The organism is Pseudomonas morbosilactucae (assembly GCF_023241715.1).
Taxonomy (GTDB): Bacteria; Pseudomonadota; Gammaproteobacteria; order Pseudomonadales; family Pseudomonadaceae; genus Aquipseudomonas; species Aquipseudomonas morbosilactucae.
Genome location: NZ_JALQCW010000008.1, coordinates 169,247 through 226,242, shown reverse-complemented (window position 1 = coordinate 226,242; position 56,996 = coordinate 169,247). Strand labels below are relative to the sequence as shown.

General features: G+C 63.4%; 49 protein-coding genes and 3 pseudogenes (2 of these 52 running past the window's edge). 32 read left to right on the top strand and 20 right to left on the bottom strand.

Going from position 1 to position 56,996, the window contains the following annotated elements; translation table 11 throughout:
- Window positions 1-747: the 5' portion of a phosphate ABC transporter substrate-binding protein PstS gene (locus M1B34_RS05565; protein ID WP_123327890.1), read on the bottom strand. It extends 237 nt beyond the left edge of the window; 747 of the gene's 984 nt are visible here — the first part of the coding sequence; it begins with the start codon at window positions 745-747; its stop codon lies beyond the left edge, outside the window.
- A gap of 165 nt (window positions 748-912) precedes the next feature.
- Window positions 913-2,211, bottom strand: a complete 1,299-nt coding sequence (locus M1B34_RS05560; protein ID WP_123327891.1) for an MFS transporter — start codon at window positions 2,209-2,211, stop codon at window positions 913-915.
- A 394-nt stretch (window positions 2,212-2,605) separates the two neighbouring features.
- Between M1B34_RS05560 and M1B34_RS05555 the strand changes: the two genes are divergently transcribed.
- Together M1B34_RS05555 and M1B34_RS05550 are read left to right on the top strand one after the other, a co-directional pair.
- A complete protein-coding gene (locus M1B34_RS05555) occupies window positions 2,606-3,010 on the top strand; it encodes an acyl-CoA thioesterase (protein ID WP_003229628.1) in 405 nt (134 codons plus the stop codon).
- A 71-nt stretch (window positions 3,011-3,081) separates the two neighbouring features.
- Window positions 3,082-3,981, top strand: coding sequence for a D-hexose-6-phosphate mutarotase (locus tag M1B34_RS05550; RefSeq protein WP_123327892.1), 900 nt, complete (start codon window positions 3,082-3,084; stop codon window positions 3,979-3,981).
- A gap of 60 nt (window positions 3,982-4,041) precedes the next feature.
- Here the strand turns inward: M1B34_RS05550 and M1B34_RS05545 are convergent, their stop codons facing one another.
- The 5 genes from M1B34_RS05545 to M1B34_RS05525 form a co-directional block, all read right to left on the bottom strand.
- Window positions 4,042-4,578: a DUF3299 domain-containing protein gene (locus M1B34_RS05545; RefSeq protein WP_123327893.1), complete on the bottom strand. Its 537-nt coding sequence runs from the start codon at window positions 4,576-4,578 to the stop codon at window positions 4,042-4,044.
- A gap of 87 nt (window positions 4,579-4,665) precedes the next feature.
- Window positions 4,666-4,911, bottom strand: a complete 246-nt coding sequence (locus M1B34_RS05540; RefSeq protein WP_011064289.1) for a GlsB/YeaQ/YmgE family stress response membrane protein — start codon at window positions 4,909-4,911, stop codon at window positions 4,666-4,668.
- Between the two features lie 103 nt (window positions 4,912-5,014).
- Window positions 5,015-6,100, bottom strand: coding sequence for a 5-(carboxyamino)imidazole ribonucleotide synthase (locus tag M1B34_RS05535; RefSeq protein ID WP_123327894.1), 1,086 nt, complete (start codon window positions 6,098-6,100; stop codon window positions 5,015-5,017).
- 11 nt (window positions 6,101-6,111) lie between these two features.
- Complete coding sequence (purE, locus tag M1B34_RS05530; protein WP_020298262.1) at window positions 6,112-6,603, bottom strand: 5-(carboxyamino)imidazole ribonucleotide mutase; 492 nt, start codon at window positions 6,601-6,603, stop codon at window positions 6,112-6,114.
- Between the two features lie 310 nt (window positions 6,604-6,913).
- A complete protein-coding gene (locus M1B34_RS05525; RefSeq protein ID WP_185039016.1) occupies window positions 6,914-7,828 on the bottom strand; it encodes a LysR substrate-binding domain-containing protein in 915 nt (304 codons plus the stop codon).
- A 181-nt stretch (window positions 7,829-8,009) separates the two neighbouring features.
- Here M1B34_RS05525 and aspA point away from each other — a divergent pair, with 181 nt between their 5' ends.
- The 12 genes from aspA to M1B34_RS05465 all read left to right on the top strand — a co-directional run bounded on the left by aspA (window position 8,010) and on the right by M1B34_RS05465 (window position 21,626).
- Entirely contained in the window at window positions 8,010-9,434 is a 1,425-nt protein-coding gene (gene aspA, locus M1B34_RS05520; protein ID WP_028618519.1) for an aspartate ammonia-lyase, read from the top strand.
- A 310-nt stretch (window positions 9,435-9,744) separates the two neighbouring features.
- Window positions 9,745-10,386 carry a UBA domain-containing protein gene (locus M1B34_RS05515; RefSeq protein ID WP_123327896.1) on the top strand — a complete coding sequence of 214 codons (642 nt, stop codon included), beginning with the start codon at window positions 9,745-9,747 and terminating at the stop codon, window positions 10,384-10,386.
- Window positions 10,387-10,443: 57 nt separating this feature from the next.
- Window positions 10,444-11,103, top strand: coding sequence for a hypothetical protein (locus tag M1B34_RS05510; protein WP_268264619.1), 660 nt, complete (start codon window positions 10,444-10,446; stop codon window positions 11,101-11,103).
- 60 nt (window positions 11,104-11,163) lie between these two features.
- Entirely contained in the window at window positions 11,164-12,177 is a 1,014-nt protein-coding gene (locus M1B34_RS05505; protein WP_268264618.1) for a beta-ketoacyl-ACP synthase 3, read from the top strand.
- Window positions 12,177-13,184 carry an NAD-dependent epimerase/dehydratase family protein gene (locus tag M1B34_RS05500; RefSeq protein WP_268264617.1) on the top strand — a complete coding sequence of 336 codons (1,008 nt, stop codon included), beginning with the start codon at window positions 12,177-12,179 and terminating at the stop codon, window positions 13,182-13,184. Before M1B34_RS05505 ends, M1B34_RS05500 begins: the two co-directional genes overlap by 1 nt.
- A complete protein-coding gene (locus M1B34_RS05495) occupies window positions 13,181-14,035 on the top strand; it encodes an MBL fold metallo-hydrolase (protein WP_268264616.1) in 855 nt (284 codons plus the stop codon). The genes M1B34_RS05500 and M1B34_RS05495 overlap by 4 nt, the downstream gene beginning before the upstream one ends.
- The gene (locus M1B34_RS05490; RefSeq protein ID WP_268264615.1) at window positions 14,025-15,383 is read left to right on the top strand and encodes a F390 synthetase-related protein; all 1,359 of its coding nucleotides are present in this window, start codon (window positions 14,025-14,027) and stop codon (window positions 15,381-15,383) included. The genes M1B34_RS05495 and M1B34_RS05490 overlap by 11 nt, the downstream gene beginning before the upstream one ends.
- Complete coding sequence (locus M1B34_RS05485) at window positions 15,371-16,525, top strand: ATP-grasp domain-containing protein (protein WP_268264614.1); 1,155 nt, start codon at window positions 15,371-15,373, stop codon at window positions 16,523-16,525. The genes M1B34_RS05490 and M1B34_RS05485 overlap by 13 nt, the downstream gene beginning before the upstream one ends.
- Window positions 16,501-17,652 carry a hypothetical protein gene (locus M1B34_RS05480; protein ID WP_268264613.1) on the top strand — a complete coding sequence of 384 codons (1,152 nt, stop codon included), beginning with the start codon at window positions 16,501-16,503 and terminating at the stop codon, window positions 17,650-17,652. Before M1B34_RS05485 ends, M1B34_RS05480 begins: the two co-directional genes overlap by 25 nt.
- On the top strand, window positions 17,649-18,665 hold the full coding sequence (locus M1B34_RS05475; protein WP_268264612.1) for an aromatic ring-hydroxylating oxygenase subunit alpha: 1,017 nt from the start codon (window positions 17,649-17,651) through the stop codon (window positions 18,663-18,665). The genes M1B34_RS05480 and M1B34_RS05475 overlap by 4 nt, the downstream gene beginning before the upstream one ends.
- A gap of 408 nt (window positions 18,666-19,073) precedes the next feature.
- Window positions 19,074-20,525 carry an alanine/glycine:cation symporter family protein gene (locus M1B34_RS05470; protein ID WP_268264611.1) on the top strand — a complete coding sequence of 484 codons (1,452 nt, stop codon included), beginning with the start codon at window positions 19,074-19,076 and terminating at the stop codon, window positions 20,523-20,525.
- 96 nt (window positions 20,526-20,621) lie between these two features.
- Entirely contained in the window at window positions 20,622-21,626 is a 1,005-nt protein-coding gene (locus tag M1B34_RS05465; RefSeq protein WP_268264610.1) for an asparaginase, read from the top strand.
- Between the two features lie 72 nt (window positions 21,627-21,698).
- Here the strand turns inward: M1B34_RS05465 and M1B34_RS05460 are convergent, their stop codons facing one another.
- On the bottom strand, window positions 21,699-22,244 hold the full coding sequence (locus tag M1B34_RS05460; RefSeq protein ID WP_268264609.1) for a hypothetical protein: 546 nt from the start codon (window positions 22,242-22,244) through the stop codon (window positions 21,699-21,701).
- 198 nt (window positions 22,245-22,442) lie between these two features.
- On the opposite strand from M1B34_RS05460, the gene M1B34_RS05455 reads away from it, so the two are divergent.
- The 4 genes from M1B34_RS05455 (at window position 22,443) to M1B34_RS05440 (ending at window position 27,726) form a co-directional block, all read left to right on the top strand.
- Window positions 22,443-23,435, top strand: coding sequence for an AraC family transcriptional regulator (locus M1B34_RS05455; RefSeq protein ID WP_268264608.1), 993 nt, complete (start codon window positions 22,443-22,445; stop codon window positions 23,433-23,435).
- Between the two features lie 70 nt (window positions 23,436-23,505).
- The gene (locus M1B34_RS05450; RefSeq protein WP_425273493.1) at window positions 23,506-25,419 is read left to right on the top strand and encodes an ankyrin repeat domain-containing protein; all 1,914 of its coding nucleotides are present in this window, start codon (window positions 23,506-23,508) and stop codon (window positions 25,417-25,419) included.
- 162 nt (window positions 25,420-25,581) lie between these two features.
- Window positions 25,582-26,613 (top strand): histone deacetylase family protein, encoded by a 1,032-nt coding sequence (locus M1B34_RS05445; protein ID WP_123327909.1) that lies wholly within the window; start codon window positions 25,582-25,584, stop codon window positions 26,611-26,613.
- A gap of 12 nt (window positions 26,614-26,625) precedes the next feature.
- Window positions 26,626-27,726, top strand: coding sequence for a polyamine ABC transporter substrate-binding protein (locus tag M1B34_RS05440; protein ID WP_268264607.1), 1,101 nt, complete (start codon window positions 26,626-26,628; stop codon window positions 27,724-27,726).
- Between the two features lie 84 nt (window positions 27,727-27,810).
- Here M1B34_RS05440 and pdxR read toward each other — a convergent pair whose 3' ends face one another.
- Entirely contained in the window at window positions 27,811-29,361 is a 1,551-nt protein-coding gene (pdxR, locus tag M1B34_RS05435; RefSeq protein WP_268264606.1) for a MocR-like pyridoxine biosynthesis transcription factor PdxR, read from the bottom strand.
- 103 nt (window positions 29,362-29,464) lie between these two features.
- Between pdxR and M1B34_RS05430 the strand changes: the two genes are divergently transcribed.
- The 3 genes from M1B34_RS05430 to M1B34_RS05420 are packed head-to-tail and all read left to right on the top strand — an operon-like array spanning window position 29,465 to window position 31,230.
- Window positions 29,465-30,088, top strand: a complete 624-nt coding sequence (locus M1B34_RS05430; RefSeq protein ID WP_268264605.1) for an FMN-binding negative transcriptional regulator — start codon at window positions 29,465-29,467, stop codon at window positions 30,086-30,088.
- A gap of 9 nt (window positions 30,089-30,097) precedes the next feature.
- On the top strand, window positions 30,098-30,544 hold the full coding sequence (locus tag M1B34_RS05425) for a GNAT family N-acetyltransferase (protein ID WP_268261183.1): 447 nt from the start codon (window positions 30,098-30,100) through the stop codon (window positions 30,542-30,544).
- 17 nt (window positions 30,545-30,561) lie between these two features.
- Complete coding sequence (locus tag M1B34_RS05420; protein WP_268264604.1) at window positions 30,562-31,230, top strand: GNAT family N-acetyltransferase; 669 nt, start codon at window positions 30,562-30,564, stop codon at window positions 31,228-31,230.
- A gap of 63 nt (window positions 31,231-31,293) precedes the next feature.
- Here the strand turns inward: M1B34_RS05420 and M1B34_RS05415 are convergent, their stop codons facing one another.
- Window positions 31,294-32,193, bottom strand: a complete 900-nt coding sequence (locus M1B34_RS05415; protein WP_123327915.1) for a homocysteine S-methyltransferase family protein — start codon at window positions 32,191-32,193, stop codon at window positions 31,294-31,296.
- Between the two features lie 110 nt (window positions 32,194-32,303).
- Between M1B34_RS05415 and M1B34_RS05410 the strand changes: the two genes are divergently transcribed.
- A complete protein-coding gene (locus M1B34_RS05410) occupies window positions 32,304-33,125 on the top strand; it encodes an ABC transporter substrate-binding protein (RefSeq protein ID WP_123327916.1) in 822 nt (273 codons plus the stop codon).
- A pseudogene (locus M1B34_RS05405) lies at window positions 33,122-33,957 on the top strand (amino acid ABC transporter permease). Before M1B34_RS05410 ends, M1B34_RS05405 begins: the two are co-directional and overlap by 4 nt.
- Window positions 33,958-34,338: 381 nt before the next feature.
- On the opposite strand, the gene oadA reads toward M1B34_RS05405, so the two are convergent.
- Complete coding sequence (gene oadA / locus M1B34_RS05400) at window positions 34,339-36,147, bottom strand: sodium-extruding oxaloacetate decarboxylase subunit alpha (protein ID WP_268264603.1); 1,809 nt, start codon at window positions 36,145-36,147, stop codon at window positions 34,339-34,341.
- Between the two features lie 11 nt (window positions 36,148-36,158).
- On the bottom strand, window positions 36,159-37,574 hold the full coding sequence (locus M1B34_RS05395; protein ID WP_123327919.1) for an acetyl-CoA carboxylase biotin carboxylase subunit: 1,416 nt from the start codon (window positions 37,572-37,574) through the stop codon (window positions 36,159-36,161).
- A gap of 190 nt (window positions 37,575-37,764) precedes the next feature.
- Here M1B34_RS05395 and M1B34_RS05390 point away from each other — a divergent pair, with 190 nt between their 5' ends.
- A complete protein-coding gene (locus M1B34_RS05390) occupies window positions 37,765-38,727 on the top strand; it encodes a LysR family transcriptional regulator (RefSeq protein ID WP_268264602.1) in 963 nt (320 codons plus the stop codon).
- Here M1B34_RS05390 and M1B34_RS05385 read toward each other — a convergent pair.
- Window positions 38,669-38,881 carry a PA3496 family putative envelope integrity protein gene (locus M1B34_RS05385; RefSeq protein WP_123327921.1) on the bottom strand — a complete coding sequence of 71 codons (213 nt, stop codon included), beginning with the start codon at window positions 38,879-38,881 and terminating at the stop codon, window positions 38,669-38,671. The two genes, M1B34_RS05390 and M1B34_RS05385, sit on opposite strands and share 59 nt — an antisense overlap.
- 122 nt (window positions 38,882-39,003) lie before the next feature.
- Window positions 39,004-40,740, bottom strand: coding sequence for a hypothetical protein (locus M1B34_RS05380; protein WP_268264601.1), 1,737 nt, complete (start codon window positions 40,738-40,740; stop codon window positions 39,004-39,006).
- A gap of 121 nt (window positions 40,741-40,861) precedes the next feature.
- Here M1B34_RS05380 and M1B34_RS05375 point away from each other — a divergent pair, with 121 nt between their 5' ends.
- A complete protein-coding gene (locus M1B34_RS05375) occupies window positions 40,862-41,323 on the top strand; it encodes a hypothetical protein (protein ID WP_268264600.1) in 462 nt (153 codons plus the stop codon).
- A gap of 16 nt (window positions 41,324-41,339) precedes the next feature.
- On the opposite strand, the gene hexR is transcribed toward M1B34_RS05375, so the two are convergent.
- Together hexR and M1B34_RS05365 are read right to left on the bottom strand one after the other, a co-directional pair.
- Complete coding sequence (gene hexR, locus M1B34_RS05370) at window positions 41,340-42,206, bottom strand: transcriptional regulator HexR (RefSeq protein ID WP_011064325.1); 867 nt, start codon at window positions 42,204-42,206, stop codon at window positions 41,340-41,342.
- Window positions 42,207-42,356: 150 nt separating this feature from the next.
- On the bottom strand, window positions 42,357-45,227 hold the full coding sequence (locus M1B34_RS05365; protein ID WP_268264599.1) for a putative bifunctional diguanylate cyclase/phosphodiesterase: 2,871 nt from the start codon (window positions 45,225-45,227) through the stop codon (window positions 42,357-42,359).
- Window positions 45,228-45,473: 246 nt separating this feature from the next.
- Between M1B34_RS05365 and uvrD the strand changes: the two genes are divergently transcribed.
- The 4 genes from uvrD (at window position 45,474) to M1B34_RS05345 (ending at window position 49,803) form a co-directional block, all read left to right on the top strand.
- Window positions 45,474-47,657 (top strand): DNA helicase II, encoded by a 2,184-nt coding sequence (gene uvrD / locus M1B34_RS05360; RefSeq protein WP_268264598.1) that lies wholly within the window; start codon window positions 45,474-45,476, stop codon window positions 47,655-47,657.
- A gap of 112 nt (window positions 47,658-47,769) precedes the next feature.
- Entirely contained in the window at window positions 47,770-48,210 is a 441-nt protein-coding gene (locus M1B34_RS05355) for an EamA family transporter (protein ID WP_123327924.1), read from the top strand.
- A 174-nt stretch (window positions 48,211-48,384) separates the two neighbouring features.
- Window positions 48,385-49,257: a Tim44 domain-containing protein gene (locus M1B34_RS05350; protein WP_123327925.1), complete on the top strand. Its 873-nt coding sequence runs from the start codon at window positions 48,385-48,387 to the stop codon at window positions 49,255-49,257.
- Between the two features lie 138 nt (window positions 49,258-49,395).
- Entirely contained in the window at window positions 49,396-49,803 is a 408-nt protein-coding gene (locus M1B34_RS05345) for an SMI1/KNR4 family protein (protein ID WP_123328123.1), read from the top strand.
- A 67-nt stretch (window positions 49,804-49,870) separates the two neighbouring features.
- On the opposite strand, the gene M1B34_RS05340 is transcribed toward M1B34_RS05345, so the two are convergent.
- A complete protein-coding gene (locus tag M1B34_RS05340; RefSeq protein WP_123327926.1) occupies window positions 49,871-51,634 on the bottom strand; it encodes a cation:proton antiporter in 1,764 nt (587 codons plus the stop codon).
- Between the two features lie 290 nt (window positions 51,635-51,924).
- Between M1B34_RS05340 and M1B34_RS05335 the strand changes: the two genes are divergently transcribed.
- Both M1B34_RS05335 and M1B34_RS05330 read left to right on the top strand, forming a co-directional pair.
- The gene (locus M1B34_RS05335) at window positions 51,925-52,407 is read left to right on the top strand and encodes an acyl-CoA thioesterase (protein WP_123327927.1); all 483 of its coding nucleotides are present in this window, start codon (window positions 51,925-51,927) and stop codon (window positions 52,405-52,407) included.
- Between the two features lie 248 nt (window positions 52,408-52,655).
- A complete protein-coding gene (locus tag M1B34_RS05330) occupies window positions 52,656-54,047 on the top strand; it encodes an APC family permease (RefSeq protein WP_268264597.1) in 1,392 nt (463 codons plus the stop codon).
- 19 nt (window positions 54,048-54,066) lie between these two features.
- Here M1B34_RS05330 and pdxY read toward each other — a convergent pair.
- Window positions 54,067-54,939 (bottom strand): annotated as a pseudogene (gene pdxY, locus M1B34_RS05325) (pyridoxal kinase PdxY).
- 117 nt (window positions 54,940-55,056) lie between these two features.
- Between pdxY and M1B34_RS05320 the strand changes: the two are divergent.
- Window positions 55,057-55,449: a DUF3301 domain-containing protein gene (locus M1B34_RS05320; RefSeq protein ID WP_123327930.1), complete on the top strand. Its 393-nt coding sequence runs from the start codon at window positions 55,057-55,059 to the stop codon at window positions 55,447-55,449.
- A 49-nt stretch (window positions 55,450-55,498) separates the two neighbouring features.
- Here M1B34_RS05320 and M1B34_RS05315 read toward each other — a convergent pair.
- Window positions 55,499-56,460, bottom strand: a pseudogene (locus M1B34_RS05315) (CobW family GTP-binding protein).
- An 85-nt stretch (window positions 56,461-56,545) separates the two neighbouring features.
- Window positions 56,546-56,996, bottom strand: partial view of a DUF1826 domain-containing protein gene (locus M1B34_RS05310; RefSeq protein WP_268264596.1) — the 3' portion only. It continues 254 nt past the right edge of the window; 451 of the gene's 705 nt are visible here — the last part of the coding sequence; its start codon lies beyond the right edge, outside the window; it ends in the stop codon at window positions 56,546-56,548.

Sequence of the window (56,996 nt, the reverse complement as noted above, 5' to 3'; positions counted from 1 at the left end):
CTCAGTGCTGCCTTTCTTGGCCAGGGCCACGGTCTTCACGCTGGCGGTCTTGTAACCGATGCCCGAGTAACCGATGCCGTTCAGCGAGGAGCTGATGGACTGCACCACCGAGGCCGAGCCCGGTTGTTCGTTGACGTTAGGCTTGAAGTCGCCTTTGCACAGGGCTTCTTCCTTGAAGTAGCCGTAGGTGCCGGATACCGAGTTACGACCGAACAGTTGCACAGGCTTGTTGGCCAGGTCGCCGGTCACACCCAGGTCGCCCCAGGTCTTGGCTTCAGCCTTGGCGCCACACAGGCGAGTGGAGGAGAAGATCGCATCGACCTGTTCCATGGTCAGGTGCTGGATCGGGTTGTCCTTGTGCACGAACACCGCCAGGGCGTCCACGGCCACCGGGATAGCGGTTGGCTTGTAACCGTACTTCTGCTCGAAGGCCGCCAGTTCGGTGTCCTTCATCTTGCGGCTCATCGGGCCCAGGTTCGAGGTGCCTTCAGTCAACGCAGGTGGCGCAGTGGCGGAGCCGGCAGCCTGGATCTGGATGTTGACGTTCGGGTATTCCTTTTTGTAGTTCTCGGCCCACAGGGTCATCAGGTTGGCCAAGGTATCGGAACCGACGCTGGACAGGTTGCCCGAAACACCCGTGGTCTTGGTGTAGCTCGGGATAGCAGGGTCGACAGCGGCAACCGCGTTGGCAGTCGCAACGCCAGCGGCGACAAAGGTCATTGCCGCCATCAAACGCTTCAGTTTCATGCCTTACTCCTAGCAGATAGGGTGTGTTAAGTCGGGGCCAAGTATCTGTAGGCCATGTGAACACTCTATGTCTGAAATATGACAATTAGATGAAAGGCCAGCATTCGATGAAGAGGCTGGCCTTTCGCTGAAGCACGGCTCAAGCGCCGCTCTGTAGGGACCGGATCAGCGGCCCTTCTTCCACAAATACAGGCCCACCAGCATCCCCAGGCTGCAAATGATCGCCACATAGTAGGCCGGGCCCATGGCGCTTTCCTTGAGCAGCCAGGTCACGGCCATCGGCGTCAGGCCGCCGAAGATCGCGTACGCCAGGTTGTAGGAGAACGACAGGCCGCTGAAGCGCACCACCGCCGGGAACGCCTTGACCATCACGTAGGGCACGGCGCCGATGGTGCCGACAAACAGCCCGGTCAGGGCATAGAGCGGGAACAGCCACTCGGGGTGCTGCAGCAGGCTGTGATAGAAGGTCCAGGACGTGGCCAGCAGCAGGCCGCTGCCGAACACAAACACCCGGCCAGCACCGAAACGGTCGGCCAGGGCGCCGGAGGCGATGCAGCCCAGGCTAAGAAAGACAATCGCCAGGCTATTGGCTTCCAGGGCGGTGGCCGCCGGGAACTTGTAGACGGTCTGCAGCACGGTGGGGGTCATCAGGATCACCACGATGATCCCGGCGGACAGCAGCCAGGTCAGCAGCATGGAGATGGCAATCGCCCCACGATGGTCACGCAAGACCGCACGCAGCGGCACTTCTTCGGCCAGGGCCTTGCGCTGCTGCAACTCGGCGAACACCGGGGTTTCGTGAAGCCAACGGCGCAGGTAGACCGAGAACAAGCCGAACACACCGCCCAGCAGGAATGGAATCCGCCAGGCGTAGTCGGACACTTCCACCGGGGTATAGATGCTGTTGATGGCCGTGGCCACCAGGGAGCCCAGGAGGATGCCGGCGGTCAGGCCCGACGTCAGGGTGCCGCAGGCGTAGCCGATGTGGCGTTGCGGTACGTGCTCGGAAACGAAGACCCAGGCGCCCGGCACTTCACCGCCAATGGCCGCCCCCTGGATCACCCGCATCAACAGCAGCAGGATCGGTGCCCACATGCCGATCTGTGCGTAGGTCGGCAGCAGGCCCATGATCAGGGTCGGCACCGCCATCATGAAAATGCTCAGGGTGAACATCTTCTTGCGCCCCAGCAGGTCGCCGAAGTGGGCCATGACGATCCCGCCCAGGGGCCGCGCCAGGTAACCGGCGGCAAAGATCCCGAAGGTCTGCATCATGCGCAGCCATTCGGGCATGTCCGCCGGGAAGAACAGCTTGCCGACCACGGTGGCGAAGAACACGAAAATGATGAAATCGTAGAACTCCAGCGCACCGCCCAGGGCGGACAGCGAAAGGGTTTTGTAGTCGTTGCGAGTCAACGGACGAGCGGGTTGCGCAGGCTGCGCGGCACTCGAGGGCACAGAGGTCATGGCAAGGGGCTTCTCTTATAGGTCAATCTGGAAACCGCAACAGCGCTGGTTGGGGCCTGGCAGGTTCGGCACGATAGCAAATTGTTCGAAAAAGCACATGGATGTGCTCAATTGACGAGCAAAATGAGAACCGGACGGTCGTCGCGGAGTCTATCGACCGATATACTCGCAAACCTCGGAGCGCAAACCCGCTCCTGGCAAGGGTTGCTGTGCGAAAACGCTGTTGTGCCTCCTCCTCGACTGAATGAGCCAGCCGGTTTCGCAGAGTTTCCCTTTAGCGCGCCTTAGAAAGAACGTGACGAACGTAGTATGTTCGGGGCTGAATCGTTTTTCCTAAAGACGGCTATTCACCTGAAGTACCCATGAAGCGTCACGGGTCAGAGGCACCCTCGGCATGATAGAGCTCGAACAAGAAGATCCGATCCCGCAAGGCGACCTGGCCCTGCAAATCACCGCACTCCCCCGTGAAACCAACGGTTTTGGCGATATTTTCGGCGGTTGGCTGGTGGCCCAGATGGACCTCGCCGGCACCGCCATGGCCAGCCGCGTGGCCGGTGGCCGAGTAGCGACCGTGGCCATCGACCGCATGGCCTTCCTGGTGCCGGTCGCCGTAGGCGCACAATTGTCCTTCTATACCCAGACCCTGGAAATCGGCCGCAGCTCGATCCAGATGATGGTTGAGGTCTGGAGCGACGACCCGCTGTCCAGCGAGTGGCGCAAAGTCACCGAGGCGGTGTTCGTGTTCGTCGCCATCGATGGCAGCGGCCGCACCCGTTCGGTTCCGCCACGGGCGCGCTGACCGGCCAAGGTTAAACCTGACAGCCGTTGCGCGGTCCATAGCAGCCCCTGCTCCTGAACGAGAATTGCACGATGCCGACGCCTCACGTTGAAACAGTGAAACTGGATGAACTGAACTGCTGGCGCATCCGCCACGGCCAGGCCGAATTGCTGGTGGCCCAGCAAGGAGCACACATCCTCAGCTATCAAGTGGCCGGGCAACCGCCGCTGATCTGGCTCAACGACGAGGCACTGTTCAAGCAGGGCAAAAGCATTCGCGCCGGTGTGCCGGTGTGCTGGCCGTGGTTCGGCAACCTGGCGCGCAACCCGCAAAGCGTGCAGGCCATGCGCCAGAGCAACGAGCCGGCGCCGGCCCACGGCCTGGTTCGCGCCAGCGAGTGGACCCTGGCGGGCATCGAAGGCGACGACGATGGCCTGCTGGTGGAGCTGGTACTGCCCATGCCCGAAGGCGGCTTGCCGGGCTGGCCGCACCAGGTTGGCCTGACCCTGTCGATCCGCCTGGATCAACAACTGCACATCAACCTCACCAGCCATAACCAAGGCACGGACAGCGTCAGCATCAGCCAGGCGCTGCACAGCTATTTCGCGGTCAGTGACGTGCGCAATGTGCGGGTAGAAGGGCTGGATGGCCTGAACTACATCGAGACCCTGGACGACTGGAAGACCGTGGCCCAAGTGGGCGACCTGCAGTTTGCCGGCGAGACCGACCGCATCTACCTCGATACCCCGGTGCAGTTGAACATTGTCGACCCGACCTGGGAACGGCGGATCCAACTGACCAGCCGCGGCTCGCGCTCAGCGGTGATCTGGAACCCCTGGATCGCTCGCGCCGCGCAGTTCAGCGACATGGCCGACGACGGCTGGCAACGCATGCTGTGCATCGAAACCGCCAACGTCCTGGATGACATCGTCACCCTGGCCCCCGGCGCCAGCCATACCCTGGGCGTCAGCATCACCAGCACCCCGCTCTGACCTGTAGGAGCCGGCTTGCCGGCGATACGACTGTCGCCCCAAGCCGCCTCCCCTAGCCCTTCAGAGGTCAGATTCCTTGACCACCCGCACCTTGCCCGCCTCCAGCGCATAGGCCGCATCGGCCAGGTCGTTGCTGACCTTTTCGATCTTCAAAGTGCCAGTCACCCACAGCGGCGTGTAGATGTCGTCCAGCTTCAGGCCCTTGGGGTAGCGCACCAGCACCAGTTGGTTGGGCGGCGGTGGCGGCACGTGGATGCAGGCGCCTGGGTAAGGTACGAGGAAGAACAGCGTGCTGCGGCCCTTGGCGTCGGATTCCAACGGCACCGGATACCCGCCAATGCGAATTTCCTTGCCGTTCATGCCCGGCACGGTCTTGGTGGAATACATCACGGCCGGCAACCCCTTGCTCTGCTTCAAGCCACCCTTGTCGGTAAAGGTGCCCTGGGCTTCGGGGGAGTTGTGGTCGATTTCCGGCATCTGCTCGAGGGCTTTCTGGTCCGACTTGGGCATCAGTTCCAGCCAGTCGGTTTCCGGGAGTTCAGCGGCGTGGGCCAGGCCACTGCCCAGCAACACAAGGGTCAACAAAAGACGGCGCATGGAGGAGCTCGGTCAAGGAAGGGACGATAAGTCGCCGAGCATTCTAGCCCTCCCGGCCTGCGCAGCAGAGAGGGCTTTGTCGCTAAATCAGCTCTTTTTCACAAAGCCGTAGATCACCAGCAGGACGATCGCGCCGACCAGCGCGCCAATGAAGCCCGCGCCTTGACCGGCCTGGTAAATACCCAAGGCCTGGCCGCCGTAAGTCGCCGCCAGCGAACCGCCGATACCCAGCAGGATGGTCATGATCCAGCCCATGCTGTCATCCCCTGGCTTGAGGAAGCGCGCCAGCAGACCCACGATCAAACCGATAAAAATGGTGCCGATAATTCCCATGGCTTTTCCTCTGTATTAGGGGTTACGCCAAAGCCTAGTCAGCACTTTGGCATCCTGCCATCAGAGAACGGCGGCCCTTGAAGGTTCCGCCGTCGCCCGGGTTTTATTGCTCGGCGATCAGCGCTTCGACCTTGAGGATCTGCGCTTCGAGGGTTGCCTTGTCGGCACAGCGCAGGTTGGCGTGGCCGACCTTGCGCCCGACCTTGAAGGCCTTGCCGTAGTGGTGCAGGTGGCAGTCATCGATGGCGATGACCTTGTCCACCGGTGGCACGCTGCCGATGAAGTTGAGCATGGCGCTCTCGCCCACTTTGGCGGTGGAACCCAGTGGCAGGCCGGCAACCGCCCGCAGGTGGTTTTCGAACTGGCTGCACTCGGCGCCTTCGGTGGTCCAGTGCCCGGAGTTGTGCACCCGCGGAGCGATTTCGTTGGCCTTGAGGCCGCCGTCCACTTCAAAGAACTCGAACGCCATGACGCCGACGTAATCCAGCTGCTTGAGCACGCGGCTGGAGTAGTCCTCGGCCAGGGCTTGCAGCGGGTGCTCGGAGCTGGCCACGGACAGCTTGAGAATGCCGCTGTCGTGGGTGTTGTGCACCAACGGGTAGAAACGGGTTTCACCGTCACGGGCACGCACGGCAATCAGCGAGACTTCACCGGTGAACGGCACAAAGCCTTCCAGCAGGCACGGCACGCTGCCCAGTTCGGCAAAGGTGCCGGTCACGTCGGCGGCGCTGCGCAGGACCTTCTGGCCCTTGCCGTCATAACCCAGGGTGCGGGTTTTCAGCACAGCCGGCAGGCCGATGGCGGCCACGGCGGCGTCCAGGTCAGCCTGGGACTGGATGTCGGCGAACGCCGGGGTAGGAATCCCCAGGTCCTTGAACATGCTCTTTTCGAACCAGCGGTCGCGGGCGATGCGCAGGGCTTCGGCACTCGGGTAGACCGGTACGAACTGCGAAAGGAAGGCCACGGTTTCCGCCGGCACGCTTTCGAATTCGAAGGTCACCAGGTCCACTTCATCGGCCAACTGGCGCAGGTGATCCTGATCGCCGTAATCGGCCCGCAGGTGCTCGCCCAACGCCGCGGCACAGGCATCCGGCGCCGGGTCCAGGAAAGCGAAATTCATGCCCAGCGGGGTGCCCGCCAGGGCTAGCATGCGACCCAGCTGGCCGCCACCGATTACACCGATTTTCATGGTCAAAAGCCTCAGGCGACGCGTGGGTCTGGATTGTCCAGCACGCTGTCTGTCTGCTCAGCGCGGAATTTCTTCAGCACGGTGTGGAATTGCGGGTGCTTGGCGCCCAGGATGCTCGCCGACAGCAGCGCGGCGTTGATCGCGCCGGCCTTGCCGATGGCCAGAGTGGCAACCGGGATGCCCGCAGGCATCTGCACGATGGACAACAGGGAATCCACACCCGAGAGCATCGACGACTGCACCGGAACGCCCAGCACCGGCAGGTGGGTCTTGGCCGCACACATGCCTGGCAGGTGAGCCGCGCCACCGGCACCGGCGATGATCACCTCAATGCCACGGGCCTCGGCTTCTTCGGCGTACTGGAACAGCAGATCCGGGGTGCGGTGGGCAGAGACCACTTTCACCTCATAAGGGATGCCGAGCTTTTCCAGCATATCGGCGGTGTGGCTAAGGGTGGACCAATCGGACTTGGAGCCCATGATCACGCCAACCAGTGCACTCATCGTCGTGCCTCTTCTCTCTGGGCGCCCGCAGGCGCGTCAAAAAACAACAAGCCACGCAGGAGGACCGGCGTGGCTTGTTATACGAAATATGGCCGGGCGAACCGGCCGAAGGCCGCGCAGTATACCGAAAAAGGTGGGTTAAACGCACTTTCGCCGACCATCTGTCGAACAAAGTATTTCCGGCGCAAAACCCCGATTTTATTGACCCCCAGGTCAATCCCCCGTCCCTCGTAGGAGCTGGCTTGCCAGCGAAGAGACCAGCCCGGCAATCACCCTCCTCCCGGCCGACGCTTTCGCCAACAGCCGGCTCCTACACGGCCGCGGCTTGTGCGGCGCCGCCCTCCAGCTTGCGCCACAACAGCCGCACATTGGCCTTGCGCACCAGGGCGCAGCGGTACAGGCGAATCTCCAGGGGCACATGCCACTGCGGGCCGCCACACACCACCAACTCGCCCCGAGCCAGCTCGGCGCGCACGCTCAGTTGCGGCACCCAGGCGATGCCCAGTCCTTCCAGGGCCATGCTCTTCAGACTGTCGGCCATGGCGGTTTCATACACCGTGGTGAACCGCAGGTTGCGCTGGCGCAGCAGCAGGTTCACCGAACGCCCGAGGAAAGCCCCGGCGCTGTAGGCCAGCAACGGTACGCTGGCCTCGCCTTCAAGGTCGAACAACGGTTGGCCGTCGGCATCCGCCGCGCACACCGGGAGCATTTCAGTGTGGCCCAAATGCAGGGACGGGAAGATTTCCGAGTCCATCTGCAGCGCCGCGTCCGGGTCGTAGAAGGCCAGCATCAGGTCACAACCGCCCTCGCGCAAGGCATGCACCGCGTCGCCGACGTTGGTCGCCACCAGCCGCGTGGCGATGTTCAGGCCTTCGTTGCGCAACTGGGCGATCCAGCGTGGGAAGAACCCCAACGCCAGGGAATGCGCAGCAGCGACCTGCATCACTTCGCCCTGCCCGCCTTCCAGGTGATGCAGGTGGCGCAGCACCTCACCGAGCTGCTCGACCACGGTGCGCGCGGTCACCAGAAACAACTGCCCCGCCGCCGTCAGCTCGACCGGCGTGCGCGAGCGATTGACCAAGGTCAGGCCCAAGGCGGCCTCCAGGCTGCGGATCCGCCGACTGAACGCCGGCTGGGTCACGAAGCGCCGTTCGGCGGCCTGCGAGAAGCTGCGGGTGGCGGCCAGGGCACTGAAGTCCTCGAGCCATTTGCTTTCCAGATTCATCACGTCCTCCCAGACACGCACCATTTTAGGTCACACGCTCGCCGACAAAGCGGCGTCACACGGACATTATGCCGTTTATGCATAGGCCAGTGCTGAACAGCATTGGCCCAAATTTTCCCGTAAGCCTAGGATTCACAGCGTTCCGGCACAGACCGGGTCCTTAATCGAGATGATTTCTATCATGTCCTCCGCTGCATCTTTCCGCACAGAAAAAGACCTGCTTGGCGTACTCGAAGTACCCGCTCAAGCGTATTACGGCATCCAGACCCTGCGAGCGGTGAATAACTTCCGTCTCTCCGGCGTTCCGATTTCGCATTACCCGAAGTTGGTGGTCGGCCTGGCGATGGTCAAGCAGGCGGCAGCTGACGCCAACCGCGAGCTGGGCCAGCTCAGCGAAGCCAAGCACGCTGCTATCAGCGAAGCCTGTGCCCGTCTGATCCGCGGCGATTTCCACGAAGAGTTCGTGGTGGACATGATTCAAGGCGGCGCTGGCACTTCGACCAACATGAATGCCAACGAAGTCATCGCCAACATCGCGTTGGAGGCCATGGGCCACAACAAGGGCGAATACCAGTACCTGCACCCGAACAACGACGTGAACATGGCGCAGTCGACCAACGACGCCTACCCAACCGCGATCCGTCTGGGTCTGCTGCTGGGCCATGACGCGCTGCTGGCCAGCCTCGACAGCCTGATCCAAGCCTTCGCTGCCAAGGGCGTCGAATTCGGCCACGTGCTGAAAATGGGCCGTACCCAATTGCAAGACGCCGTGCCGATGACCCTCGGCCAAGAATTCCGCGCCTTCGCCACCACCCTCAGCGAAGACCTGGCCCGCCTGAAAACCCTGGCGCCCGAGCTGCTGACCGAAGTCAACCTGGGCGGCACCGCCATCGGCACCGGCATCAACGCCGACCCGCGCTACCAGGCCTTGGCCGTACAACGCCTGGCCACCATCAGCGGCCAGCCGCTGGTACCGGCTGCCGACCTGATCGAAGCCACCTCCGACATGGGCGCCTTCGTGCTGTTCTCCGGCATGCTCAAGCGCACCGCGGTCAAGCTGTCGAAGATCTGCAACGACCTGCGCCTGCTGTCCAGCGGCCCACGCACCGGCATCAACGAAATCAACCTGCCAGCGCGTCAGCCCGGCAGCTCGATCATGCCCGGCAAGGTCAACCCGGTGATCCCGGAAGCGGTCAACCAAGTGGCGTTCCAAGTCATCGGCAACGACCTGGCCCTGACCATGGCAGCCGAAGGCGGCCAACTGCAGTTGAACGTGATGGAGCCGTTGATCGCCTTCAAGATCTTCGACTCGATCCGCCTGCTGCAACGCGCCATGGACATGCTGCGCGAGCACTGCATCGTCGGCATCACCGCCAACGAAGCCCGCTGCCGCGAGCTGGTGGAGCACTCCATCGGCCTGGTGACCGCGCTGAACCCTTACATCGGCTATGAAAACGCCACCCGTATCGCCCGTATCGCCCTCGAAAGCGGCCGTGGCGTACTGGAACTGGTGCGCGAAGAAGGCTTGCTCGACGACGCCATGCTCGACGACATCCTGCGCCCGGAAAACATGATTGCCCCGCGTCTGGTGCCTTTGAAGGCTTGAACCAACGCCGCCCTGCCAACCCAGGGCCACGCTCACCAGGCTGAGGGACTAGACACCTCTCACCTTTTGAGGGCCTGGAGATCACTCTCCAGGCCCTTTTTTTTGCCCAAAAAACGCCCCCCCAACACCGCGTGCCTTTGTAGGAGCTGGCTTGCCAGCGATAAAGCCCGGCCTGCCCTCCTCATCACCCCAACCGACGCCATCGCCGGCAAGCCGGCTCCTACAAAAAGCCATTGGCCGTTTTAGCAGCGCAGACTCGTGCGTCACGGTGGATAATCGTGCCTCCCCCAACACCGAGGCATTTCAGTCGATGGATCCGACGCACATCCAGGCCCTGCAACAGTTACGCAGTTGGGTCCCCGTGGGCCTGCGCCATGCGCAAGTGCTGCTTGAACAGTGCGCGGGCGATCCGCAGCAGGCTGCCGAACGTTTCAAGGCCGAGTTGCTGCAGCACCTGGTGACTCAGTCCGGGCTGCCGCTTGAACAGGCCCGGGACTGTTTGCAGCACGCCGACTACGACCTACCCCGCGCCTTGGCTGCTATAGAGGAAGCGCGCTTTACCCTGACCCAACGGATTTTGCGCAAACACCACCGCGACCCGGGCCATGCCGTCAGCCTGATCGCCCAGGCCGTGGAAACCGTGCATCAGCTTCACCGCGCCTACTGGCTGGCGCTCGAGCAACTGGACGCCCTGGCCCCGGCGCTGCGCTGCTTCATGACGCTGTACGAGTGGGCCAGTTATGAAGACTGGGAGGGTTTTGACAGCGCCGTGCATTTCCAACTGGCCCCAACCATTGCCCAGTTCAGGTACTTGCAATGGCTGGAGTTGGCGGACGCCCTTGAACAGCCCGACCTGCGCCTGGGCCGCGAGGCTTACCAACGGCACAAGCCGCAGCTGGACGAGGCACTGCTGAACCTGGCGCAAGAGAATATCCCGCTGTTCCCGCAGTAACCGGATGAGCGAGTAAACTGCCGCCCTTGCTCGGATACGGACGTCAGCCTCATCACCATGGAACTTCAGTTCAGCATCACCCCGGAATACACCGCCCTCAAACTCGCGGAGCAGCTAGAACTCGAGTTGCGCAAGGATGAAGAAAAAACGGCGCGGCGGATGCGCTGGCTGGAACACTGGCATAAAAAACTGCTCGGTCCGCTGCTGTTCAGCCTGCTGCTGGTGGCAGGGGCGCTGGCGATGTATTTCCCCGCGCAGCAGATCACCCCAGGGAAAATCATTGCCGCGCTCGTCTACACCCTGATCCTGACCCTGCTCTGGCGGCGTTTTTCCGGCCAATGGCTGACGCGCTTGAGGGCCGGCGTCAGTGCCAGTTACGCCAAGCCCCGTAAAAACTTTCGCGGCACGCAGGAGCGCTTGATCAAGGCCCGACTGCACATCGTGCTGAAATCCATCGAGGGCACCTATCGCCTGCTGCTCGGAGACCAGGGTTTTGTCATGATCAACGGCAAAGGAGCCCAAAGCGGATTGGACTGGGACCAGATTGTGAGTTTCAAGGAAAACGCCGACTTCTATTTCCTGGCCTGCGCCAAACTGGAGGCCAAAAAACAGCTGTACATGGTTGCCAAACACAGTGACCTCATGGAGCCCGAGGCTTACCAGCAAGGGCTGGCGCTGCTGCTGGAGAAATGCCCGATAGCGCCTCAGCCCGCCTGACGGATCACCCCGCCGCTATCCCGCCTCGCCTTATTGCCCAGAAACGGAATTTGCATGCACATGTCTCAACCAGCCCCTGCCAAGCCCCGCGCACTGGCCATCCTCGGCACCGGCCATGCCCTGCCTCAGCGGGTGGTCACCAGTGCCGAGCTGGACCGCCAGCTCGGCCTGGAAACCGGCAGCGTGGAACGCATCAGCGGTGTGCAGCAGCGGCATGTCGCCAGTCCAACGGAAAACGCCGCCAGCCTGGGCGCCCTCGCGGCCCGCAAGGCGCTGCTGGCGGCACAGTTGGAGCTGGGGCAACTGGACCTGATCGTCTGCGCCAGCGGCACCCAGGACCAAGGCATGCCGTGCAATGCCGCCTTGCTGCAACGGGAGCTGGGGCTGGGCCAATCCGGCATCCCGGCCATGGACATCAACGCCAGTTGCCTGGGCTTTATCGCCGCCCTGGATACCCTGTCCTGGCCGATCCAGGCCGGGCATTACCGGCGCGTGCTGCTGGTGTGCGCCGATATCGCCTCCTGCGGCCTGGACTGGCAGCAGGTGGAAGTCAGCGGGATCTTTGGCGACGGCGCCGCAGCCGTGGTCCTGGGGGCCGGCGACGGTGGCGCAACCATCCTCGCCTCTCGCCTGAAAACCTATTCCGAAGGCGCCGAGCTGTGCCAGATCCCCGCTGGCGGATCGCGCTATCACCCACGGCGCATCGACGTGCCCTTCGAACCCCTGACCAGCTTTGCCATGCACGGCAAAGGCGTGTTTCGCCTGGCCGCCAAGCACCTGCCCACGCTGATGGACGAGTTGCTGGACCAGGCCGGGCTGAACCGCGAACAGATCGACTGGGTGATCCCCCACCAAGCCAGCCAGCAAGCCATGCAGCACGCGACCCGACGCCTGGCCCTGGGCCCGGAGAAGGTCATTGATATCTTTGCCCGGCACGGCAATCAGGTGGCCGCGTCCCTGCCCACCGCCCTGGACATCGCCGTGCGTGACGGGCGCATCCAGCGCGGGCAACGGCTGATGCTGATCGGCACGGGCGCGGGCCTGTCCCTCGGCGGCATGGTCCTGGAGTACTGATGAAGATTCTGGTCACCGGCGGCACCGGCTTTATCGGTCGGCACCTGGTCTGGCGCCTGGCTGGCGAAGGCTGCGAGGTGCAGTTCAGCGGGCGCAACCCCAAGGCCGCCGCCGAGGTCATGGCCCACAGCCCGGCGCCGGTGCGCTGGTTGCCCCTGGAGCACGGCAGCCCGCTAGGGCAACGCCTGCTGGCCGACGCCAGCCAAGGCTGCGATGCCATCGTGCACTGCGCGGCCTTGTCATCCCCTTGGGGCTCGCCCCAGGCATTTGCCCACGCCAACCTCGACTCCACCGCCGAAGTGATCCACGCCTGCCGGGAACACCACATCCCACGGCTGGTGCACCTGTCCACCCCCAGCCTGTACTTCAACTTCCGCGACCGCCTGGGCATCCGCGAAGACCAGCCCCTGCCGCCGCCAGTCAACGACTACGCCCGCAGCAAAGCCCAGGCCGAGGCCCTGCTGCGCGAAGCCGACCTGGCCCAATGCGTGATCCTCCGGCCCAGGGCGGTGTTCGGCCCCTGGGACGCGACCCTGATGCCACGCCTGCTGCGGGTGATGCAGCGCGGGGCTATTCCGCTGATGCGCGGCGGCAACGCGCAGCTGGACCTGACCTGCGTGGACAACCTGGTGGAGGCCGTGTGGCTGGCCCTGACCCGGCCACTGCCGCGCCGGCTGTGCATCTATAACCTGAGCAATGGCACGCCGCTGAGCTTCAAGGCGCTGCTGGATCAGGTGGCGAAGCACTTCGAACTGCCCCTGCGCACCCGGCGATTGCCCTGGCGCCTGGTGGACCGGATGGCGCAATTGCTGGAACTGCGGGCGCGCCTGGGCAACGGCGGCGAGCCGCTGATCACCCGTTACGGCGCCGGAGTCCTGGCGTTCAGCCAGACCCTGGACATCAGCGCCATCTGCGCCGAACTGGGCTATCGCCCGGTCATCAGCCAAGACCAGGGCATTGCCCAGCACGCCCGCTGGTGGCTGGAACAGCAGAGGCCACCGGCATGAGCCGTCGCGTGCAGGTGCACATCCTGCGGGCCGGCTGGTGCCAGCACCTGGAATGCATGGCCGACCGCGGCGGACGCCTGGCGCCCCGCCAGTTCCCGGCGCTGTGCGGCCTGATCCAACACCCGGACCACGGCTGGATCCTCTACGACACGGGCTACGCCGAGCACTTTTTCCAGGCCACCCGTGCCCTGCCGGAGCGCCTGTATCGCAGCGCCGTGCCCGTCCAGTTGCCAGTGGCGGAACAGTTGCTCGCCCAACTGAATGCCCTGGGCATTGGCCCGGAAGACATCCGTTGCGTGATCATTTCCCACTTCCACGCCGACCATATCGCCGGCCTGCGGGACTTCCCCCGCGCCACCTTTATTGCCCTGGAAGCGGACCATCAACACATTGAAAGCCTGCGCGGCCATCGCTGGCGCGCCACCCTGGGCGGGCATTTGCCCGGATTGCTGCCGGAGGACTTCAGCGCCCGCCTGCGCCTGGCCAATGCCAGCCCGGCCTGCGCCCTGCCCGCATGGATGACGCCGTTCGAACGCGGCCTCGACCTGTTCGGCGACGCCAGCCTGATCGGCGTGCCGCTGCCGGGGCACAGTGAGGGCCAACTGGGCCTGTTTATCCCCGACGCCGAGGGCCGGCCGGTGTTTCTGGTGGCCGACGCGTGCTGGTCAGTCCCGGCCTGTCGCGCCGAACGCCTGCCCGCCGCACCGGCGCTGTGGTTTGCCAGCGCCGATCAACGGCAGTACCGGCGCACCTACAGCGACCTCGGGCAATTAATCCGCCGCGAACCGGCGGTGGCGGTACTGCCCTCCCATTGCACCCACGCCTGGCAGGCCTTCCTCGATGAACAGTGAACGCCTGATCGGCACCTTGCGCAGCGCCGCCTCTTTCCTCCTCAGCCGCTATGCCCTGCGCTTTCAGCGGCGCGACCGGCTGCAAGCCTGGCAAGCCCGGCGCCTGAAGCACTTCATGGCCAAGGTCATGCCCCGTGGGCAACGCTTCCGGCACCTGCGGGCGAGTGACCTGCAGAGCTTGCCGATCATGGACAAGGCCACGCTGATGAACGACTTCGCCGCCTTCAACACCCGCGGCCTGAGCCTGGAGCAGGTGCTGCCGGTGGCCATCGCAGCCGAACAGTCCCGGGACTTCAGCCCGACCCTGGGCGACATTACCGTCGGCCTGTCCAGCGGCACGTCGGGGGCCCAGGGGGTGTTCCTGGTCAGCAGCGTGGAGCGCCAGCGCTGGGCCGGCATCCTGCTGGCGCGCACTTTACCCAGGGCGTTGCTGCCGCGCCTGTTGTGCCCGTGGCTGGCGCCGCTGCGAATTGCCTTCTTCCTGCGGGCCAACAGCCGCCTGTACACCACCCTGGCCAGCCGCCGGATCGACTTCGCCTTTCACGACCTGACCCTCGGTTTGCCGGCGTCCCTGGAGCGCCTCAACCAACAGGACCCGGATGTATTGGTGGCCCCGGCCACGGTGCTGCGCGGGCTGGCCCAGGCCTCGCTGGCCGGCCACTTGAGCATTCGTCCACGGCACATCCTGTCGGTCGCCGAAGTGCTGGAGAGTACCGATGCCGAGGCGGTGTACAGCGCCTTCGGGCTCCACGCCCAGCAGATCTACCAGGCCAGCGAGGGCTTTCTCGGCTACACCTGCGAAGCCGGAACCTTGCACCTCAACGAGAGCCACCTGCACATCGAGCCCCAATGGCTGGACGCCGGGAAGACCCGTTTTCAGCCGATCATCACCGACTTTTCCCGGCGCACGCAGCTGATCGTGCGTTATCGCCTCAACGACATTCTGCGGGTCGCCAGCGCACCCTGCCCCTGCGGCCGGGCCGAACGGGCGATTGCTGCCGTGGAAGGTCGCGCCGATGAAGTCCTCTGGCTGCCCAGCCTCAACGGCGGGCACCTGGCCGCGCTTTATCCCGACGTGCTGCGCCGCTGCCTGTTGATGCTGGGGCCGACGCTGGAGGAATACGAAATCCGCCAACAGGGCCGCCACTGGCAGGTCAACCTGCTGACACCCGGCGACCACCCCGACCTCTGCCAACGCCTAAGCGCGGCCCTTGGCGAGCTCTGTGCCCAGCAAGGCTTGCAGGCCCCGACCTTGAGCTTCGGCCACTGGCAGCCATCGCCGCCCCAGGCCAAACGCCGTCGCCTACAGATGCTTCAAGCCCCCGAGGGACTGCCATGCGTGTACTGATTCTTGGCGCCCGCGCGCCGGCCTGCCTGGAGTGGGCGCGAGCCTTCGAGCACGCCGGCTGGAGCGTCACCGTGGCCGATTCCCTGGCCCACCCCTTGAGCCGCTTCAGCCGCTCGGCCGAGCAGTTCGTGCGCTTGCCCGAGCCCAGGCAAGACCCCGACGCCTGGATCGAAGCCCTGGCCACGGTGATCCGCCAACAGGCCATCGACTTGCTGCTGCCCACCTGCGAAGAAGTGTTCTACCTGGCTCACGGCCTGGAACGCCTGAGCCCGCTGTGCCGGGTGTTCACCAGCCCCTTCGATTTGCTGCATCGCCTGCATCACAAGGGCCAGTTCGCCGCCATGACTCAAGGCTGGGACGTGGCCGCGCCGCCCACCCAACTGCTGCACGACGCCACAGACGTGCAGGCCCTTGTCGCCGAGCGTGAGCAACTGGTGTTCAAGCCGGCGTATTCACGCTTCGCCTCCCAGACCCTGATCCGCCCCAGTGCTGCGCAACTGGCCAAGGTCCGGCCCACGGCCAGCGCGCCCTGGGTCGCCCAGCGCTTTGTCGCCGGGCAGGAATACTGCAGTTTCAGCGTGCTGGTGGACGGCCAGTTGCGGGCCCATAGCTGCTACCAGCCGCGCTACCGGGTCGGGCGCGGCTCCGGGATTTACTTCAACAGCTGCGCGCCCGCGCCCATCCGCGCCTTTATTGAGCAGTTCGGTCGCGCCACCGGCTACACCGGGCAGGTGGGCTTCGACTTTATCGAGGATGGGCAGGGCCGCTTCCAGGTCCTGGAATGCAACCCCAGGGCCACCAGCGGCGTGCACTTGTTCGACGACCAGCGCTCACCGTTGGTGGCGGCGCTCGGCACTGTCGCGACCGAGCCGCTGGAGGCGACCCATGAACCGCGGATGATCGCCCTGGCCATGCTGCTTCTGGCCGCCCCACAACGGGCCTTGAGCGGCGCGTTCTGGCACGACTACCGGCGCGCCCGGGACGTGATCGTCCAGGGCGCCGATCGCGGCCCCCTGACCGCCCAGGTGTTGAGCCTGGCGGAAATCATCGGCCGCGCCCTGACCCGTCGCTGCGGCTTGCTCGCCGCCTCCACCGCCGACATCGAGTGGAACGGCCAATGCCTGGACAGCCCCCGACCATGAAGCTGCTGCGCCCCGAACAACTGGCCGCACTGCCTGACGACAGCCCGGCGCGGCGTTACGTGCAGACCTGCGCCGGCGCGACGCTGATCGGCAACCTCAGCACCGGCCTGGCGCTACTCGACACCGGCAGCCAGCAGTTTCCGGTCAGCATCACCGATGGCAACGAGCCGGCGGACAACTGCTACGTGGTCTCGCCCCTGACGGCCTACAGCGGCTACGCCCGGGAAGAGCTCAAACGCCTGCAGCGGCCCTGGCTGACCTGGCCGCTGAAGCTGCTGACCCAAGGCGTCGACCGCCTGCTGCGAGCGGCCAAGGTCGACCGGTTGGTGCAGGTCAATAACTGGCTGCTGTCGACCAACCTCTACCCGCCCGACTGGACGGGTGATGACCTGCCGGCGATCACCGAGCTGCTCAAGCGAGACTTCCCCGATCACGGTTTCGGCTTTCGCTCGCTCAACGACTTCAGCAACCCGGGGCTGCGCCAGCGCCTGCAAGCCCTGGGCTACCTGGCCATCCCCAGCCGCCAGGTCTACCTGTTCGACGGTCGCGAGGGTGAGCGGGCGGCCTTCCTGCGCCACCACAACACCCGCCTCGACGCCACCCTGCTGCGCCGCAGCCCCTATAGCCTGGTGCACGGCGAACAGCTGCAGGCGGCCGACTTCCAGCGCATCGAGCAGCTCTACAACCTGCTGTACCTGGATAAATACAGCACCCTGAACCCCCACTACAGCGCCCAATGGATGCAGCGCGGCCAGGCCGAAGGCTGGCTGGAAATGCGCGCCCTGCGCAGCCCCGAAGGGCGCATCGACGGCGCCCTTGGCTGGTTCGCCAACAGCGCCCTGATCAGCACGCCGATCGTAGGCTACGACACCGCCCTGCCCCAGCGTGCCGGCCTGTATCGACAACTGACCCGGCTGTGCCTGCAGGAGGCGGTGGAGCGGCGCCAAGTCCTCAACTTCAGTTCCGGCGCCGCAGGCTTCAAACGCCTGCGCGGCGGCCAGCCGGAGATCGAATACAGCCTGGTCCACGTGGCGCATCTGTCCCGCGGCCGACGCCTGGTGTGGCAGTTGCTGAGCTTGCTGCTGACGCGGATCGGAGTGCCCCTGATGAGGAGGCTCAAACTGTGAAACCCAACCTTGCCTGGTGGCCCGTGGCCCTGAGCCGCGAACTGCAACGCCAGCCGCTGGGCTGCACCCTGCAGGGCGTGCCACTGGTGATCTTTCGCGACGCCGAGGGCGTGCCGGCAGCGCTGCCGGACCGTTGCCCCCATCGCTTCGCGCCGCTGAGTGCCGGGCGGGTGCGCGATGGGCAGATCGAATGCCCGTACCACGGCTGGCGCCTGGACGCCCAGGGCCGTTGCGCCCACCTGCCGGGCCAGCAACAGCAGCGCTGCAGCCAGGCCTTGCTGCAACCCTTGCACAGTTGCGAAGCCCAAGGGCTGGTGTGGGTCAGCCTGGCGCCCGAGCGCCCGACGATCGCTCCGGTGGCCCCTGCCGAACAACGCCAGGCCCTGGATACCTTCTGGATTCAGAGCCAGGTGCGCTGCTCGCTGCAGGATGCCGCGGAGAATTTTCTCGATGGTTTCCATACCCATTTCGTCCATGCCGGGTGGATTCGCCACGACCGCAAACGCCAGCACATTCGGACCTGGGTGCATCGGTTGGAGGATGGCGTCGAAGCGCAATACAGCGAAGAAGGCACCCAGTCCGGACTGATTTCCCGCCTGTTCGAAGGAGAACGCGGCGTCAGCATGGGGCGCTTCCGCCTGCCGGGGTTGGCAGAAATCGAATACCGCGACCGCCAGGGCCGCCTGAATTTGTTGGTCAGCGCCTGGCTCACCCCGGCCGCTGATGGCCACTTGCGCCTGTTCGCGCGCATCGCCACCGCCCGCCACCGCGCCCCGGCCTGGCTCAAACGCAGCCTGCTGCAGCCGCTGTTCCAGGTGATCCTGCGGCAGGACCGGCAGATTCTGGAAAAACTCAGCGCCAATCAGCAGCGTTTTGCCGACGTCCCAGCCCCTTGGCGTCGAGACACACCCCAGGACAGCCCGCAGGATTTGCTCGGGCCCTGGATCCGCCAGTTGCTGGAACACGGAGAGTTGCGCGATTTCCAGGAACGGCACGACGCCTTCTGGCTGTAGGGGCCAGCCCCCACAGAGGATGTTGGTCTTGCAGGCCTCATCGCGGAATGTGTAGGCGCCTGGGCGTATGCAAGGGGTGCGCGCGGGGGCGTTTTGGGTGGTTTTTTTGCGGGGGGTTGGGGCGCTGACAAGAACCGATTCAGCCCTCGCGGCCCCTGCCGTTCCTCGGCCAAATGCGCAACATGCAGACGGCGGGCGCGCGCACCGGTATAGTGCGCCCCCTCTTCGCATGCACAGCCTTCGGTCACGAGGCCCAGCCACATGCGAAAGCCGAACTAATAACAACCCGCGATATGGAACCGGGACGAAAGCTCGCCCCATGGATTTTGCTGCCCGCAAAAGACCATGTAACGAGATATTTCAAACGGGCCAGCATTTGCCTTTACAAAAAACAGCGAGGAATACTCCATGCTCGAAGTCATCAACGACTTCCTCTCAGGGAAAGTACTGATCGTGCTCATTGTCGGGCTCGGTAGCTACTTCACGATCCGCTCGCGTTTCGTTCAATTGCGCCACTTCTTCCATATGTTCGCGGTGTTCCGCGACAGCCTGAAAAGCAGCGCCGGCCAACTCAGTTCGTTCCAGGCCCTGATGCTCAGCCTCGCCGGCCGCGTCGGTGCGGGCAACATCGCAGGCGTCGGCATCGCCGTTACCCTGGGCGGCCCTGGCGCCGTGTTCTGGATGTGGGTCACCGCGCTGGTGGGCATGTCCAGCAGCTTCTTCGAATGCTCCCTGGGCCAGCTCTACAAGCGCTGCGACTCTGAAGGGCAATACCGTGGCGGCCCGTCGTACTACATTCAGCACGGCCTGCAGAAACGCTGGTTGGGCATGATCATGGCCTTCCTGTTGCTGGTGACCTTCGGTTTCGCCTTCAACGGCCTGCAATCCCACGCTGTGACCCACTCGCTGAAAAACGCCTTCGACCTCAACACGACCTACACCGGCCTGGCCCTGGCCGTGCTGCTGGGCCTGGTATTTGTCGGTGGCATCAAGCGCATCGCCAAGGTCGCTGACCTGCTGGTACCGGTGAAGACCCTGGTCTACATCGGCGTGACCCTCTACGTCATCGTCCTGCAGTTCGACCATGTGCCGGCCATGCTGGCAACCATCGTCAAGAGCGCCTTCGGCCTGGACCAAGCCTTCGGTGGCCTGGTGGGCAGCGCCATCATCATGGGCGTGAAACGAGGCGTATTCGCCAACGAAGCCGGCCTGGGCAGTGCGCCGAACGTGGCCGCGGTGGCCTCGGTCGAGCACCCGGTGGCACAGGGCGTGGTACAGGCGTTCAGCGTGTTCCTCGACACCTTCGTGATCTGCACCTGCACCGCGCTGCTGATCCTGCTGTCGGGCTTCTACACCCCGGGCTTCGAAGGTGACGGCATCGCCCTGACCCAGAACTCCCTGGCAGCCGTGGTCGGCGAATGGGGCCGGATGTTCATCTCGGTGGCCCTGGCGTTGTTCGTGTTCACCTCGATCCTCTACAACTACTACCTGGGCGAGAACAACCTGCGCTTCCTGCTTGGCGAGAACCGCAACGCGTTGCTCCTGTACCGCACCCTGGTGCTGGTGCTGATCTTCTGGGGCGCGATCGAGGACTTGGGCACGGTGTTCGCCTTTGCCGACATCACCATGACCCTGCTGGCGTTCGTCAACCTGATCGCCCTGTTCCTGCTGTTCAAGGTCGCCATGCGCATCCTGCGTGACTACGACGACCAGCGCGCTGCCGGGATCAAGACCCCAGTGTTCGATTCCAGCAAGTTCGCCGACCTGGACCTGGACACCAAAGCCTGGCCTGCCAACCCGCAGACCCCAGCTACCGCGGCCCAAGCGGCCCCGGCCAACGCCAGCCCAGCGCAACGCTGAGTGCAGAACCGGGCGGCCCCGCGCCGCCCGACGTGACACGGCGTACGCCCGCAGGCATGCTGCGGCGCACGCTGTCATCGCCCAGGAGAATGGCCAATGAACCCCACAACTTTCCCCGCCGCGCAGAACGTCATGGTGCTCTACACCGGTGGCACCATCGGCATGCAAGCCAGCGCCAACGGCCTGGCCCCGGCGTCCGGCTTCGAAGCCCGGATGCGCGAGTACCTGCACAGCCAGCCTGAGCTGGTGGTGCCCAACTGGCGCTTTCGCGAGATGGCGCCGCTGATCGACAGCGCCAACATGACCCCCGACTACTGGCAGCGCCTGCGCGAAGCCGTGGTCGATGCGGTGGATGTGCAGGGCTGCGACAGCGTGCTGATCCTCCACGGCACCGACACCCTGGCCTACAGCGCGGCGGCCATGAGCTTCCAGTTGCTGGGCCTCAAGGCGCGGGTGCTGTTCACCGGCTCCATGCTGCCGGCCGGCGTGCCGGACAGCGACGCCTGGGAAAACCTCAGCGGCGCCCTGGTGGCCCTGGGTCAAGGCTTGGCGCCCGGCGTGCAGCTGTACTTCCACGGCGAGCTGCTGGCACCGACCCGCTGCGCGAAAATCCGCAGCTTTGGCCGGCACCCGTTTGCCGCCTTGCAACGCCAGGGCGGCGGCACCAAGGCCGAAGCTATTCCGGCGGCCCTGGATTATCGCCAGGCCAAGCAATTGGCCAAGGTCGGCGTGCTGCCGTTGTTCCCCGGTATCGGCGCCGAGCTGCTCGATGGCGTGCTCGACAGCGGCATCCAGGCCCTGGTGCTGGAATGCTTCGGCAGCGGCACGGGCCCCAGCGACAACCCGGCATTCCTGGCCAGCCTACAACGCGCCCGCGACCTGGGCGTGGTAGTGGTTGCGGTCACTCAGTGCCATGAAGGCGGCGTGGAGCTGGACATCTACGAAGCCGGCAGCCGCCTGCGCGGCGTGGGTGTGTTGTCCGGTGGCGGCATGACCCGCGAAGCAGCCTTCGGCAAGCTCAATGCCTTGCTCGGTGCCGGCCTGGAAACCGCCGAAGTGCGGCGCCTGGTCGAACTCGATCTGTGTGGCGAATTGAGCTGAAGCTCGCGCTCGGGAGCCGGTAGCTGCTGCGGTAGCCGCCGGCTCGACGACGAGCAGAGGGTGGCTGTCCGGTTACTTTTTGACCGAGTAATCCTGGCCCCAGACCCGCACCGAACTCGAGCTCTCGATCGGCCCTTCAAACACGAACTTCTGCCGCACTGCCGCCTTGGCCGGGATGGTGACTTCGTCCGGGTTGTCGAGGCTGACCGTCAGGTTGTTGGCGTAACCGTCCTGGTCGATCGCCAGCAGGGCGCCGGCCTGCTTGAGGTTGATCAGCCGCAACTGGCTGTCGCTGCTGTTCTTGAAACCCAGGGTAACGTTGAAGCTGTCGCCGGCGGCTTCGGTCTTCAATACCTGGACGTCGACGCGGCCTTTCATTTGCTCACGGGAGGAAATGATCGAGGCACCGTCGACGCCTTGCGCCGATTGGCGACCATCGAGCACGCCTTCGCTGACGCCGCCCAAGAGGTTCTTGCCTGCCGAAATGGCTGACGAGACGGCTGACTTGGCAGAATCCTTGATGGTGCTTTCGCTGCTTGGCTCAGCCTCGGCCAGGCACAGCGAACTCAGGAGCAAGCCGGACACCAGAAGCAGGGAACGCGCAGGAGTGAGGGTCATACATAGTCCTTTATCGGGGTTGCTACACCACCACCTCAGGCGGTGAATGGCAGGCAGGTTGCACCAATCAAAGCGCCAAGTCACTAGCCACACAGCGCCCGGAATGCGGCATGCCGCTGGCCGGCGAACCGCAGGTCTGATCGCGGGCGGCATGCAACTTGCTCCGCTTACCGGCCTTACCCAGGCTGGAATCTGCGCATGCTGCACTCGCACCTCACCACCCTCAATGCCGTTTCCCTGGTGCTCAACACCTTCAAGGACCAGGGCCTACCCAGTGAAGCGTTGCTGGCCGGCAGCGGTATCAACGCCGCAGACCTGAGCCGCGCCGACACCCGCATCACCACCAGCCAGGAAATGCTGGTGTGTGCCAACGCGGTTGCCCTGCAACGGGACATCGGCCTGGAACTGGGCCGGCGCATGCACGTTTCGTCCTACGGCATGCTCGGCTACGCCCTGCTGACCAGTGCCACCTTAGGTGACGCTTTGCGCCTGGCGCTGCGTTATCCGGCGCTGATGGGAACACTTTTCGAGCTCAGCCTGGAAAGCGACGGGCCGCGTATCTGGCTCACCGCCGCCGATTATCGCGAGTGCCCGGCCCTGGCCGCCTTCAATACCGAGTTCTGCCTGGCCTCATTGAAGGTCATCTGCGATGACCTGCTGGGCCATCCGCTGCCGCTGCTGGGCGCCCGCTTCGAGTACCCCGCCCCGGACTACCAACAACGCTACGGCGAACGCTTCGACTGCCCGTTGCAGTTTAACGCCAGCAGCAACGCCTTTGCCTTCGACCCGCGCTGGCTCGACCAGCCCCTGCCCCTGGCCGACGCCATTACCCACCAGGCCATGGCCGAGCGCTGCCGCAAGCAGAACACCGAGTTCACCGGGCGCCAGGCCTGGCTCGGGCGCATCCGCCAACTGCTGGCCGCGCAGCTGGACGCCGCACCAGGGCTTGAGGGGCTGGCGGAACAGATGAACTGTTCGGCCCGCACCCTGCGCCGGCATCTCAAGGACCTGGGCTGCAGCTATCAGGAACTGCTCGACGAGCTGCGTTTCGAGCAGGCCAAACAGATGCTCTGCGAAGACCAGATGCCGATCTACCGGATCGCCGAGGCCCTGGGTTTCAGCGAAACCGCGAGCTTCCGCCACGCCTTTATCCGCTGGAGCGGCGTGGCGCCCAGCCAGTTCCGGCCCTGACACAAACCCCGGCATAAAGCGCCCGATTGCATTACATTGCCGACCTTTCTACCGGCAAGGGACTGCAATCTTGAACCTCTCCACAGGCGCCATCGCCAGCCCCACGCGCTTGCGCCGAATCGGCCTGGCACTGCTGATGCTCGCCGTCGTACCCGCCGCCCAGGCCTTCGACTTGGCCAAGATGAAGTGGTGGGACATGTCCAGCGACTTCGTCATGGACGAGCCGGAAACCGCCACCCTGCAGATCAAGCCGTTCCCCCTGCCCGGCCTGGCACAGCCGGCGGCGCGGATCGTGCTCAGCCAGTACCGCGGGCTGTTCTACCTCAACGCCTACCAGGACCGTGGGTACCAGCAGCGGATCTACAAATCAGCGCCGATACCGCTGTTCAGCCCCGAGGAGTTGCGCGCCTGCGTGTCACCGGGCGAGTCGATCCAGGTCTCGGATAACTGGCCGCCCACTAATGAACTGGTGGATGGGATCAGCCTGACGCCCCTGAGCTTCGACTGCCGAAGCCCTTCGGAATGGCAACTCAACCAGCGTTATCTGCTGATTGACCAGCGCGACCCGCAACACCCGCTGCTGGCCATCAGTCATCGCCGGGACATGACGGACTTGAGCTTCACCCCGCTGCAGCCCGTCAACGCCGAGATCGAGCAACAGTGGCTGCTGGCCTTGCAGCACTTTCCTCAATGGTTCCGGCCCTTCACCAGTGGCAAAGGCCCGATCACCTTCAATGCATACTCGGCACCGGCCGCGGAAGAGGCCACCTGGAAACAGTTCCGTGCACTGCACGAGCAATTGCGCAAGGCCAAGGACAAAGGGCCGGGCATCCTCCAGGTCGAGGACTTCTTCGCCGTGCATGACTACCGCACCCTCGCCCCGGACCGCAGCGAGTACCCCGGGCTGCTCAACGACATTGCCTACTGGACCACCGAAGCCGGCCAACTGAAAACCGCCCGTCCCTGGCTGGCGGAAGTGCTGCGCCGCGACCCCGGGCGCATGCCGACGTACCTCAACCTGGCGGACCTGGACTGGGCCCAGTTCGAGCAACGACCACAGGATAAACTCCACCAGGGCCGGGCCATCGAGGGTTACCGGGTGTACTGCGGCCTGCGCCTGAAACGCCAGATGAGCATTCCGCCCAGGGTGCTCCAGCGCCTGGGCCTGAGCGCCGCCAACCCGCAGGCGTGCCAGGGCTTCTGGCCGCTGGTGGCAGCGGTGGATGCCGGTGACGAAAGCGAAGTGCGGCGCTTGCTGGCCAGTGGCGTGAGTGGCGAGGTCATGGCCTTCGATGGGCGCAGCGCCCTGTTGCACGCGCTGGAGGCCCCGCACCTGGCGATCGCCCAACTGCTGCTGGACAACGGCGCCCAGACCCGCGGCCATTACAACTACAGCACCCTGGCCATATTGGCCATGCGCCGCGACCTGCGAGACAGCCCTGACCTTCGCCAAGGCGTGCGCCTGAAGTTCCTGCTGGACGCTGGCGTGGCCATCGACGAGCAAGACAGCCAAGGCATGACGCCGCTGATGATTCTGGCCGAACAACAGCGCAATCTCGAAGGCTTCACCTGGCTGCTGCAGCACCCGCAGAAGCTCGACCTGCGCACCCTGAATGACGGTGAAACCGCGCTGTACCGGGCGTTCTGGGGCAACAACTACGCTGCCATGAGGCTCCTGATCGAGGCTGGGGCCGACCTCAACCTGAGCTATGGCCGTGGCACCTGCTATAACGAGCCCTTGGGTCAGAGCCTGCTGATGTTCGTCGCCGACAAGATTTCCCCGGATCAGGGCGCCCCCATCGTCAGCCGGCAGGAAACCCTGGACATGTTCACCCTGCTCCTGGAAAAGGGCGCCGATCCGAATGTTGGCCAGCACTGCGAGAAGAAGGGCCGGGCCCTGCTGCTGGAGATCATCGCCCGGAAAAAACGCGACGACATGCTCCAGGTCCTGCAACGCCTGGCTCCCCAGCCCGCCGCGAGCTGACACCGCTGGCGCCCCGCAATGGGGCGCCACGCCTCTTTAGGGGGCGAATTTCGGTCAAACACTTTGGCCATATCGATCCCCTTTTGGCCTTTCCTGCCGTTCTCCGAAACCCCGCGCCCCGCAAGACTGTGACCCACCGAATCAGCCTGCGGAGAACAAGAAATGCTGACGATCTACTCGGACGATCACCACCTGCACCATGGCCGCTGCGAATTGATCGACGGCCAGCTCATGCCCTGCTTTGAAATGCCCTCCCGCGCCGACCATGTGTTGAGCCGCGTGCAAGCCCGCCAACTGGGCCCGGTGGAGGCGCCCAAGGACTTCGGCCTGGGTCCCATCGAGCGTATCCACAGCCGCGCTTACCTGGACTTCTTCAAGGGCGCCTGGGACCGCTGGGCCGCCCAAGGCATCGACGGCGACCTGCTGCCCTTCACCTGGCCGGCCCGCACGTTGCGCCGGGTACTCCCCAGCAACCTGCACGGGCAACTGGGCTATTACAGTTTCGACGGCGGCGCACCGATCACCGCCGGCACCTGGCAAGCGGCCTACAGCGCGGCGCAAGTAGCGCTCACCGCCCAGGCCGCGATCCAGGCCGGCGCCCACAGCGCGTTTGCCCTGTGCCGACCACCGGGACACCACGCCGCCAGCGACTTGATGGGCGGCTACTGTTACCTGAACAACGCCGCCATCGCCGCCCAGGCCTTTCTCGACCAAGGCCACGGTAAGGTCGCGATCCTTGACGTCGACTACCACCACGGCAATGGCACCCAGTCGATTTTCTATGAGCGCAGCGACGTGCTGTTCACCTCGATACACGGCCACCCGGAAGCGGAGTTCCCGTTCTTCCTCGGCTACGCGGACGAGCTCGGCGAAGGCCCGGGCGAAGGTTTCAACTTCAACTACCCTCTGGCCGCCGGCAGCGGCTGGGATGTATGGAGCGCAGCCCTGGAAGAGGCTTGCGCAGAGATCGCCCGCTACGGCGCCGACATCATTGTCGTGTCCCTGGGTGTGGACACCTTCAAGGACGATCCGATCTCCCAGTTCAAGCTCGACAGCCCGGACTACCTGGCCATGGGCGAACGCATCGCGGCCCTCGGCAAGCCGACGCTGTTCGTTATGGAAGGCGGTTACGCGGTAGAAGAAATCGGCATCAACGCCGTGAACGTTCTCGAAGGTTTTCAACGCGCCCAATGAGGGAATAGCAGCATGAAACGATTCCAACGCCTGATCGTCCCAGCCCTCTGCGCCACCTTTGTCGGTGGCGCCGCGCACGCTGAAGAACGCACCCTGCGGGTCTACAACTGGTTCGACTACATCACCCCCAAGGCCCTGGACGACTTCAAGGCCCAGAACACCCAGACCAAGCTGGTGTACGACATCTTCGACACCAACGAAGCCCTGGAAGCCAAGCTGCTGACCGGTAACTCCGGCTACGACGTGGTGGTGCCGTCCAACGTATTCCTGGCCAAGCAGATCGAGGCCGGGGTGTTCCAGCCCCTGGACCGCAGCAAGCTGCCCAACTGGAACCACCTCGATCCCAAGCTGATGAAGCTGATCGAGGCCAACGACCCGGGCAACAAGTTCGCCGTGCCCTACATGTACGGGACCATCCTGATCGGCTTCAACCCGGACAAGGTCAAGGCCGCCCTCGGCGACAAGGCACCGGTGGACAGCTGGGACCTGATTTTCAAGGAAGAGAACATCAGCAAGCTCAAGCAGTGCGGCGTGGCCCTGCTCGACTCGCCGTCAGAAATCCTGCCCCTGGCCTTGCAGCACCTGGGCCTGGACCCCAACAGCAAAAAGCCGGCGGACTACGCCAAGGCTGAAGCGCTGTTGATGAAAGTCCGGCCGTACATCACCTACTTCCACTCCTCCAAGTACATGGCAGACATCGCCAATGGCGACATCTGCGTGGCGGTGGGTTACTCGGGGAGCTTCTCCCAGGCCGCCAACCGCGCCAAGGAAGCCAAGAACGGCGTGACCGTGGACATGCGCCTGCCCAAGGAAGGCGCGCCGATCTGGTTCGACATGCTGGCGATCCCCAAAGGCGCGAAGAACCCGGAAGATGCCTACACCTTCATCAATTACCTGCTGCAACCCCAGGTGATTGCCCCGGTCAGCGACTTTGTCGGCTACCCGAACCCGAACAAGGACGCCACCGAGCTGGTCGACCCGGCGATCCGCAATAACCCCAACCTGTACCCCACCGAAGCGGCGATGGGCACCCTCTACACCCTGCAACCCCTGCCCCGCGACGCCGAACGCGCGCGGACCCGAGCCTGGACCAAAATCAAATCCGGAACCTGATCGCCCCATTGGTTGGTGGGCCGCTGCAAGAGCGGCCCTGAGCCCGCCGCAAACCCACGGGCCTTATCGCCGGCAAGCCAGCGTCTACCGGGTCCAGGCGTTGCGCAGGCGGGCCAGGGCGGACTGGATGTCGGCTTCGGGCACGGCGGCAAAACCCAGCACCAGCCCCGCTCGCTGATCCACGGGCAACTCCGAATCCGGCAACCAGTAGCGGCTGAGGCCACTGATTTCCACGTCGACCTCGGCCGCCTGGGCCACCAAGGCTTGCTCACGGGCCAGGCTGGCCACCGGGATGGTCAGGTGCAACCCCGCCGCCACCGTCGGCAATGCGCCCACGCCAGGGATATCCACAGGCCAACCGGCCAGCAAGGTATTGCGTCGGCTCAGCGCCGCCCGCCGCATGCGGCGGATGTGCCGCTGAAAATGCCCGGCGGCCATGAATTCGGCCATCACCACTTGGGTGCTGACTTCCGAATGCCGTACATCCACTGCCCGACGCTGGGCAAAGGCCTGCACCAGTCCCGGCGGCAGCACCAGGTAACCCAGGCGCAGGGCCGGGAACGCCACCTTGCCGAAGGTGCCGACGTAAATCACCCGCCCCTGGCGATCCAGCGCGGCCAACGGCGCCAGGGGCGCACCGCTGTAACGGTACTCGCCGTCGTAGTCGTCCTCGACGATCCAGCCCTGGGTGCGCTCGGCCCAGGCCAGCAGCTCCAGGCGCCGGGCCAGGCTCATGATGACCCCGGTGGGGTACTGGTGGGACGGCGTGACGTAGGCCAGGCGACAGTGCTCCAGGCGGTTCAGCGCCTGACAGTCGATACCCTCCTGGTCCACCGCCACGCCACGCAATTGCGCCCCGGCAATCGCGAACGCATGACCGGCCGCGCGGTAGCCGGGGTTTTCCACAGCCACGGCGTCGCCGGGCTCCACCAGCAGCTGTGCACAAAGGCTAATGCCCTGCTGCGCGCCACTGGTGATCACAATTTGTTCAGCGCTGCATTGCAGCCCCCGCGAGCTGCGCAAATACGCCGCGATCATGCCGCGCAAGCGGCTGTCCCCGGCAGAGTCGCCGTAGCACAACTGGCGCAGGTCGGGTTTGCGCCAGAAAGCCGCGTTCAGCTTGGCCCAGACCTCGAACGGGAACAGGTCGAAGGCTGGAATACCCACGCGAAAAGCCCGTGGCGGACCACTGGGCGGCAGGCTCAATTGGTGCTGTTCCACACGCTGCAAAGCGCCGCTGTGGATAACTTTACTGGATGTAACCCCAGGTAAATTCGTCGATTTTGTGGATAAACCTGTGGGTAAGCCTGTTGAAAACCCTGTGGATACTTTTGTGGATAGTTTTTTGATCGGCAGGCGGGTTTCCGGCAATTGGGCCACATAGGTGCCGTCACCGACGCGGCCTTCGATAAAGCCTTCGGCGTACAACTGGTCGTAGGCCCGCACCACGCTATTGCGGGAAATCCCCAGGGCGGCGGCCAGGTCGCGGCTGGCCGGCAGCCGCGTACCGCTGGCCAGGCGCCCGTCCAGCACCCGCAAACGCAGGGCCTGGTACAGCTGGCGACTAAGCCCCTGACGCCGGTCGAGTTCGATACCGGCCGGGTTGAAAGACAACGGAAGCGATGGGCTGTGCATGGCGGGAACCTGGATGATTGGACCTATGAAATAGACCCTAGATGGCTCTTACAACAGACCATTAGCCTGCCTAGGATGCAGCCATTCGCCAAGGATATTTTCCATGTACCTACCCCGCGCCTTTGCCGAGGACGATCTGTCCACGTTGCAACAACTGATCAGCGAAACCCGCCTCGCAACCCTGGTGACCCATGGCGCGCTGGGCCTGCAAGCCAGCCACTTGCCCCTGCTGCTGCGCCCTGAACAGGGCCCGAATGGCACCCTCTACGGGCACCTGGCCCGGGCCAACCCGCAGTGCCAGGAATTGGCCAGCGGCGCCGAGGCGTTGGTGATTTTTGCCGGTGCGGAGGCCTACGTCAGCCCGGGCTTTTACCCGAGCAAGGCGGAGCACGGCAAAGTGGTGCCCACCTGGAATTACGTGGCGGTGCATGCCTACGGCAACCCCGAGGTGTTCAGCGATGCTCCGCGGCTGCTGGCGTTGGTCAGCGGCCTGACCGACCGCCACGAAGCCGGGCGTGCCCAGCCCTGGCAGGTCAGCGATGCCCCCGCCGACTACATCGACGGCATGCTCAAGGCCATCGTCGGTTTCGCATTGCCGATCCAGCGCCTGGAAGGCAAACGCAAACTCAGCCAGAACCGCAACCCGGCTGACATGGCCGGGGTGCGCGAGGGCCTGGCCGCCAGCACCGATCCCCGTGACCAACAACTTTCCCACCTGATGCGCTAAGGAACTTGCATGAGCCAGATTCAGATCCGCCCCGTCACCCCTGCTGATCACGCCGCCTGGCTGCCGCTGTGGCAGGCCTACTTGCGCTTCTACAATACCGAGCTGCCCGAGGCCGTCACCCAAAGCACCTGGCAGCGCTTGCTCGATGCCAGCGAGCCGACCCACGCCGCCCTGGCCTGGGATGGCGAACAAGCGGTGGGCCTGGTGCATTTCATCTACCATCGCTCGAACTGGAGCATCGAGAACTCCTGCTACCTGCAGGACCTGCTGGTGGCCCCTGAGCAACGGGGCACCGGTGTGGGCCGGCAACTGATCGAATTCGTCTACGCCCAGGCCAAGGCCGATGGCTGCTGCAAGGTCCATTGGCTGACCCACGAAACCAATGCCACGGCCATCCAGCTCTACGAGCGCATTGCCGAGCGCCCGGGCTTCATCCAGTTTCGCAAAGGCCTTTAAGGCTCAAGGAGAGCAATATGTCGACGTCACTCGCCGATTGGAAAGGTGCCCCGCTGCCTTCGGCCACCCTGCTGCAAGGGCGCTTTATCCGCCTGGAAAAACTGGACCCGGCGCGCCACGGCGACGGCCTGTGGCAAGCCCTCGAAGGCCCCGGCGCCGACCCCAAGTTGTGGGACTACCTGCCCTATGGCCCGTTCGAGCGCGCCCCGTTCGATGCCTGGCTGGCCAACCACGCGGCCAACAGCGACCCGTACTTTTTCTGCGTGGTCGACCAGACCAGCGGTGAGGTCCAGGGCATGCTCAGCCTGATGTCCATCGTCGCCGCCCAAGGGCGTATCGAGATTGGCCATGTGACCTTCGGCGCGCCCATGCAGCGCTCGCCGAAAAGCACCGAGGCGGTCTATCTGCTGGCCAAGGAATCCTTCGCCATGGGTTACCGGCGCCTGGAGTGGAAGTGCAACAACGACAACGCCCGCTCGCGCTATGCCGCGGAACGCCTGGGGTTCAGTTTTGAAGGGGTGTTTCGCCAACACATGGTGGTCAAGGGCCAGAACCGTGACACGGCCTGGTACTCGATCCTGGACTCGGAATGGCCGGCGATTGCCAAGGGTTTCGAACAGTGGCTGAGCGATGAGAACCAGAGCGGTTCGGGGCAGATCCAAACCCTGGCGCAATGCCGGGGCTAGACCGAACAGCGGTATGACCGACCAAGGCAACGCAAGGCGGCGTTGCCTTGGCCAGCGAAGGGCTTAGCCGAGCTTCTGCGCCAACACCGCAATATGCTCCGGGCCAATGCCGCAGCAGCCACCAATGTGGCTGGCGCCGCGCTGGTTCCAGTCCGCCGCCCATTGCAGGTAGCCAGGTGGGTCCAGGTCTTCGCGCAACGGGCACAGGCCGTCGTTGGCGGTAGCATCCTCGGGTTGCGGCGGGAAGGCGTTGGCGTACACGCCAATGTTGATCTGCACGCCCAGGCGTTCGAAGGTCTCACGGGCCGCGTCCACGGCGGCGCCGATCACTTCTGGCTGGCTGCAGTTGAACAGCAGGGTTTCCACACCCAACTCGGCCGCCACGGCAGCCGCTTCGGCCACCGGCTCGCCGGAACGCAGACGCGGCACTTCGTCGGTGTCTTCATCCTTGAGGGTGAAGGACAGCCAGAACGGCTTGCCGTCCTGGGGCAGACCGGCACGAATCGCCCGCGCCTCGACGATGGAGCTCTGGGTTTCCGCCAGCCACAGGTCGACATGGGGCGCCAGGCCCTTGACCAGTGGTGTCAGCAGTTCGCTGACCCGCTCGGCCTGGAACAGGTCGGGACGGTAGGAACCGAACAGCGGCGGCAACGAGCCCGCCACCCGCACCGGTTTGCCGGAAGCGTCCACGGCGCGACGGGCCAACTCGCCAGCCAAGGCCGCCAGGGCCTGGCCTTCGGCGGCAAAGCGTTCTTCACCAATGTGGAAAGGCACCACCGCGTAGCTGTTGCTGGTGATGACGTTGGCGCCGCTTTCGATATAGGCCGCGTGCACCGCCTCAACCGCCTGCGGTGCCTCGCTCAACGCCAGGGCAGACCACTCGGGTTGCCGGAACGGCGCGCCGCGACGCTGCAGTTCACGGCCCATGCCGCCATCCAGGATTACTGTGCTGCCTGCGCCCATATGCTTTTTACTCATATGCTTATAAAAATAACTCACTACCGGAGTCGGTCTTATAACTATTAAATACGCTCCATTCGGTTAATCACAACCTTTTTTCAGTCAGGATCCCCATGAATCTCAAACCGCTACTGGCCCTGGGCCTGACATTGATCGCCGCCTCCGGCCAAGCCTTTGCCGGTGCCACCCTGGACCGCATCGAGCAGAAAAAAGAACTGGTCGGCGTGCTGATGGAAAGCTACCCACCCTTCTCTTTCCTCAATGACCAGAACCAACTGGACGGCTTCGACGTCGACGTGGCCAAGGCCGTGGCGGAAAAACTCGGGGTCAAGCTGCGCCTGGAAACACCGTCCTGGGACGTGATTGCCGCCGGTCGCTGGAGCGGTCGTTATGACATCTGCATCTGCTCCATGACCCCGAGCAAAGCCCGCGCCGAAGTCTTCGACTTCCCGGTTGAGTACTACGCCTCGCCTGCGGTGATCGTGGTCAACGCCAAGGACGATCGCATCCACAGCGCCAAGGACCTGAGCAACAAGAAGGTCGGCCTGACCAGCGCCTCCAGCTACGAGAGCTATCTGAACAAGAACCTGGTGATCGAAGGCGCCGAAGACACTCAACTGCAATACCCGTTCGAGAACGTGCAGATCGCCCCGTACGACACCGACAACGTGGCTTTCCAAGACCTGGGCCTGGGCGCCGGCGTGCGCCTGGACGCCATCCTGACCAACCTGGTGACCGCACAACCGCGCCTGAATCAGGACAAACGCTTCAAGCTCGCGGGCGAACCGCTGTACGCCGAACCCAACTCGGTGGCCATCGAGAAAGGCGACGCCCAGTGGAACAGCAAAGTGCGTGAAGTCTTTGCCCAGTTGAAACAAGACGGCACCCTGAGCAAACTGTCGGACAAATGGATCGGCGCCGACATCAGCAAATGACCTCTCTCTCGCAACCCCCTCAGCCACCGCAACCGGTGCTGAGTCGTTTATCAAACGCTTGCTGGGTTTCCGCACCCGGCTGTTCCTGACCTGGGCGGTGATGTTCGGCCTGTTTGCCAGTTTTTTCCTGAGCTTCGACCTGAAGTTCTCGATCATTCTCGACAAGCTGCCCAACCTGATCGGCTTGCACCTGGCGCCCAACGGCTTCCTCCAGGGGGCGGCGCTAACGCTGTTCCTCTGCCTGTGCTCGATCGTTGCCTCATGCGCCCTGGGCTTTATCACAGCCTTGGGACGCCTGTCGAAAAGCGCCGTGGCCTTCGGCGTGGCGAGCTTCTACGCGTCGTTCTTCCGCGGCACGCCGCTGCTGATCCAGATCCTCCTGATCTACCTCGGCCTGCCGCAATTGGGCGTGGTGCCGGGTGCCGTCACCGCAGGGATCATTGCCCTGTCGTTGAACTACGGCGCCTACCTGAGCGAGATCTTCCGCGCCGGCATCCTCGGCGTGGCCCACGGGCAACGTGAAGCCGCCCTGGCCCTGGGCATGCGCGACAGCGTGATTTTCTGGCAAGTGACCCTGCCCCAAGCCATGCGCACCATCATCCCACCGACCACCAACCAGTTCATCTCCATGCTCAAGGACTCGTCGCTGATTTCGGTGATGGGGGTTTGGGAAGTGATGTTCCTGGCCCAATCCTACGGTCGCTCCAGCTACCGCTACATCGAGATGCTGACCACCGCAGCGATCATCTACTGGCTGTTGTCGATCGGTCTGGAACTGATCCAGGCCCGCATGGAACGCCATTACGGCAAGGCCTACGCCAAGCGCGAGTGACCGACGCCCCTACCCGGTGGATATCACGTCCTCCGTAGGAGCCGGCTTGCCGGCGATGAGGCCCTCAAGTCCGGACTCACACCCCAGGCCGCTATCGCTGGCAAGCCAGCTCCTACGCACCTCATGCTGGCGACGCCCCTACCCGGTGGATATCACGCCCTCTGTAGGAGCCGGCTTGCCGGCGATGGGGTCCTCGAATCTGGACCCACATCCCAGGCCGCCATCGCTGGCAAGCCAGCTCCTACACACCTCTTGCTGGCGACGCCCCTACTCGGCGGATATCACGCCCCCCCTGCAACCGGCTTGCCGGTAATCATGCAGGCGAAAAAAAAGGGGGGCACATGCCCCCCGAGGTAAAACGTTGCAGATGAAGGCCTGGAATCAGCCTTCGATCTCGATCAGTACTTCACCCGGGTTGACCCGGTCGCCCTTGGCCACGTGAATGGCGGTGACCTTGCCCGCAATCACCGCCTGGACTTCGGTTTCCATCTTCATGGCTTCGGTGATCAGCACGGCCTGGCCGGCCTTGACCACGTCGCCTTCCTTGACCAGCACATCAACGATGTTGCCCGGCATGGTGGTGCTGACGTGGCCCGGTTCGCTGGCCTGCTTGCGCTTGCTGCTGCCACCGCCGACGAATTCGTTGAGCGGTTCGAACACCACTTCTTCCGGCATGCCGTCGATGGACAGGTAGAAGTGACGCTTGCCTTCAGCCTTGACCCCGACACCGGTGATGTCCACACGGTAGGTTTCGCCGTGCACGTCGATGACGAACTCGGTCGGTACGCCCTCGCCACCCGGCTTGCTCACACCGCCCGCTTCCGGGATCGGCAGCAGCACTTCAGGCGCCAGGGTGCCAGCTTCGCGTTCTTCGAGGAACTTGCGCCCAATGTCCGGGAACATGGCGTAGGTCAGCACGTCTTCTTCGGACTTGGCCAAGGCGCCGATTTCGCCGCGCAGCTTGGTCATTTCCGGCTTCAGCAGGTCGGCCGGACGAACGTCGATCACCTCTTCGCTGCCAATGGCCTGGCGCCGCAGTTTCACGTCCACTTCGCCCGGCGCCTTGCCGTAGCCGCCTTGCAGGTAGAGCTTCACTTCGTTGGTGATGGTCTTGTAGCGCTCGCCGGCCAGTACGTTGAAGAACGCCTGGGTGCCGACGATCTGCGAGGTCGGGGTTACCAGCGGCGGGTAGCCGAGGTCGTGGCGCACCCGCGGGATCTCGGCCAGCACTTCGCCCATGCGGTTCAGGGCGCCCTGTTCCTTGAGCTGGTTGGCCAGGTTGGAAATCATCCCGCCCGGTACCTGGTTGACTTGCACCCGGGTGTCGACCGCGGTGAACTCGCTTTCGAACTGGTGGTACTTCTTGCGCACGGCGTAGAAGTACAGGCCGATCTCTTGCAGCAGTTCCAGGTCCAGGCCGGTGTCGAACTCGCTGCCTTTAAGGGCCGCGACCATGGACTCGGTGCCCGGATGGCTGGTACCCCAGGCGAAGCTGGAGATGGCGGTGTCGATGTGGTCAGCACCGTTCTCGATGGCCTTGAGTTGGCACATCGCGGCCAGGCCGGCGGTGTCGTGGGAGTGGATAAACACCGGCAACGACAGCTCGCTTTTCAGCGCCTTGACCAGCTCGCCGGTGGCGTAGGGGGTCAGCAGGCCGGCCATGTCCTTGATCGCGATGGAGTCGCAACCCATGGCTTCCATCTGCTTGCCCTGGGCCACGAAGGCCTCGATGGTGTGCACTGGGCTGGTGGTGTAGGCGATGGTGCCCTGGGCGTGCTTACCGGCAGCTTTCACCGCTTCGATGGCCACCCGCAGGTTACGCACGTCGTTCATGGCGTCGAAGATACGGAACACGTCGATGCCGTTGACCGCCGCCTTGGCCACAAACGCCCGGACCACATCGTCGCTGTAGTGACGGTAGCCCAGCAGGTTCTGGCCACGCAGGAGCATTTGCAGGCGCGTGTTAGGCAACGCGGCGCGCAGCTTGCGCAGACGCTCCCACGGGTCTTCCTTGAGAAACCGCACACAGGCGTCGAAGGTCGCGCCGCCCCAGCACTCCAGCGACCAGTAGCCGACTTTGTCGAGCTTGTCGCAGATCGGCAGCATGTCGTCAGTGCGCATGCGGGTCGCCAGCAACGATTGGTGGGCGTCGCGCAGGATGGTGTCGGTTACGAAGATTTTCTTAGACATTGGAATGTTCCTCACAGGCCTGCGTGGGCGGCGATGGCGGCAGCGATGGCCAGGGCCAGCTCTTCGGGTTTGCGCTTGATCGAGTAGTTGGTCAGTTCAGGGTGGCTTTCAACGAAGCTGGTATTGAACTGGCCGCTACGGAATTCCGGGTTGCGCAGGATTTCCTGGTAATAGGCGGCGGTGGTCTTCACCCCCTGCAGACGCATGTCGTCCAGGGCCCGCAGGCCACGGTCCATCGCCTCTTCCCAGGTCAGGGCCCAGACCACCAGCTTCAGGCACATGGAGTCGTAGAACGGCGGAATGGTGTAGCCGGTGTAGATCGCCGTGTCGGTGCGCACGCCGGGGCCGCCGGGCGCGTAATAACGGGTGATCTTGCCGAAGCTGGGCAGGAAGTTGTTCTTCGGGTCTTCGGCGTTGATGCGGAACTGCAACGCGAAACCACGGTGGTGGATGTCTTCCTGCTTGACCGACAGCGGCAGGCCGGAGGCGATGCGGATCTGTTCACGAACGATGTCGATGCCGGTGATTTCTTCGGTGATGGTGTGTTCCACCTGCACCCGGGTGTTCATCTCCATGAAGTACACCTCGCCCTCGGCGAGCAGGAACTCCACGGTGCCGGCGTTCTCGTAGCCCACGGCCTTGGCCGCGCGCACCGACAGGTCGCCGATGTAGGCGCGCTGCTCCGGGGTCAGTTGCGGGCTGGGGGCGATCTCGATGAGCTTCTGGTTGCGGCGCTGGATCGAGCAGTCACGCTCGAACAGGTGCACCACGTTGCCAAAGCTGTCACCGAGAATCTGCGCCTCGATGTGCTTGGGATTGACGATGCATTTTTCCAGGAACACTTCTGCCGAACCGAAGGCCTTGGTGGCTTCGGAAATTACCCGGGGGAAGGCTTGTTCGAGTTCTTCACGGCTGTTGCAACGACGAATGCCGCGACCGCCGCCACCGGAGGTGGCCTTGAGCATCACCGGATAACCGATGCGATCGCCTTCGGTCAGGGCTTCGGCAATGTCTGCCACGTTGCCTTCGGTGCCCGGGGTGACCGGCACGCCGGCCTTGATCATGCTGCGACGGGCTTCGGTCTTGTCGCCCATGCGCCGGATCACTTCCGCCGACGGGCCAATGAACTTGATCCCGCGTTCAGCGCAGATGTCCGCCAGCTCGGCATTTTCCGAGAGAAAACCGTAGCCGGGGTGCAAGGCGTCGCAGCCAGTTTCCACAGCCAGGTTCACCAGCTTGCGCGGGTTGAGGTAGCCGGCCAGAGGTTCGGCACCGATGCTGTGGGCCTCATCCGCGCGCTTCACATGCAAGGCATGGCGATCGGCGTCGGAGAAGATTGCGACCGAACGAATGCCCATCTCGGCGCAAGCACGCACGATTCGTACGGCAATCTCACCACGGTTGGCAATCAGGATCTTTTTTATCACTTGGAGGTTCCCTTGAGCCGTTGGCACAGACGACCCGCTAGACCGAGTCGGCGCATGACTAAATGTTTCAAGCCAGTCGCCCAGCCACACTAGCGGCCGCGAGGGATTAACAAAAATCAATAATTATTTGGTCGTGCATAAGCAAAGACTTATAGTTGCGGCTTGAGCCTTGGGCGCAGGAATAAAAATAATGCGTAAGTCATTGATGCGTATGACATTGCGTCAATTGCAGATTTTCAATGAAGTGTGCGATTTGCGCTCCTACAGCCGAGCGGCCGAGGAAATGTCTCTCACTCAGCCAGCCGTCAGCCTGCAGATTCGCCAGTTGGAAGAGCTGGTCGGCCAGCCACTGTTCGATTACGTCGGCAAAAAACTCTACATGACCGAGGCCGCCGAAGCCCTGCAACGGGCCAGCCGGGATATTTTCGGGCGCCTGGAAAACCTCGACATGCAGCTCTCGGACATGCAGGGATCGCTGCAAGGCCAACTCAAGCTGGCGGTGGAGTCGAGCGCCAAGTACTTCGTGCCGCACCTGTTCGCCGCGTTCAAGCGCCAGCACCCGGAAGTGAACCTGCAACTCACGGTGGTCAACCGCGGCCAGGTGATTCGCCGTCTTTCCGACAACCGCGATGACTTGGTGATCATGTCCATGGTCCCGCAAGACATGGGCCTGGAATTCCTGCCGTTCCTCAACAACCCGATCGTTGCCGTGGCCCCGCCGGACCACCCGCTGTGCCACTTGGGGCCGCTGCGCCTGCAAGACCTGGAACCCTACAACCTGCTGGTGCGGGAACAGGGTTCCGGCACGCGCCTGGCCTGCGAGGAATACTTCAAGGAAAAACGCGTGCACTTCACCCAGACCCTGGAAGTGTCGTCGGCCGAAGCCCAGCGCGAGTGTGTGCGAGCGGGTCTGGGCGTGGCCTTGTTGACGCGCCACGCCCTGAACCTAGAGTTGGCGACGGGGGGACTCATCGAGTTGCCCGTCGAAGAGCTGCCGTTGTACCGCAGCTGGTGCCTGGTGCAGGCCAAGGCTAAACGCCTGTCACCGGTGGCGCATGCGTTCCTGGGGTTTATCCGCAGCGAACGGGTGCAGATCAGCGGGTTGGTTGAGCGTTTCGACGGGAAGCTGCCGGCGCGGCCTGCCAGTAGTTGATAGCTTCAAGCTCCGGGTAATCGTTGATTTCCTGCTGCAACTGGCGCAGCTCACAACGATGTTCAATCGCGCGTCGGAACTCCATGCGACGCTGGTCTTCCTGCTGACGGCGGGTTTTTACAACGCTGTTGCTTTCTTCGTAAGGCCGGGCCATTTCGAGTCTCCCAATGCGAGTACGGGAGTTTCACCATGCGCTACCCCGATGACAGTTGTACGTCAGCGGGGTAACAGAACGATGAAGCTTGGCGCGCCCCACGAACGTCTGCCCGACAATGCTCAATGGATCCGCTGCGAATCGTCCCGGTAACGATCCGGGCTCAAGGCTTTCAAGATCAGTTTCTTCCGGACCTCCGGCAACTGGTAATACGCATGCAAGTAGGGATTCAACCGAAAGTAAAGCTTGCGGCTGCCGAACAACGTCTGCATATACAGATGCTCATCGCGCAAGACCTCATAAGGCGTGGCGCTATGCATGCTCAACACCGAACGCCCCCGGTCCTTGCCCTTGATGGCTTTGCAGATCAGCTTGCCGAACCTGGCCTCATCGCTTCCCGACGCCAGCGAGTTAAAGAACGCCCCCATGAATCCGTTGAGCTTTTTCAACGGGTTGCAATAAATATCCTGGGAGGTTCGCGCCAGCTCCAACATATCCCAGTTGAACTCCCTGATCGAGGAGAACACCGCCTGCACCGGGGCCGGCCACTCAGGCGGCTTGCTGTATGGGGTGAAAACCGTAGGGAACTCCACGCACAGCTCACAGACCTGCAACTCCGACTCAATTCTGTAGTTGATCAGCGGGTTCTGGTATCCGTAAGGCAAGGGCGTTTCCTGCATCACCTCCAACGCAATGGCATAAGACGCGGCATAAAAACCCACATGCCCCAGTTGCTGTTTTTCCGAGTACGGCAGGACGTTCCGATAAAGCCCCAAGGATTGAGCAGTTTCGCCATTCTCCAGTGCCAAGGCGGCACGTGCCTGCCACGCAAAGGCCTCAAACAGCCGGTAATCCGGATGCTGTTCCAGCTTCGAGAATGCCTGTTCGATCGCCACGGTGTCCCGGGGCTCCTCTTCGGTGACTAGGAGAAGTTGGTGCAAGGGCTCGAACTGCTCCACTGACCTTGCGTCGACTTGCTGGGAAAAGAGGACGAACAAATACTCAAGATGGTGATTTTCACTCGCATCCAGCGATCTCGAAACAATGAAGCTATCAAACAGCCCCATATGCGAAGTAGCCAGTCGATCAGGCTCCCGACGCCCGCAGACTGCTTCGTAGTGATGACGAAAACGTTCTACCAGGGTGGCTTTAGAATCCATCCGGGCGGCCTTGTACATGGCCGAAAAACGACTGAGTGCAGTCGCTGCCGTGTAGGCACAACGAACGGTGTCCAACAGTTCTTGTTGCTCTGCTGCGGTCAGCTTGCTGGATGAAATCTCCGCGCTCAGGCCCTCGATCTCATCATTGATCGTGGAGAGTTTCTTATGGGATTTATCGCTGACCTTGTCCAGCGCATAGAAAAAATCCGTAGTTTCTACCCCGGCCGGAACCAGGCCTTTTACGTAGCCCTTCACCGAAGAAGCCAGTATGTCGCTGGCCCCGTGGGTGACCAGCAGCGCGTGGAAATGATAGAGCGTCGTTCGAGGAGAAAGCCTGGTGTGCATTCGATGCAGGAGTACGGCCAGTTGCGGCAGAACCCAGGTATCCAGGAATCGGGCTATTCCTGTTTCGTAATCCCGGTAAGTGATGACCGGACGTGACCTCAATATTGAGATGACATGCTCATATTGACTCAGATAGTGCTGGAGCGTATCAGCCAGCACATTGTCGCCCTGTACCAAGTACCTGAGTAGGTCCGGCAGCAGCCCCTGCTCCACTTCATTGATTTTCCTGAAGTACAGCTTCTGCTTAGCCTCATAGGACCTAAGCTCGGAAAAACCATCGGCAGTGGCAGTCACAAGCCCTCCCCCCCAGCACAGCACTTCGAAGATCTCAAAATACGCTGGAATCCTGACCATCGACTGTCGCTCCTTGAAAAATGGACACCGCCTCCACGAATTTCCGGTCACCCAGAAAATGCCCGCTCTCTATTATCACCCCCGCACCACCTAGCTGGACAAATCATTGGAGAGCACCACCATGACCACACCAGAACACGAAAAAGCCCCCGAAAAGAAACCTGCCGGACAACCCACGATCTTCAGCCTGGGGAAAGACGACGCCCTGGTTGCCCTCGCCGCCGGCCGAGCCCAGGAGCCGGCACCTGACACTGCGGCCGACCCAGATGAAGTCGATGAAATCATCGATGAGATCGTCGAGCAGCAGGATCTGCTGGAAAGGATCCATGCCAACCTGAGCGCCAAACAGCGGCGCATCGACGACCTGTCGGACGACGACACTTACTACGAAGGTTATGGCGAGGAACTGGTACGGCTCGAGGAAGCCAACGAACAATTGCTGACCGCAGAAAGGCTGCTGGATTTCAAGCCGGACACTGCGGCAGTGCGCCAGGCGCGTAGCCTCAGTGAAGACGCGGCGGGCACCCTGGCGGAAGTGAAGCCGGACGATCTCGATGACCAGGACGATGTCTCGTTGCCCTAACCGAGATGCTGCAGACTCAATCGTCCAGGGCTTTGACCGACTTGGGTGACAGGCGCAGGCTGCGAAGGCTGCGCTTGACGCTCTTGAGGTGGTTGACCAGGCTCGGGCCGCGGGCCATGGCCACGCCCATCGCCAACACGTCGATCACCACCAGGTGGGCGATACGCGAGGTCAGCGGGGTGTAGATTTCGGTGTCTTCGTGCACATCGATCGCCAAGTTGACCGTCGACAACTCGGCCAATGGCGTCTGGCTCGGGCACAGGGTGATCAGCGAGGCGCCGCTTTCACGCACCAGGTTGGCGGTGATCAGCAGGTCCTTGGAACGCCCGGATTGGGAAATGCAGATCGCCACGTCGGTGGGCTTGAGGGTCACGGCCGACATTGCCTGCATGTGCGGGTCGGAATAGGCCGCTGCGGTCAGCAGCAGGCGAAAGAACTTGTGCTGGGCATCCGCCGCCACTGCGCCCGACGCGCCGAAACCGTAGAACTCAACACGCTGGGCCTGGGACATGGCGGTCACCGCCTGCTGCAACGCCACCGGGTCGAGTTTCTCGCGAACCTCCATCAGGGTGTGCAGGGTGGTGTCGAAGATTTTCAGGCTGTAGTCAGCGACCGAATCATCTTCATGGATCGCGAACTGGCCAAAGCTGGCACCCGCCGCCAGGCTCTGCGCCAATTTGAGCTTGAGATCCTGAAAACCCGAGCAACCGATGGCGCGACAGAAGCGCACGATGGTCGGCTCGCTGATGCCCACGCTATGGGCCAGGTCAGCCATGGAACTGTGCATCACCGCCGCCGGATCGAGCAGCACATGGTCTGCGACCTTGAGCTCCGATTTGCGTAACAGGTGACGGGACTGGGCAATGTGCTGCAACAGATTCAAAGGGCTGGACTCATTGTTATGGGCAGACGCCAGGGATGTAGCAAGCTTGTAGTTATACTACAAGAAATGGCTTTTTGCCCGCTCAATACACAACTCGACATCCTTGACGCCCGCTGTTTTAGCGCTCGGACGCCTTGTAGCCATGGGCGCCTACGAGGCTTGGGAATCGGCCTTGAGCAACTGCGCCAGGCCCTCGGCCTCCACTGGGCGGCTAATCAGATAGCCCTGCACTTCATCGCAGTGCTCACGCTTGAGGAAGGCCAGTTGCCCAGGATGTTCCACCCCTTCGGCCACCACTTTTAACGACAGGCCGTGGGCCATGGCGATGATCGCCCGGGTGATCGCGGCGTCCTCGCTGCCTTCCGCCAGGCCGCGAATAAACGCCTGGTCGATCTTCACGTAATCCACCGGAATACGCTTGAGGTAACTCAAGGACGAATAGCCGGTGCCAAAGTCGTCGATCGCCAACTTGACCCCCAGGTTACGCAGTTGCTGGAAGGTGGCAATGATGTGTTCGACGCTGTCGAGCAACTGGCTTTCGGTCAGCTCCAGTTCAAGGAGGTGCGGGTCCAGCCCGCTCTCTTCGAGGACCTGGCGCACCAGGCTGACCAACTTGCCCTGGCGCAGCTGATGCACCGACAGGTTCACCGACACGCGGATCGGCGGCAGCCCCTGGCGCTGCCATTCACAGGCCTGCCAGCAAGCCTGGCGCAGTACGAATTCGCCAATGGGCCCGATCAGGCCGGTCTCTTCCGCCAGGCCGATAAAGTCGCCCGGGGGGACCCGCCCCATGGTCGGGTGGTCCCAGCGCACCAGGGCCTCGGCAGCGTTCAGCTTGCCGGTGGCCAGGCACAGCTTGGGTTGATAGAAGACCTTCAACTGGTGCTCGTCGATGGCTTTGCGCAGCTGGTTTTCCAACTGCAGGCGCTCCAACGTGCTGGCTTGCAGGTTCTCGGTGTAGAACTGGAAATTGTTCCCGCCCAGGTGCTTGGCGTGCTGCATGGCCATGTTCGACTGGCTGACCAGGGCAGAAATCTCCCGCGCACTGTCCGGCAACATGCTGATGCCGATAGACGCGCTGACCACCAATTCATGGCCTTCCACAATGAGCGGCAAGCGCAGTTTGCTCAGCAACCGCGTGGCGACCCGGGTCAGGCTCGACAGGCTGCCGTAGGCATCGAACAGCACGGCGAATTCATCCCCGGACAACCGGGCAATGGTGTCGGCTTCGGGCAAGGCATTGGTCAGGCGCCGGGCCATCTTCTGCAGCAACTGGTCGGCCATCTCGTGGCCCAGGCTGTCGTTGAGCAGCTTGAAGCGGTCCAGGTCGATATGCAGCAAAGCCAGGCTGCGCCCGCCCTGGCGTACCCGTTGATGGGCTTCGCTGAGGCGCTCGCGAAACAGCGAACGGTTGGCCAGGCCCGTGAGTTCGTCGTAGTGGGTCAGGTAGCGCATGCGTTCTTCGGACTCGCGCCGCGCCGAAAGATCGGCGTAGAAGCCGACGATATGCCGCACTTTGCCCCGCTTATCGCGCACCACATTGAGTTGCAGCCATTGCGGGTACAGCTCGCCGTTCTTGCGCGCCTCCACCAACTCGCCCTGCCAACTGCCGTGTTGCTCCAAAGCCTGGTGGATCATGCTGAAGTGCCGGCGCGCGTCGCGGCTGCACGGCAGCTCCAGCACATTGCGCCCGAGCATGTCTTCGATCTGATAACCGGTGACACGGCTGAACGCTTGATTGACTGCGAGCAAGGCGTAGTCCGGGTCGAAAATCACGATGCCTTCGCTTGCCGCCTCGAACACCGTGGCCGCCAGGTCGCGCTGGGCTTCCAGCTCCTTGCTGGCGCTGATGTCCCGTCGCGTGCCGAGCATCCGCGTGACCCGCCCGCTGGCGCTGCGCTCCACCGCCCGCCCACGGTCCTCGATCCACACCCAGTGCCCGGCGCCGTGCCGCACCCGGTACTCCACTTGATAATCCTCGCTGCGGCCCTTGAGGTGCTCCACCAGGGCGCGCTTGAGCAGCGGTAGATCCTCGGGATGCAGCCGCGGCTTGAGGTGGCTGAGCATGGCGGTGACGTATTCCGGCTCCAGCCCGAACAGCTCTTTGACATGGCTGTGGTGCACTTCATCGGTCTGCAGGTTCCAGTCCCACAGCCCCAGCTCACTGGCTTTCAGGGCCAGGGCCAGGCGTGCCTCGCTCTTGCTCAGGGCTTGGTTGGCCGCGTCCAGCTCCAGGCTACGCTGGGCCACTCGGTGCTCAAGGCCAGCCTGGACTTCGCGCAGCTCATCCTCGGCGCGCCGGCGCTGTTCGATTTCCCGGGCCAATTCGCGGTTGAGCAGTTCACTGCGGCCCTGGGCGGTTTGCAGGTGCTCGATCAGTGCCTGGTTCTGAAAACGTCGCAGCAGGCCATGCTGGATCAGCCGGTTGATCTGCCACGCCACCACGCTCAGGGACCCCAGCAGGATCAACCCCAGCCACCCCCAGCCGCGCTGCTGCTCATCACCGCCCCAGAACAGATAGCCGATGGCCGGCAGCAGGCAGGGCAAGGTAAAGGACAGGAAGGCCGGCAGGCTGACCGCATAGGCAACGCTGGCACTAAGGATGGCCGCGCCGATCAGGCCGAAGACCCAGGCTTGCTGGAGGAAGTTGTCGGTGGGCATCAAGGCAATGCCGGCACAAGCCAGGGTCAGGCCGCTGACCGTGGAGCCGAGCAGAAACATGCGCTGCCACACCGGCTGGGCCTGGCGACTGGGGATGGCGGAGTCGAACGCGGCGACCTGGATCACCCGCAGCGCCACCAGGGCCAGGAGCCAGACCATCCACACGCTGATCAGCAGATAACGCTCGGGACTCCACAGCAACCAGGCGCACACCAGGCCATTGAGCAGCATGAACAGGGTGGGCAGCAGCGAGCCTTGGTACAACAGGCGTGTGCGCTCCACGGCCATCTCCATGGCGTAATGCTGGCGAATCACCCGCGGCTCCACCAGGGGGCCGGACAGGCTGGGGTCAAGTGTCATAGGCAATGTTCTTATAATGGTGAGCCCGAAACGTCGCGGGAGCATACACAAGCAATGCGCCGGACCAAACTGCCCCACGTCATAAAAGTCGAGAAAACTCTCCGGTACCGCCACCCTCGCAAAACCCCAGGCCCAGACCGCCCCACGGCTGCAGGCAATGACCGACCGGTCGTCATCAAACACAGTTTTGTCGGTTAAACCCACGCCGGGTTTGCCCGGGGTCGTCCGGCCCCCTAGAATGCGCCGATGCGCGATGATCTCTCCCTCCTGTTGAACTCCCTCAACGATGCCCAACGCCAGGCCGTAGCTGCCTCCGTGGGTCGTCAGTTGGTCCTGGCCGGTGCTGGCTCCGGCAAAACCCGAGTGCTGGTGCACCGTATCGCCTGGTTGATCCAGGTCGAGAACGCGTCGCCCCATTCGATCCTGTCGGTGACCTTCACCAACAAGGCCGCTGCCGAGATGCGCCATCGCATCGAGCAGTTGATGGGTATCAACCCGGCCGGCATGTGGGTCGGCACCTTTCACGGCCTGGCCCACCGCCTGCTGCGAGCGCACTGGCAAGAGGCCGGCCTGAGCCAGACCTTCCAGATTCTCGACAGCGACGACCAGCAACGCCTGGTCAAACGGGTGATCCGCGACCTGGGCCTGGACGAGCAGCGCTGGCCGGCCCGTCAGGCCCAGTGGTTTATCAACGGGCAGAAAGACGAAGGCCTGCGTCCGCAACACATCCAGGCCAGCGGCGACCTGTTCCTGGCCACCATGCGCAGCATTTATGAAGCCTATGAAGCCGCCTGCCAGCGCGCCGGGGTCATCGACTTCTCCGAACTGCTGCTGCGCGCCCTGGACCTGTGGCGCGACCACCCGGGCCTGCTGGCGCACTACCAGAAGCGCTTCCGCCACGTACTGGTGGACGAGTTCCAAGACACCAACGCCGTGCAGTACGCCTGGTTGCGCCTGCTGGCCAAGGGCGGTGACAGCCTGATGGTGGTGGGCGACGACGACCAGTCGATCTACGGCTGGCGCGGCGCGAAAATCGAGAACATCCATCAGTACTCCGCCGACTTCCCGGACGCCGAAGTGATCCGCCTGGAGCAGAACTACCGCTCCACCGCCGGCATCCTCAAGGCCGCCAACGCCCTGATCGCCAACAACACCGGGCGCCTGGGCAAAGAGCTGTGGACCGACGGCAACGAAGGCGAGGCCATCAACCTCTACGCCGCCTTCAACGAACACGATGAAGCGCGCTACGTGGTGGAAACCATCGAAAGCGCGATCAAGACCGGCCTGGCCCGCAGCGATGTCGCCATTCTCTATCGCTCCAACGCCCAATCCCGGGTACTGGAAGAGGCCTTGCTGCGCGAACGCATTCCGTACCGCATCTATGGCGGCCAGCGCTTCTTCGAACGTGCCGAAATCAAGAACGCCATGGCGTACCTGCGCTTGCTCGAAGGCCGCGGCAACGATGCGGCCCTGGAGCGGGTGATCAACGTGCCGGCCCGGGGCATTGGCGAGAAGACCGTCGAAGCCATCCGCGAACACGCACGCCACAGCGACGTGTCGATGTGGGTAGCCATGCGTCAGCTGGTGGCCAATAAAGGCCTGACCGGCCGCGCTGCCGGCGCCCTGGGTGCCTTTGTCGAGTTGATCGAGAACCTGGCGGCAAAAACCCTGGAAATGCCCCTGCACTTGATGACCCAGACCGTCATCGAGCAATCGGGGTTGATCGCCTACCACGAAGCGGAAAAAGGCGAGAAAGGCCAGGCCCGGGTGGAAAACCTTGAGGAACTGGTGAGCGCCGCGCGCAACTTCGAAAACACTGAAGAAGACGCCGACCTGACGCCCCTGGCCGCCTTCCTCGGCCACGCCTCCCTGGAGGCCGGCGACACCCAGGCCGACGAGCACGAAGACAGCGTGCAACTCATGACCCTGCACAGTGCCAAGGGCCTGGAATTCCCCTACGTGTTCCTGGTGGGCATGGAAGAGGGCCTGTTCCCCCACAAGATGAGCCTGGAAGAGCCCGGCCGCCTAGAGGAAGAACGCCGCCTGGCCTACGTCGGCATCACCCGGGCGATGCAGAACCTGGTGATGACCTACGCTGAAACCCGACGCCTGTACGGCAGCGAAACCTACAACAAGGTGTCGCGTTTCGTTCGTGAGATTCCCAAAGGCCTGATTCAGGAAGTGCGCTTGTCCAACAGCGTCAGCCGCCCTTTCGGCGGCGGCCAGCAGCAGAGCTCCAGCAGCCTGTTCGGTGGCTCGGTGATTCCGGAAACCGCCTTCAGCCTGGGGCAACAGGTTCGCCACTCAGTGTTCGGCGACGGCGTGATCCTCAACTTCGAAGGCGCTGGCGCCCAGGCCCGGGTGCAGGTGAACTTCAGCGAAGGCAGCAAGTGGCTGATGCTCGGCTACGCCAAACTGGAAGTCATCTAAAGCCATTGCCGTGGATTGGCTAGGGTGGGAACGGCACGGCGACGTGCCGTTTAACGGCCTTATCGCCGGCAAGCCGGCTCCTGCGGACTAGGGCAACAATGGAAGCGCAATCATGGGCTCAGGCTTTTTTTCCTCGTGGACATTCTGGGCCCTGCTGTCGGCAACCTTCGCTGCATTGACGGCCATCTTCGCCAAAATCGGCATCGAGAACGTCAACTCCGACTTTGCTACCTTGTTGCGCACCGTGGTGGTGCTGGCCAGCCTGGCCTTGATTTTGTACGCCACGGGCCAATATCAATCCCTGGGATCGATCTCCGCGAAGAGCTACCTGTTTTTGCTGCTCTCGGGGCTCGCGACCGGCGCCTCCTGGCTGTGCTATTTCCGCGCCTTGAAACTCGGCCCCGCCTCGCTGGTGGCGCCGGTGGACAAACTCAGCGTGGTGTTCGTCGCCTTGATCGGCGTGCTGCTGCTCGGGGAGAAACTCGACCTGCGGCAATGGGGCGGTATCGGCCTGATTACCGCGGGCGTGGTGCTGCTGGCCTTGCGGCGCTGAAGCGCGGAACGCCTCCACCCGTTCGACGGACAAACCCAGACACGACCGCGCTGCACCTGCCGAAGCTGAACCCAGCCTGTCAGGCAAAAGCCCGAAACATTATGTCGCTAGCCACTGACACGTCACCTGTGCAACATGACGCGCCTGCCATCCACAAAATGGGAACCCCCCTTTATGAAACGTTTTCTTAGCATCGCCATGGCGCTGTGCATCGGCCTGACGATGAGCCTGGACGCCAACGCCAAACGCTTTGGTGGTGGCAAGAGCGCCGGCGCCGCGCCGACCCACCAGACTCGCCAAGCTGCTCCAGCCACCCCTGGCGCACCGGCTGCTGCCGCCACTGCAGGTGCCGCTGGCGCCGCTGCCAAAGCCGGCGGTGCTTCGCGCTGGCTCGGCCCTCTGGCCGGTATCGCCGCTGGCGGCCTGCTGGCCTCCATGTTCATGGGCGACGGTTTCCAGGGCATGCAGATCTTCGACATCCTGATCATGGCGGTCATCGCCTTCCTGGTGTTCCGTTTCATCGCCGCACGTCGTCGCAAGCAGCAGGAGCAATTCGCTCCAGCCGGCCATGCGCCAATGCAGCGTGAAGCTTTCGAACCTCAGCAGCCAGCCCAGGCACCAGGCTCGATCTTCGGTGGCGCTTCGGCAGCCGCAGCCCGTCCGGTGATCAATGCCCCGGCCTGGTTCAACGAAGAGCGTTTCGTCGAAGCCGCACGCAACCACTTCCAGTCCCTGCAACAGCACTGGGACGCCAACGAAATGGACAAGATTGCCGAGTTCGTCACCCCGCAACTGCTGCAATTCCTCAAGCAGGAACGTGCTGATCTGGGCGACAACTTCCAGTCGACCTACATCGACAACCTGAATGTGCAACTCGATGGCGTGGACGACCGTGCCGACAAGACCATCGCCACCCTGACCTTCAGTGGTGTGTCGAAGACCTCGCGTTTCGACCAAGGCGAAGTGTTCAGCGAAAGCTGGAACATGGAGCGCGCTCCAGGCGAAAACCAGCCTTGGCTGGTGGCAGGTATCCGCCAGAACGGCTGATCAATCCTGGTGTCACAGCAGTAGACAAAACCCCGACTCCGGTCGGGGTTTTGCATTTCGCAATTTGCAGTTATAGCGAGCTACTGTATAAACCGCCGTCATACAAACCGCGCCATAGAGCTAGAGAGGATGCAGGCCGTGGAAGAAGTCATCGAACAACTCCGTGAAGCCAATGAACCGGTGCCCGTTCCCCTGGAACTGCCGGATGAAGACCAACTGGTGGAAATTGAAGAACAACTGTTCATCAACATCCCCTTTGTCTTCAAAGAGTTCCTGTTGACCGTGAGCGATGTGGTCTACGGCAGCCTGGAGCCCGTGACGGTCACCGACCCGCAATCCCATACCTACCTACCGGAAGTGGCAGCGACCGCCTGGGACCTGGGCGTGCCGCGCGAGTTGATCCCTATCTGCCAGGACGGTGAGGATTACTACTGCGTCGAAGAAGATGGCACCGTGGTGCTGTGGTCCGGCGAAGAAGAGCTGATTACCGAAGAATCCTGGGAATCGGTGTGGCACTGGGCGCGGGATGTCTGGCTGGAAAGCTGATGACTGCGGAGCAGGTCGACCCTCTCGACCTGCTCCCTCCCATGCCTGGCGGGGGCGCTAGCGAGGCTCAGTGCCCCGTACCGTCCTTGTGGTTGTCGAGGGTTTCGATCAGCGCCACCTGCATCCGCGTATGCACCCGGATAAACCAGCGCCACAGCACCGCTGCCACCGCCGCCGCAACTACCGCGATCAACATCAGCAATTCGTTGGTCGGCAAAATGCTCGACGACAACGCCGACAACAGCAGGAAAATCACCAGCAACGACAGGATCGGGATCACCTCGGCAATCACTCGTCGTACCCGCTGGGTGTGCCGCCCGGCCATCTCTGCCTTGACTCCCATCTCCGCCAGCAGCATCGACAGCGCCTTGAGCTTGCGATAAGCGGCGATCAGGAACGGCAACGACAACAGCAGCGCCCCGCCCCAGATCACGGCCTTCTGCCAACTCGGATCACTGACCCAGTCCTGCATGTACCCGGCGATCCGCTGGGCAAAGAAGCCGCCAGAGAAGAAGATCGCCACCACCAGGGCCAGGTTGACCCCCACCTGCAACAGAATCCGCCGGATCATCGACGCCAGCAGCGCGCCCTCCCCCTGGGGCTGGATACTGCGCAGCCATTCACCGTACATGCCCAACACCCGGCCCAGGCGCTGGGGCATCACCGCCGCGAGCTTCTGCGACAGCGGATCGGCACCGCGGATCAGGTACGGCGTCAGCAACGTGGTGATGGCCGATACCGCCACCGCCACGGGATACAGGAAGTCGCTGGTGACCTGCAAGGTCATGCCCAGGGCCGCGATGATGAACGAAAATTCGCCAATCTGTGACAGCCCCATGCCCACGCGCAGCGAGGTACGTCCGTCGTTGCCGGCGATAAAGGCCCCCAACCCGCAGGACAGCATCTTGCCCAGCACCACGGCAACGGTGATCACCGCGATGGGCCAGGCGTACTGCAGCAGAATCTGCGGGTCGATCATCAGGCCGATGGCGACAAAGAAGATGGCGCTGAACATGTCGCGAACCGGCTCGATCAGGCGCTCGATCTTCAGCAACTGCCGGGATTCGGCCATGATCGCGCCAATCAGGAAGGCCCCCAGGACCATGCTGTACTCAAGCTTGACCACCAGCAGGCAGAAGCCGAAACACAGCCCCAGCACCGTGATCAGCAGCATCTCGTTGCTCTCGAACTTGGCCACGTAGGCCAGTAGCCGCGGTACCAGCAGAATGCCGATCACCAGGGCCACAATCATGAACAACGAGAGCTTGCCTACGGTGGAGAACACCTCGCCGGAGCTGACGGTGCCGCTCACGGCGATGCTCGAAAGCAAGGCGATGATGCCGATACCAAGGATGTCCTCGACGATCAGCACGCCGAAAATCAACTGGGCGAAGCGCTCGTTCTTCATCTTCAGGTCGTTGAGGGCCTTGACGATGATGGTGGTGGAAGAGATCGCCAGGATGGCCCCGAGGAACAGCGAATCCATGGTGTTCCAGTCGAACCAGCGGCCGATTTCGTAGCCGATCCAGATCATCAGGACGATTTCCAGGAACGCTGCGATAAACGCCGTGGCGCCGACCTTGAACAGTTTGCGCAGGCTGAACTCCAGCCCCAGGCAGAACATCAGGAAGATCACCCCCAGCTCGGCCAGGGTCTTGATGGTGTCTTCGTCATGAATCAGGCCGAACGGCGGTGTGTGCGGCCCGATGATAAAGCCGGCGACGATGTAGCCCAGGACCACGGGCTGTTTGAGCCGATGAAAGAGGATGGTCACCACGCCTGCGACCAACATGATCACTGCCAGGTCCTGAATAAAGCTGATGGCATGCATGGCGAAGATCTCCTTGAATTGCACTCGGATGCGATCGACCTATCCACAAGAATGATCTGAGATAGAGAAAGAAAAACCCCGATAGATGGTAAGAAAATGCCCTGGACCGGGCTTTTCGAAGGTTAACACCGGGACTTCCAGCAAAAAGCCGGTGCAATATATGGAAACAGATCCACAGTCGCGTGACGGCGAGCCACGGCCCGGCGTCCCGTTATCGATGGTTTGAAAATGCTGATCGAGCACCCACAGAGGTGCACCCGTCATCCCTGCCTACAACCCGTGAGTGTGCTATGGAACCCGGAAACGCCCAGCTGTCGATGACCGTATTGATGACCCCTGACATGGCCAACTTCTCTGGCAATGTCCACGGCGGCACCCTGCTCAAGTACCTCGACGAAGTCGCCTACGCCTGTGCCAGCCGCTATGCCGGCCGCTACGTGGTGACCCTGTCGGTGGACCAGGTGATCTTTCGCGAGCCGATCCATGTCGGCGAACTGGTGACCTTCCTGGCCTCGGTCAACTACACCGGCAACACCTCCATGGAAGTGGGGATCAAGGTCGTCACCGAGAACATCCGCGAGCGCTCGGTGCGCCACACCAACAGCTGCTTCTTCACCATGGTGGCGGTGGACGACCAGCGCAAACCGGCGGTGGTGCCACAGCTGCAGCCCCAGACCAGCGAAGACAAGCGCCGTTTCATGCAGGCTCAGCAACGCCGGCAGATCCGCCAGGAGCTGGAAAAGCGCTACCAGGAAATCAAGGGCGACGCTTAAGGCACAGCCGCAACGCCTGACATTCGGGGCCAGGGACGGCCTCCTTGCAGCCCGACTGCGCCCCTTTCGCCTCGGCCTTCAGCGCCTCTGGCAGTGATCTTCGGTCATCTCGATTGGCCATTTCGATCCCCTTTTGACCACATAGAGGGTTATCCCCCCGCAGCCCCGCTGCCAGAATCGACGCACCGGCAAAACGCACTCCCGAGGCTTGGGAGATTCGAGCAAAACGAACGCGTGAGAACAACAACATGCCCAGTGCCAGCCAACGCCCGTCCAGCCATCCCTCCTCCCATGACTTTACCCACAGTGCCCAAGGTACTGCCCTGCGCCGCATCCTCGGGCTGCCGGCCCTGGTGTTTTTCGGCCTGGTGTACATGGTGCCGCTCACGGTGTTCACCACCTATGGCGTGGTGACCCAGATCACCGGAGGGCGCACGGCCGCGGCTTATGTAGTGACGCTGCTGGCGATGGTGTTTACCGCCCTGTCCTACAGCTTCATGGTCAAGAAATACCCGATTGCCGGCTCGGCCTACTCCTACGCCAGCCTGAGTTTCGGGCCGGGAATCGGTTTTCTCGCCGGCTGGTCGCTGCTGCTGGATTACCTGTTCCTGCCGATGATCAATTACCTGGTGATCGGCCTGTTCCTCAATATCGCCTTTCCCCAGGTGCCGGCCTGGGTGTTTATCCTCGCCACCATTGGCCTGGTGACGGCGCTGAACATCCGTGGCATCAGCTCGGTGTCGAGCATGAGCAACCTGATCGTCGGCGCGCAGATCGTCTTTGTCCTGGTCTTCGTGGCCCTGGCGGGCCGGCAGTTGCTGGGGGCGGAGCAGGTGGACCTGGGCGCCCCGTGGCTGGGCGATGGCAGCCAGGGCGGCCTGATGCCGCTGATGGCCGGTGCGGCGGTGCTGTGCCTGTCATTCCTGGGCTTTGACGCAGTCTCGACCCTGGCCGAAGAGGCGCGCGATCCGCGACGCGACATTCCCCGGGCGATTGTCATGACCACCCTGGGCGCCGGGCTGCTATTCATCCTCTTGGCCCTGCTCAGCCAGTTGGTGTTTCCCGGCAGCCAGTTCAAGGACCCAGACGCCGCCGCGGGCGAAGTCATGCTCAAGGCTGGGGGGCACTTCCTGGAGATGCTGTTCACCGCCGCCTATGTGGCCGGCGCTGCGGGCTCGGCCCTGGCGTCCCAAGCGTCGGTGTCGCGGATTCTGTTCAGCATGGGCCGCGACGGCATCCTGCCACGCCGGGTGTTCGGCACCTTGTCGGCGCGCTTCAAGACCCCGACCACGGCGATCGTTCTGGTGTCCCTGGTTTCGCTGCTGGCGATAGTCATCGACCTGACCACCCTGGCCTCGATGATCAGCTTCGGCGCCCTGGTGGCGTTCTCGGTGGTCAACCTGGCGGTAATCAAGAGTCACCTGGGCAACGGCCAACCCCGCAGCGGCGCCGACGTGCTGCGCTATGGCCTGCTGCCGCTGATCGGCTTTGCCCTGATTGCCTGGCTCTGGACCAGCCTGTCGGCACTGACCCTGGGCATCGGCTTCGCCTGGTTCGGCGCCGGTCTGACCTACCTGGCCTGGCACACCGGCGGTTTCAAGCGCCGGGCGCCCACGGTGCAGTTCTCCGAACAGCCTTGAAGGCCCCGCACCGTTTGGCTTAGAGGCTGATCGGCGTGGCTTCGAATCGCACCCGGGGGTGGGCGATGCGGTCCTGGGCCCGCACCAGTTCCAGCTCGTAGCTGGCGCAGGCCTGGGTTTCCAGCAGCACTTCATGCACCGCGGCGGCGGTGAATTCGAAGGCCGCCAGCAGGCTGTCCCCCAACAACACCCGGGCCAGGAACAAGCCGGACGTGAGGTCGCCCACGCCCACCGGCTGACGGGGGAACGCCAGCAGCGGGCGACGCAGGTGCCAACTGCCCTGGGCTGTCACCAGCAACATCTCAAAGCCGTCCGGCAGCTTGCCGGGCTAATCCAGATGCTTGACCAGCACCGCTTGCGGTCCACGGGCCAAGAGCGCGCGGGCCATGGCCAGGCAGTCGAACAGGGACTGCGGTTTGCGTCCGGAAAAACTGTCCAGCTCCAACTGGTTCGGACAGAGGAAATCCGCCATGGCCACTGCCTCGTCGAGGAGGAAGTCACTGACCTCGGACGGCACGCTGCAGCCTTTTTCCGGGTGGCCCATCACCGGGTCACAGAGGTACAGGGCCTTGGGGTTGACCGCCTTGATCCGCGCCACGCCGCTGAGAATCGCCCTGCCCTGGGCCGCGCTGCCCAGGTAGCCGGACAGAATCGCGTCGCAATTGCCCAACTCGCCGATCGCGGCAATGCCCTCCACCAACGCGGGAATCTGCTGCGGCGCCAGGACCTCGCCCGTCCACTGCCCATATTGCGTGTGGTTGGAGAACTGCACGGTATTCAACGGCCAGACATTCACCCCGACCCGCTGCATCGGAAACACCGCAGCGCTGTTGCCGGCATGGCCAAAAACCACATGGGACTGGATCGCGAGCAGATGAGGCGTACGTTTCATGCAGAATTTTTCCATAAAACCATTGGAATTCGAGCCGCGCAGTATGCGACTAAACCCATCCTGTACGACAGACCGGCGCGCCAGTTAAGCTGGTGCCTCTTCGTTGGAGCCTTGTTCATGCTGACCCTTGGAAACATTTTCGTGCTGATGCTATTGGCCACCGGCGGCGCCTGGCTGTGGCACAACCACGGTTTGCGCGAGCGGGCGCTGGAGAGGGTCAAGCAGCACTGCGCCAAGCTGGACATCGAGCTGCTCGATGGCAACGTCGCCTTGAAGCGCATCGGCTTCGTCAAGGACGCCAAGGGCCGGCGGCGCCTGGCGCGAATCTACAATTTCGAGTTCACGGTGACGGGCGAAACCCGGCATTCGGGGACCATCACCCAGTTCGGCGCCCACAGTGCGCAGATTGAACTGGCGCCCTACCCCTTCGAAGTGAAAACCCCAGCGCCCAGCGCGCAAGTGATTGAGCTGAGCCAGTGGCGCGACGAGCACAACAAGGGCCGGCAGTAAGGCTAGCGCCGCCATGTGCCGGGGCGACGCCTGACTGAAACACCATCCCTTACAAACGGCAGGCCGCCAGGCGTCTTGCAAGCGGCCCAGATCCTGGGCCTGGTGGAAAATCAGTTCAAGACGCGAATCCCGACGCCATTCACTGGGCTGCCAGTCGATCTCGGCATTGTTCAGGGCGTTGGCCGAACACCAACCATCCGCGCCATGCACCACCAGCTTGGCCCGCCGCCAGTCCAGGCTGTGCAGCCAATCGCGAAGCCGAACAGCGTCGAACTGCTGACTGGGGTGCCAACGCCACCCCACACTCCAACCCTGTTCCTGGGCCTGGCTCAGGCAGATCGGCACGCTCGGGTCGGTCCACACCGCGGGCATCTGCGCCAGGCCCTGGGGCACCTGAAGGTCCGCCACGGCAGCGCTGGCCCGGGCCTGCAGACCCGGCAGTCGGGCCAGCGGCAGTTGCCCTTGGCGGGTCCAGTACAGCGGGCAGTCCGGCAATTGCCGGGCGATCTGCTGCCGCTGGGGTTCATCCAGCCCTTCATCCTTGTTCAGCACCAGCAAGCCCGCACGGGCCAACGCCGCCTGCTGGGCCTGAGGCAAGGGCTTGCCCGCCGCCAGGGCCTGGGCGTCCAGTACCAGGAGCGCCGGCTGGACCGCCAGCACACCGCGCCACGGCGCCTCGCCCAATTGCTTGAGCAACTGCCCGGGGTGCCCGAGCCCTGAAGGCTCGATCAACAAGCGATCCGGCCGGGCCTTGCGCAGCAAGCGCCCCAGACCCACTTGAAACGGCGCGCCGTTGACGCAGCACAGGCAGCCGCCCGCCACTTCGCCGAGGGCAATGCCGTCGTCGTCACGCGTCAACAACGCGGCATCCAGGCCGATCTGGCCGAACTCGTTGATCAGGATGGCCCAGCGCTCCTCGGCCGGTTTCTGGCGCAACAGGTGCTGGATCAGGCTGGTCTTGCCAGCACCCAAGGGGCCGGCAATCACATGGGTAGGAATGTTCTGCAACATGGAGGAAAGGTTTCCACAACGGTGGCCTGTGATCCTACGCGCTTCACCGAGGGGGCGAAAATCCGTGAGGCTGATGGCGCGCCCTTCAGCCCAGCCAGTCGAGGGTCAGGATCAAGCGGCGCTCACCCGGCGCCGGTTGCGGCGAGCGGTGAATCAAACCAAACCCTTCATTGCCGTGCCACTTTTCGCCCTTGAACAACGCCACAGCGCCGCTGGCAATCTGCTGGATCTGCCCCGCGTCCTCAGGCTCGGCGGCGGCCTGCCCCAACTGACGCCGGTCCATGGCGCCTTCCTTGAGCCACTGGCTGCCGACCCCGGCATAAGTGGTGATCAAGCGCACCGGCACATGGTCCACGTGAAAGCGCGGGCACATGGCCTTGTCCAGCACCCGCAAACGCAGGCCCACACGCCGGGCCCCCAGCAGGCAGGCAAAAGCGCTGACCAGCCAGGCCACATCGGCGATAAACCCCTCATACCCTTCCAAATCGCTGAAGCCCGAAGCCAGGCCGCGCAGGTCGGGTTCGGCCTCGTCGTCA

What these genes read in the sequence shown, in the direction of transcription:
- M1B34_RS05545 (WP_123327893.1), bottom strand. Translation starts at nt 4,578, where the DNA reads ATGCGCCGTCTTTTGTTGACCCTTGTGTTGCTGGGCAGTGGCCTGGCC.
- M1B34_RS05320 (WP_123327930.1), top strand. Translation starts at nt 55,057, where the DNA reads ATGCTGACCCTTGGAAACATTTTCGTGCTGATGCTATTGGCCACCGGC.
- M1B34_RS05385 (WP_123327921.1), bottom strand. Translation starts at nt 38,881, where the DNA reads ATGGCCCGGCCTTACGAAGAAAGCAACAGCGTTGTAAAAACCCGCCGT.
- M1B34_RS05375 (WP_268264600.1), top strand. Translation starts at nt 40,862, where the DNA reads ATGACCACACCAGAACACGAAAAAGCCCCCGAAAAGAAACCTGCCGGA.
- M1B34_RS05390 (WP_268264602.1), top strand. Translation starts at nt 37,765, where the DNA reads ATGCGTAAGTCATTGATGCGTATGACATTGCGTCAATTGCAGATTTTC.
- M1B34_RS05420 (WP_268264604.1), top strand. Translation starts at nt 30,562, where the DNA reads ATGTCGACGTCACTCGCCGATTGGAAAGGTGCCCCGCTGCCTTCGGCC.
- M1B34_RS05460 (WP_268264609.1), bottom strand. Translation starts at nt 22,244, where the DNA reads ATGACCCTCACTCCTGCGCGTTCCCTGCTTCTGGTGTCCGGCTTGCTC.
- M1B34_RS05335 (WP_123327927.1), top strand. Translation starts at nt 51,925, where the DNA reads ATGGAACCCGGAAACGCCCAGCTGTCGATGACCGTATTGATGACCCCT.
- M1B34_RS05425 (WP_268261183.1), top strand. Translation starts at nt 30,098, where the DNA reads ATGAGCCAGATTCAGATCCGCCCCGTCACCCCTGCTGATCACGCCGCC.
- uvrD (WP_268264598.1), top strand. Translation starts at nt 45,474, where the DNA reads ATGCGCGATGATCTCTCCCTCCTGTTGAACTCCCTCAACGATGCCCAA.
- M1B34_RS05355 (WP_123327924.1), top strand. Translation starts at nt 47,770, where the DNA reads ATGGGCTCAGGCTTTTTTTCCTCGTGGACATTCTGGGCCCTGCTGTCG.
- M1B34_RS05340 (WP_123327926.1), bottom strand. Translation starts at nt 51,634, where the DNA reads ATGCATGCCATCAGCTTTATTCAGGACCTGGCAGTGATCATGTTGGTC.
- M1B34_RS05330 (WP_268264597.1), top strand. Translation starts at nt 52,656, where the DNA reads ATGCCCAGTGCCAGCCAACGCCCGTCCAGCCATCCCTCCTCCCATGAC.
- M1B34_RS05560 (WP_123327891.1), bottom strand. Translation starts at nt 2,211, where the DNA reads ATGACCTCTGTGCCCTCGAGTGCCGCGCAGCCTGCGCAACCCGCTCGT.
- M1B34_RS05505 (WP_268264618.1), top strand. Translation starts at nt 11,164, where the DNA reads ATGTCTCAACCAGCCCCTGCCAAGCCCCGCGCACTGGCCATCCTCGGC.
- M1B34_RS05555 (WP_003229628.1), top strand. Translation starts at nt 2,606, where the DNA reads ATGATAGAGCTCGAACAAGAAGATCCGATCCCGCAAGGCGACCTGGCC.
- pdxR (WP_268264606.1), bottom strand. Translation starts at nt 29,361, where the DNA reads ATGCACAGCCCATCGCTTCCGTTGTCTTTCAACCCGGCCGGTATCGAA.
- M1B34_RS05515 (WP_123327896.1), top strand. Translation starts at nt 9,745, where the DNA reads ATGGATCCGACGCACATCCAGGCCCTGCAACAGTTACGCAGTTGGGTC.
- M1B34_RS05410 (WP_123327916.1), top strand. Translation starts at nt 32,304, where the DNA reads ATGAATCTCAAACCGCTACTGGCCCTGGGCCTGACATTGATCGCCGCC.
- M1B34_RS05365 (WP_268264599.1), bottom strand. Translation starts at nt 45,227, where the DNA reads ATGACACTTGACCCCAGCCTGTCCGGCCCCCTGGTGGAGCCGCGGGTG.
- M1B34_RS05550 (WP_123327892.1), top strand. Translation starts at nt 3,082, where the DNA reads ATGCCGACGCCTCACGTTGAAACAGTGAAACTGGATGAACTGAACTGC.
- purE (WP_020298262.1), bottom strand. Translation starts at nt 6,603, where the DNA reads ATGAGTGCACTGGTTGGCGTGATCATGGGCTCCAAGTCCGATTGGTCC.
- M1B34_RS05535 (WP_123327894.1), bottom strand. Translation starts at nt 6,100, where the DNA reads ATGAAAATCGGTGTAATCGGTGGCGGCCAGCTGGGTCGCATGCTAGCC.
- M1B34_RS05525 (WP_185039016.1), bottom strand. Translation starts at nt 7,828, where the DNA reads ATGAATCTGGAAAGCAAATGGCTCGAGGACTTCAGTGCCCTGGCCGCC.
- M1B34_RS05430 (WP_268264605.1), top strand. Translation starts at nt 29,465, where the DNA reads ATGTACCTACCCCGCGCCTTTGCCGAGGACGATCTGTCCACGTTGCAA.
- M1B34_RS05465 (WP_268264610.1), top strand. Translation starts at nt 20,622, where the DNA reads ATGAACCCCACAACTTTCCCCGCCGCGCAGAACGTCATGGTGCTCTAC.
- M1B34_RS05490 (WP_268264615.1), top strand. Translation starts at nt 14,025, where the DNA reads ATGAACAGTGAACGCCTGATCGGCACCTTGCGCAGCGCCGCCTCTTTC.
- M1B34_RS05350 (WP_123327925.1), top strand. Translation starts at nt 48,385, where the DNA reads ATGAAACGTTTTCTTAGCATCGCCATGGCGCTGTGCATCGGCCTGACG.
- M1B34_RS05485 (WP_268264614.1), top strand. Translation starts at nt 15,371, where the DNA reads ATGCGTGTACTGATTCTTGGCGCCCGCGCGCCGGCCTGCCTGGAGTGG.
- M1B34_RS05440 (WP_268264607.1), top strand. Translation starts at nt 26,626, where the DNA reads ATGAAACGATTCCAACGCCTGATCGTCCCAGCCCTCTGCGCCACCTTT.
- M1B34_RS05480 (WP_268264613.1), top strand. Translation starts at nt 16,501, where the DNA reads ATGCCTGGACAGCCCCCGACCATGAAGCTGCTGCGCCCCGAACAACTG.
- M1B34_RS05500 (WP_268264617.1), top strand. Translation starts at nt 12,177, where the DNA reads ATGAAGATTCTGGTCACCGGCGGCACCGGCTTTATCGGTCGGCACCTG.
- M1B34_RS05495 (WP_268264616.1), top strand. Translation starts at nt 13,181, where the DNA reads ATGAGCCGTCGCGTGCAGGTGCACATCCTGCGGGCCGGCTGGTGCCAG.
- aspA (WP_028618519.1), top strand. Translation starts at nt 8,010, where the DNA reads ATGTCCTCCGCTGCATCTTTCCGCACAGAAAAAGACCTGCTTGGCGTA.
- M1B34_RS05380 (WP_268264601.1), bottom strand. Translation starts at nt 40,740, where the DNA reads ATGGTCAGGATTCCAGCGTATTTTGAGATCTTCGAAGTGCTGTGCTGG.
- M1B34_RS05540 (WP_011064289.1), bottom strand. Translation starts at nt 4,911, where the DNA reads ATGGGAATTATCGGCACCATTTTTATCGGTTTGATCGTGGGTCTGCTG.
- M1B34_RS05510 (WP_268264619.1), top strand. Translation starts at nt 10,444, where the DNA reads ATGGAACTTCAGTTCAGCATCACCCCGGAATACACCGCCCTCAAACTC.
- M1B34_RS05470 (WP_268264611.1), top strand. Translation starts at nt 19,074, where the DNA reads ATGCTCGAAGTCATCAACGACTTCCTCTCAGGGAAAGTACTGATCGTG.
- M1B34_RS05455 (WP_268264608.1), top strand. Translation starts at nt 22,443, where the DNA reads ATGCTGCACTCGCACCTCACCACCCTCAATGCCGTTTCCCTGGTGCTC.
- oadA (WP_268264603.1), bottom strand. Translation starts at nt 36,147, where the DNA reads ATGTCTAAGAAAATCTTCGTAACCGACACCATCCTGCGCGACGCCCAC.
- M1B34_RS05445 (WP_123327909.1), top strand. Translation starts at nt 25,582, where the DNA reads ATGCTGACGATCTACTCGGACGATCACCACCTGCACCATGGCCGCTGC.
- M1B34_RS05415 (WP_123327915.1), bottom strand. Translation starts at nt 32,193, where the DNA reads ATGGGCGCAGGCAGCACAGTAATCCTGGATGGCGGCATGGGCCGTGAA.